General features: G+C 54.3%; 51 protein-coding genes, 6 tRNA genes and 1 other RNA gene (2 of these 58 cut by a window edge). 36 read left to right on the top strand and 22 right to left on the bottom strand.

Translation table 11 applies throughout. The features are described from left to right. The 4 genes from JSS75_02215 to JSS75_02230 all read left to right on the top strand — a co-directional run. Window positions 1-830: the 3' portion of a rod shape-determining protein gene (locus JSS75_02215; GenBank protein ID MBS1902504.1), read on the top strand. Its footprint begins 190 nt before the window's first position; the window shows 830 of its 1,020 coding nt (coding positions 191-1,020); its start codon lies off the left edge, out of view; it ends in the stop codon at window positions 828-830. Between the two features lie 117 nt (window positions 831-947). Continuing rightward, window positions 948-1,814: a rod shape-determining protein MreC gene (locus tag JSS75_02220; GenBank protein ID MBS1902505.1), complete on the top strand. Its 867-nt coding sequence runs from the start codon at window positions 948-950 to the stop codon at window positions 1,812-1,814. A gap of 5 nt (window positions 1,815-1,819) precedes the next feature. Next, entirely contained in the window at window positions 1,820-2,302 is a 483-nt protein-coding gene (mreD, locus tag JSS75_02225) for a rod shape-determining protein MreD (GenBank protein ID MBS1902506.1), read from the top strand. Between the two features lie 73 nt (window positions 2,303-2,375). Next, window positions 2,376-2,993: a 2,3-bisphosphoglycerate-dependent phosphoglycerate mutase gene (locus tag JSS75_02230; GenBank protein MBS1902507.1), complete on the top strand. Its 618-nt coding sequence runs from the start codon at window positions 2,376-2,378 to the stop codon at window positions 2,991-2,993. A 63-nt stretch (window positions 2,994-3,056) separates the two neighbouring features. Here JSS75_02230 and JSS75_02235 read toward each other — a convergent pair whose 3' ends face one another. The 12 genes from JSS75_02235 to JSS75_02290 form a co-directional block, all read right to left on the bottom strand. After that, the gene (locus tag JSS75_02235) at window positions 3,057-3,683 is read right to left on the bottom strand and encodes a hypothetical protein (protein ID MBS1902508.1); all 627 of its coding nucleotides are present in this window, start codon (window positions 3,681-3,683) and stop codon (window positions 3,057-3,059) included. Between the two features lie 107 nt (window positions 3,684-3,790). After that, window positions 3,791-4,411, bottom strand: coding sequence for a hypothetical protein (locus JSS75_02240; protein MBS1902509.1), 621 nt, complete (start codon window positions 4,409-4,411; stop codon window positions 3,791-3,793). A gap of 93 nt (window positions 4,412-4,504) precedes the next feature. After that, window positions 4,505-5,626 carry a Glu/Leu/Phe/Val dehydrogenase gene (locus JSS75_02245; GenBank protein MBS1902510.1) on the bottom strand — a complete coding sequence of 374 codons (1,122 nt, stop codon included), beginning with the start codon at window positions 5,624-5,626 and terminating at the stop codon, window positions 4,505-4,507. Between the two features lie 403 nt (window positions 5,627-6,029). Next, window positions 6,030-7,049 carry a YdcF family protein gene (locus tag JSS75_02250; protein MBS1902511.1) on the bottom strand — a complete coding sequence of 340 codons (1,020 nt, stop codon included), beginning with the start codon at window positions 7,047-7,049 and terminating at the stop codon, window positions 6,030-6,032. 248 nt (window positions 7,050-7,297) lie between these two features. Beyond that, window positions 7,298-7,849 carry a transcription termination/antitermination factor NusG gene (gene nusG / locus JSS75_02255; protein MBS1902512.1) on the bottom strand — a complete coding sequence of 184 codons (552 nt, stop codon included), beginning with the start codon at window positions 7,847-7,849 and terminating at the stop codon, window positions 7,298-7,300. Between the two features lie 12 nt (window positions 7,850-7,861). Further along, window positions 7,862-8,050, bottom strand: coding sequence for a preprotein translocase subunit SecE (gene secE, locus JSS75_02260; protein ID MBS1902513.1), 189 nt, complete (start codon window positions 8,048-8,050; stop codon window positions 7,862-7,864). 97 nt (window positions 8,051-8,147) lie between these two features. Then, window positions 8,148-8,223: transfer RNA gene (locus tag JSS75_02265), tRNA-Trp, on the bottom strand. A gap of 47 nt (window positions 8,224-8,270) precedes the next feature. Beyond that, window positions 8,271-8,420 carry a 50S ribosomal protein L33 gene (gene rpmG / locus JSS75_02270; GenBank protein ID MBS1902514.1) on the bottom strand — a complete coding sequence of 50 codons (150 nt, stop codon included), beginning with the start codon at window positions 8,418-8,420 and terminating at the stop codon, window positions 8,271-8,273. A 57-nt stretch (window positions 8,421-8,477) separates the two neighbouring features. Continuing rightward, a tRNA-Gly gene (locus JSS75_02275) sits at window positions 8,478-8,550 on the bottom strand. 167 nt (window positions 8,551-8,717) lie between these two features. Further along, window positions 8,718-8,790 (bottom strand) — tRNA-Thr (locus tag JSS75_02280). Window positions 8,791-8,794: 4 nt separating this feature from the next. Next, window positions 8,795-8,877, bottom strand: a tRNA-Tyr gene (locus JSS75_02285). Between the two features lie 93 nt (window positions 8,878-8,970). Then, window positions 8,971-9,043, bottom strand: a tRNA-Thr gene (locus JSS75_02290). Window positions 9,044-9,204: 161 nt separating this feature from the next. On the opposite strand from JSS75_02290, the gene JSS75_02295 reads away from it, so the two are divergent. Continuing rightward, window positions 9,205-10,521: an amidohydrolase family protein gene (locus JSS75_02295; protein MBS1902515.1), complete on the top strand. Its 1,317-nt coding sequence runs from the start codon at window positions 9,205-9,207 to the stop codon at window positions 10,519-10,521. On the opposite strand, the gene JSS75_02300 is transcribed toward JSS75_02295, so the two are convergent. Together JSS75_02300 and JSS75_02305 are read right to left on the bottom strand one after the other, a co-directional pair. Next, complete coding sequence (locus JSS75_02300; protein MBS1902516.1) at window positions 10,511-10,966, bottom strand: isoprenylcysteine carboxylmethyltransferase family protein; 456 nt, start codon at window positions 10,964-10,966, stop codon at window positions 10,511-10,513. The two genes, JSS75_02295 and JSS75_02300, sit on opposite strands and share 11 nt — an antisense overlap. Window positions 10,967-11,018: 52 nt before the next feature. After that, entirely contained in the window at window positions 11,019-13,451 is a 2,433-nt protein-coding gene (locus tag JSS75_02305; GenBank protein ID MBS1902517.1) for a LysM peptidoglycan-binding domain-containing protein, read from the bottom strand. A gap of 753 nt (window positions 13,452-14,204) precedes the next feature. Between JSS75_02305 and JSS75_02310 the strand changes: the two genes are divergently transcribed. Both JSS75_02310 and JSS75_02315 read left to right on the top strand, forming a co-directional pair. Continuing rightward, window positions 14,205-17,471 (top strand): efflux RND transporter permease subunit, encoded by a 3,267-nt coding sequence (locus JSS75_02310; GenBank protein ID MBS1902518.1) that lies wholly within the window; start codon window positions 14,205-14,207, stop codon window positions 17,469-17,471. A 32-nt stretch (window positions 17,472-17,503) separates the two neighbouring features. Then, window positions 17,504-18,634 carry an efflux RND transporter periplasmic adaptor subunit gene (locus JSS75_02315; protein MBS1902519.1) on the top strand — a complete coding sequence of 377 codons (1,131 nt, stop codon included), beginning with the start codon at window positions 17,504-17,506 and terminating at the stop codon, window positions 18,632-18,634. A gap of 2 nt (window positions 18,635-18,636) precedes the next feature. Here JSS75_02315 and JSS75_02320 read toward each other — a convergent pair whose 3' ends face one another. From JSS75_02320 to JSS75_02330, 3 genes are read right to left on the bottom strand one after another with little or no spacing between them, the layout of a single operon-like run. Beyond that, window positions 18,637-19,236 carry a hypothetical protein gene (locus JSS75_02320; GenBank protein ID MBS1902520.1) on the bottom strand — a complete coding sequence of 200 codons (600 nt, stop codon included), beginning with the start codon at window positions 19,234-19,236 and terminating at the stop codon, window positions 18,637-18,639. Beyond that, complete coding sequence (locus JSS75_02325; protein MBS1902521.1) at window positions 19,217-20,782, bottom strand: hypothetical protein; 1,566 nt, start codon at window positions 20,780-20,782, stop codon at window positions 19,217-19,219. The genes JSS75_02320 and JSS75_02325 overlap by 20 nt, the downstream gene beginning before the upstream one ends. An 18-nt stretch (window positions 20,783-20,800) precedes the next feature. After that, complete coding sequence (locus JSS75_02330) at window positions 20,801-21,829, bottom strand: Gfo/Idh/MocA family oxidoreductase (protein MBS1902522.1); 1,029 nt, start codon at window positions 21,827-21,829, stop codon at window positions 20,801-20,803. A 103-nt stretch (window positions 21,830-21,932) separates the two neighbouring features. Here JSS75_02330 and JSS75_02335 point away from each other — a divergent pair, with 103 nt between their 5' ends. The 12 genes from JSS75_02335 to JSS75_02390 all read left to right on the top strand — a co-directional run bounded on the left by JSS75_02335 (window position 21,933) and on the right by JSS75_02390 (window position 32,297). Next, complete coding sequence (locus JSS75_02335; protein ID MBS1902523.1) at window positions 21,933-22,370, top strand: hypothetical protein; 438 nt, start codon at window positions 21,933-21,935, stop codon at window positions 22,368-22,370. Window positions 22,371-22,427: 57 nt separating this feature from the next. Then, entirely contained in the window at window positions 22,428-23,450 is a 1,023-nt protein-coding gene (locus JSS75_02340; protein MBS1902524.1) for a T9SS type A sorting domain-containing protein, read from the top strand. Window positions 23,451-23,479: 29 nt separating this feature from the next. Next, window positions 23,480-24,631, top strand: a complete 1,152-nt coding sequence (locus tag JSS75_02345) for a Nif3-like dinuclear metal center hexameric protein (GenBank protein ID MBS1902525.1) — start codon at window positions 23,480-23,482, stop codon at window positions 24,629-24,631. A gap of 8 nt (window positions 24,632-24,639) precedes the next feature. Then, entirely contained in the window at window positions 24,640-25,410 is a 771-nt protein-coding gene (locus JSS75_02350; GenBank protein ID MBS1902526.1) for a hypothetical protein, read from the top strand. An 87-nt stretch (window positions 25,411-25,497) separates the two neighbouring features. Continuing rightward, window positions 25,498-25,880: RNase P RNA component class A (rnpB, locus tag JSS75_02355), an RNA gene on the top strand. Between the two features lie 102 nt (window positions 25,881-25,982). Continuing rightward, window positions 25,983-27,239, top strand: coding sequence for an MFS transporter (locus JSS75_02360; GenBank protein ID MBS1902527.1), 1,257 nt, complete (start codon window positions 25,983-25,985; stop codon window positions 27,237-27,239). 100 nt (window positions 27,240-27,339) lie between these two features. Next, entirely contained in the window at window positions 27,340-27,651 is a 312-nt protein-coding gene (locus JSS75_02365; protein MBS1902528.1) for a tetratricopeptide repeat protein, read from the top strand. Between the two features lie 57 nt (window positions 27,652-27,708). Further along, entirely contained in the window at window positions 27,709-28,362 is a 654-nt protein-coding gene (pyrE, locus tag JSS75_02370; protein ID MBS1902529.1) for an orotate phosphoribosyltransferase, read from the top strand. Window positions 28,363-28,553: 191 nt separating this feature from the next. Continuing rightward, on the top strand, window positions 28,554-29,645 hold the full coding sequence (gene mnmA / locus JSS75_02375; GenBank protein ID MBS1902530.1) for a tRNA 2-thiouridine(34) synthase MnmA: 1,092 nt from the start codon (window positions 28,554-28,556) through the stop codon (window positions 29,643-29,645). 27 nt (window positions 29,646-29,672) lie between these two features. Continuing rightward, window positions 29,673-30,188 (top strand): hypothetical protein, encoded by a 516-nt coding sequence (locus JSS75_02380; GenBank protein ID MBS1902531.1) that lies wholly within the window; start codon window positions 29,673-29,675, stop codon window positions 30,186-30,188. Window positions 30,189-30,282: 94 nt separating this feature from the next. Further along, entirely contained in the window at window positions 30,283-31,782 is a 1,500-nt protein-coding gene (locus JSS75_02385) for an acyl-CoA carboxylase subunit beta (protein ID MBS1902532.1), read from the top strand. Window positions 31,783-31,790: 8 nt separating this feature from the next. Continuing rightward, a complete protein-coding gene (locus tag JSS75_02390; GenBank protein ID MBS1902533.1) occupies window positions 31,791-32,297 on the top strand; it encodes an OsmC family protein in 507 nt (168 codons plus the stop codon). Here JSS75_02390 and JSS75_02395 read toward each other — a convergent pair. Beyond that, window positions 32,278-33,369: a hypothetical protein gene (locus JSS75_02395; protein ID MBS1902534.1), complete on the bottom strand. Its 1,092-nt coding sequence runs from the start codon at window positions 33,367-33,369 to the stop codon at window positions 32,278-32,280. The two genes, JSS75_02390 and JSS75_02395, sit on opposite strands and share 20 nt — an antisense overlap. A gap of 189 nt (window positions 33,370-33,558) precedes the next feature. Here JSS75_02395 and JSS75_02400 point away from each other — a divergent pair. The 12 genes from JSS75_02400 (at window position 33,559) to JSS75_02455 (ending at window position 48,434) form a co-directional block, all read left to right on the top strand. Continuing rightward, a tRNA-Pro gene (locus JSS75_02400) sits at window positions 33,559-33,631 on the top strand. Window positions 33,632-34,326: 695 nt separating this feature from the next. Then, window positions 34,327-34,596 (top strand): winged helix-turn-helix transcriptional regulator, encoded by a 270-nt coding sequence (locus JSS75_02405; protein MBS1902535.1) that lies wholly within the window; start codon window positions 34,327-34,329, stop codon window positions 34,594-34,596. Beyond that, entirely contained in the window at window positions 34,593-35,258 is a 666-nt protein-coding gene (locus tag JSS75_02410; protein ID MBS1902536.1) for an SdpI family protein, read from the top strand. Before JSS75_02405 ends, JSS75_02410 begins: the two co-directional genes overlap by 4 nt. A 40-nt stretch (window positions 35,259-35,298) precedes the next feature. Beyond that, complete coding sequence (locus JSS75_02415) at window positions 35,299-36,633, top strand: serine hydrolase (protein MBS1902537.1); 1,335 nt, start codon at window positions 35,299-35,301, stop codon at window positions 36,631-36,633. Between the two features lie 320 nt (window positions 36,634-36,953). Further along, window positions 36,954-40,151, top strand: a complete 3,198-nt coding sequence (locus tag JSS75_02420) for an IgGFc-binding protein (protein MBS1902538.1) — start codon at window positions 36,954-36,956, stop codon at window positions 40,149-40,151. A 175-nt stretch (window positions 40,152-40,326) separates the two neighbouring features. Next, window positions 40,327-42,378 (top strand): protein translocase subunit SecD, encoded by a 2,052-nt coding sequence (gene secD / locus JSS75_02425; GenBank protein ID MBS1902539.1) that lies wholly within the window; start codon window positions 40,327-40,329, stop codon window positions 42,376-42,378. Between the two features lie 30 nt (window positions 42,379-42,408). Beyond that, complete coding sequence (gene secF / locus JSS75_02430) at window positions 42,409-43,398, top strand: protein translocase subunit SecF (GenBank protein MBS1902540.1); 990 nt, start codon at window positions 42,409-42,411, stop codon at window positions 43,396-43,398. An 11-nt stretch (window positions 43,399-43,409) separates the two neighbouring features. Further along, window positions 43,410-43,724 carry an STAS domain-containing protein gene (locus JSS75_02435; GenBank protein MBS1902541.1) on the top strand — a complete coding sequence of 105 codons (315 nt, stop codon included), beginning with the start codon at window positions 43,410-43,412 and terminating at the stop codon, window positions 43,722-43,724. 41 nt (window positions 43,725-43,765) lie between these two features. Next, complete coding sequence (locus JSS75_02440) at window positions 43,766-45,067, top strand: adenylosuccinate synthase (GenBank protein ID MBS1902542.1); 1,302 nt, start codon at window positions 43,766-43,768, stop codon at window positions 45,065-45,067. 101 nt (window positions 45,068-45,168) lie between these two features. After that, window positions 45,169-46,275 carry an ABC transporter permease gene (locus JSS75_02445; GenBank protein ID MBS1902543.1) on the top strand — a complete coding sequence of 369 codons (1,107 nt, stop codon included), beginning with the start codon at window positions 45,169-45,171 and terminating at the stop codon, window positions 46,273-46,275. A gap of 19 nt (window positions 46,276-46,294) precedes the next feature. Continuing rightward, window positions 46,295-47,377, top strand: a complete 1,083-nt coding sequence (locus tag JSS75_02450) for an ABC transporter permease (protein MBS1902544.1) — start codon at window positions 46,295-46,297, stop codon at window positions 47,375-47,377. A gap of 163 nt (window positions 47,378-47,540) precedes the next feature. Next, window positions 47,541-48,434 (top strand): hypothetical protein, encoded by an 894-nt coding sequence (locus JSS75_02455; GenBank protein ID MBS1902545.1) that lies wholly within the window; start codon window positions 47,541-47,543, stop codon window positions 48,432-48,434. Between the two features lie 94 nt (window positions 48,435-48,528). Here the strand turns inward: JSS75_02455 and JSS75_02460 are convergent, their stop codons facing one another. Continuing rightward, the gene (locus tag JSS75_02460) at window positions 48,529-49,728 is read right to left on the bottom strand and encodes a hypothetical protein (protein ID MBS1902546.1); all 1,200 of its coding nucleotides are present in this window, start codon (window positions 49,726-49,728) and stop codon (window positions 48,529-48,531) included. Between the two features lie 70 nt (window positions 49,729-49,798). After that, entirely contained in the window at window positions 49,799-51,172 is a 1,374-nt protein-coding gene (locus tag JSS75_02465) for a dipeptidase (protein ID MBS1902547.1), read from the bottom strand. A gap of 215 nt (window positions 51,173-51,387) precedes the next feature. Here JSS75_02465 and JSS75_02470 point away from each other — a divergent pair, with 215 nt between their 5' ends. From JSS75_02470 to JSS75_02490, 5 genes are all read left to right on the top strand, one after another. Further along, the gene (locus tag JSS75_02470) at window positions 51,388-51,870 is read left to right on the top strand and encodes a hypothetical protein (protein ID MBS1902548.1); all 483 of its coding nucleotides are present in this window, start codon (window positions 51,388-51,390) and stop codon (window positions 51,868-51,870) included. 54 nt (window positions 51,871-51,924) lie between these two features. Next, window positions 51,925-53,031, top strand: a complete 1,107-nt coding sequence (locus JSS75_02475) for a hypothetical protein (GenBank protein MBS1902549.1) — start codon at window positions 51,925-51,927, stop codon at window positions 53,029-53,031. A 102-nt stretch (window positions 53,032-53,133) separates the two neighbouring features. Further along, window positions 53,134-53,661 (top strand): TlpA family protein disulfide reductase, encoded by a 528-nt coding sequence (locus tag JSS75_02480; protein ID MBS1902550.1) that lies wholly within the window; start codon window positions 53,134-53,136, stop codon window positions 53,659-53,661. 74 nt (window positions 53,662-53,735) lie between these two features. After that, on the top strand, window positions 53,736-55,403 hold the full coding sequence (locus JSS75_02485) for a hypothetical protein (protein ID MBS1902551.1): 1,668 nt from the start codon (window positions 53,736-53,738) through the stop codon (window positions 55,401-55,403). A 94-nt stretch (window positions 55,404-55,497) separates the two neighbouring features. Next, window positions 55,498-56,361: a hypothetical protein gene (locus JSS75_02490; protein MBS1902552.1), complete on the top strand. Its 864-nt coding sequence runs from the start codon at window positions 55,498-55,500 to the stop codon at window positions 56,359-56,361. 50 nt (window positions 56,362-56,411) lie between these two features. Here the strand turns inward: JSS75_02490 and nth are convergent, their stop codons facing one another. Continuing rightward, the gene (gene nth / locus JSS75_02495; GenBank protein MBS1902553.1) at window positions 56,412-57,065 is read right to left on the bottom strand and encodes an endonuclease III; all 654 of its coding nucleotides are present in this window, start codon (window positions 57,063-57,065) and stop codon (window positions 56,412-56,414) included. A 5-nt stretch (window positions 57,066-57,070) separates the two neighbouring features. Further along, window positions 57,071-57,671: the 3' portion of a glycosyltransferase family 2 protein gene (locus tag JSS75_02500; GenBank protein ID MBS1902554.1), read on the bottom strand. Its footprint extends 89 nt past the window's final position; only the last 601 of its 690 coding nucleotides appear in the window; its start codon lies off the right edge, out of view; the stop codon is at window positions 57,071-57,073.

A 57,671-nucleotide genomic window follows, 5' to 3' on the forward strand; every position in this document is an offset into this window, starting at 1 on the left:
CGATCCGGCCCATGAAGGACGGCGTGATCGCCGACTTTGAGATTGCCGAAGGCATGCTGCGTTCGCTCATCAAGAAGTGTCACCCGTCATGGCTGCCGTCACGCCGCATCATTGTGAGCGTGCCGAGCGGCATCACGGAAGTAGAAAAACGCGCCGTGCGTGACAGTGCCGAACACGCCGGTGCGAAGGAAGTGCATCTTATCTATGAGCCGATGGCTGCCGCCATCGGTATCGGTCTCGACGTCGATGCAGCCGTTGGGAATATCATTATCGACATCGGCGGTGGTACGACGGAGATCGCCGTTATCGCACTCTCCGGTATCGTAAACCAAGAGTCGCTCCGCACGGCAGGCGACGAGCTTACCGAGGCCATCGTCCTGTTCTTTAAGAAGAACTACAATATGCTCATCGGCGAGCGCACGGCAGAATTGATCAAGTGTCAGGTCGGCAGCGCAATGCCGCTCGAAGAAGAGCTGATGGTCGAGGTGAAAGGCCGCGATCTGGTCGCGGGTATTCCCAAGACGATCGAGGTATCGAGTGTCGAAGTCCGAGATGCGCTTGCCGAGCCGGTCAATCAAATCGTCGAGGCGGTCAAACGCAGCCTCGAACGAACCCCGCCGGAGCTGTCGGCAGATATTCTCGACCGAGGAATGATGCTCTCGGGCGGTGGCGCACTCTTGAAGGGGCTCGACGAACGTCTCCGACTCGAGACGAACCTCCCGGTGCACGTCGCCGACGATCCGCTCACCGCCGTTGTTCGTGGCGCCGGTCGTGTGATGGAGGACATCCCGAAGTTCATGAAAGTACTCCTCAAGAGTAAGCGTTACTAAGCCCCGCATGGCGAGATCCGAGTGGCCCACGCATCTGCGTACGTTCGGACCTCGCGTCCACGAGCGCCCATCGTCTCGCCGCTGCTCTCGGCCTGAACGCAAACGCAGTGCCGCCGAATGAGACGCCTCTTTAACCTGATCGTTCTCTTCAAAGAGTACGTCGTGCTTGCGGCGCTTATCCTTGTATCGTTTCTGTTGATGGCGTTCTCTCGTTCGAGCGAGATCCAACCGCTTCGTGCCGCGACGACCGTGATCGTCGGCTCGCTGCAATCGACCGGAGCGTGGATTCCGAATCCGTTTGCCATCTCGCGCGAGAATGCCGAACTTCGCGACCGCAACATCCTGATGACTTCCGAACTCGCAGCATTGCGCCGCGCAAAAGGGGAGAACGACGAACTGCGGAAATTACTTGGGCTGAAACTCCCGTCGGGATGGAAATCGGTTGCCGCCGACATCGAAGGGAAGACCACGATTAACGAGCGCAATATGCTGACGCTCTCGGTCGGCGAATCGAGCGGCGTCGAAAAGGGGATGCCTGTGATCACCGATGCCGGTCTTGTCGGACGCATCTATGCGACGAGCGGCGGCTTCTCGATGGCAGAAGGATTGTATAATACGAATCTGCGTATTGCGGTGAAGATGGCTCGTACCCGTGTCGATGGCATCCTCAGTTGGGAAGGCGGAGAGGAACTGGTCGTCAGAAGTATTCCGAAGGCGTTGGATGTGCAAGTAGGCGACGAAGTCGTGACGAGTGTCTATTCGACCTTGTTTCCGTCTGACATTCCTGTCGGGACTGTCGTTCGGATCGTCCCCGAACCGAACTCGCTTTTCCGCAAGGTGTATATCGAGCCCGCAGCCCATCCGCTCAAGATCGAGCATTGTTTTGTAGTCATTAAGGATGGCGCCGGCGATAAAGAGCGCGACGCGTTGCAACAACGTGTTACCGAAGAGCTCAACAAACCTGTCAAGAAACCCACCAAGTAACCGCCATGCCATACTTGATCGAAGCAGCGGTCGCGGTACTTGCAGTGGTGTTGCAAGTAATCTTGAGCAATACGCTCTCGGTGCTCGGTGCCGTGCCCGATCTGGCCCTCGTGTATTTGATGTGGGTGGTGATCCGCCGAGGGCAACTACCTGCCGAGCTCATCGGGTTTGGCCTCGGACTCCTGGTCGATATTCTTTCGAGTGGTGCGCTTGGGTCGCATTCGCTCACGTATACCATCGTCGGATTTCTGCTCGGATATTTTTCGGACGCCGATCAGATCGAGCAGCGGTTGCGCAACTGGCCGTTTCTGTTGTTCGTCGCAGCCGGAACCTTGCTCAACGGTCTGATCTATTATCTGCTATTCAAGCTCACCGCAGGTGTAAGCCTCGAAGACTATTTCACCGGTCAGATCGGTCTTGCGACGGTGTACACGACGATCGTTGCGATCGGCCCGATGTTCTACGCGTCGCGCCGCCCGCTTTACTAAACGGATTCTCTACTCTGTCTTCATTGTTATAGTGCATGCGCAACACGTCATGCGCACTCACAATCACATGGACATGGCAAAACTTATCTTGCTCCGTCACGGAGAATCGCAATGGAATCTGGAGAATCGCTTCACGGGTTGGATCGACATCGGTCTGACGGAGAAAGGGCGTCGCGATGCCTATGAAGCAGGAAAACTTCTGAAAGATATTCCGATCGATTGTGCCTTTACGTCGGTGCTTGTCCGAGCGATCGATACCACCACCGAAGCCTTGCGCGGGGCGGATCAGGAACTGGTGCCCGTGGTGAAAGACGCGGCGCTCAACGAACGCATGTATGGCGATTTGCAGGGCAAGAACAAAGCTGAATGCGCGAAGGAGTTCGGTGACGCACAAGTGAAGATCTGGCGCCGCAGCTACGATATCCCACCTCCGAACGGCGAGAGCCTCAAAGATACTGCTGCACGGACACTTCCGTATTTCGAGCAGAATATCTTACCACTTGTCAAAGAGGGAAAGAATGTACTCGTCTCAGCACACGGTAATTCGCTTCGCGCGATCGTGATGGTACTCGACAGTCTGACGAAGGAGCAGGTGATCGAGCTGAATATTCCAAACTCGGAGCCGATTATTTACGAGGTGGATGCTACAGGAATGGTACTCTCGAAGCAGGTTCTCATTCCGGTGGCCTAACGGCACGCTCCTTGCTCAAATCCACCTAAGAGAGAAGGAGCCTCTAACCGCGACGCATTCAGTTCAGCGGGCGATTAGCAGCCATTCTTGTACATGTTTCGGATATCCAGCAGGATAGTAATATCGAAAGTCAATATCACCAACACCGGGCGAAAGTAGTCTCGTACTGATCGTATCGGTATGTGTAACCGCTGACGAATTTCTATCCAATTGTTCTTTCAGACATGCGTACTCGATACAGGTGAAGGTCCCTGCAGGCGTCGTTATTTGTTTTGCGGTGCTGACGGTTTTGATGAATGCTGCCGTGAATGGCCCCGAAGTGTCGATTGGGAAGTTTTCGACGAGTCCAAAGGTATCGCCAACAGTGGTTGGATACTTACATAACAGCGAAGGTGACGGATCGTAACGAGGCCATTGCCATAGACCGTCGGTACGCATGAGCATCCAGTTCGTGTCGTATAGGAACTCCTGATTGGAGTGAACCAGCGGCATCCAGCCCGGTCGAAGAGCGGATGAGGCCGTTAGCACAGTTATGGTATCGAGTCGCACTCGGAGCACCTGTCCCAGTGAATCAAAATCCGTGATCGAGTACACCCAATGTTCGCCGGGCTGCAGTGGGAAGAATGTCGTTGTGGACGTCGAAGGCATCGAACTGTTCGAGCAGCCGAAGAACGCCAGTAGCGAAAACATGACTATCGGGATAAGGATGCGCATAGATAGACCCTAAGGATACGATGAATGTACAGATGGAAAACAAAAGGGGACGCAAGTGTTCCGCCCGCCTTGATGTTGGATTGTTAGGGCTGAAGCGTATATGTGGTGGTATCCAACCCGGTGCTCGAATCCGATATGTAGACGCCTTTGATGATGGAATAGCCTGGTGCGATGTAGATCGTTCGAAGCTGTCCGTAATGTCCTCCGGCCATGAGATACTGGTAGATGTTGCAGGTATAAGTAGTACTGCCGACGGTGAGGACCGTCGTCCCGATCATCGTACATTTATTCAGATATTGGTCCGGTCCGGTGTAGGTCGAGTCGAGCTTCCAGGATTCGTTGATTGTCGCCGGAGACTTGAAGAGATGGTACTGCCCCTCGCCAGCGCTCCACCGAACCCATGTGCCGTCCTCCCGGTCTGACATCTGAGGAAAAAAATCGGGAATACTGTTCGATGGATTGGATTGTATCACCGTGTCCCAGAGGTCGCTACTGAGCGAATCCGGATAGGCAAGTACCGTGATTTGGTTTATCTGAGAGAACATGCGTCCCGAAAACGGATCCCGTGCTTCGATCCGATAGGTCCAGTGATTTCCGGGCGTGAGATTGATCAGATGTTGTCGGCCGGTGCCGCTCTCCTGCGGGTTGGAACAACCCAAGTAGAGCAGTGAAAAGAAGAGGACTGCATACAGACCGTAACGCATCTTAATAGTTAGATAGAGTTAAACTACTGGAAGAATGCAAAACGGGGTGACAAAGTTGCCGCCCCGTTCTTAGAAAACCGTTGTCATGGCGCTCTATCGCTTCCAGCTTTCGCCGAATCGGCCGGCAAAATTGCTGGACGAAGCATAGATACGCTTCGTTGCGGCGATCGAGTTGATGCGCTCTTCGACGATATGGTTTGCCGCTTCGATGGAAGTGATTCCCAATTCGTTCGACCGTTGGAGAATCTTCTTCATCGTGTTATAAATATTCTCCGCCTGCTTGAGCGCACGCGATTGCGAGTAGCCCTCGAGTTCGCTGGCGACATTGATCAAGCCGCCGGCATTGATCACGTAATCCGGTGCGTACAGGATGTCGCGCTTTGCAAGCTCTTTCGAATGCTTATCTTCGTCGGCGAGCTGATTGTTCGCCGGACCGGCAATGATCGAGCACTTGAGCTTCGGGATCGTCTCGTCGTTGATGCCTGCTCCGAGCGCCGCCGGAGTGAAGATATCGCAGGCGACGTCGAAGATTTCGCCCGGGGCGACGACAGTCGCACCCGTTGCGGCAGCGACTTCCTGCGCTTTGTCGGCGTAGATGTCGGTGATAAAGATCTTCGCACCCGCGTCGTGCAAATGTTTGGCAAGTGTCGAGGCAACATGCCCGGCACCCTGAATGGCAACCGTCTTGCCCTCGAGCGAATCGCTGCCGAAGCGGACGTTTGCGCAGGCTTTGATGCCGCAGAACGTACCGTATGCCGTCACCGGCGACGGATCGCCCGAACCGCCAAGCTCGAACGGAATGCCGGTCACGTACTTCGTCTCGTGGAAGATGTGCACCATCTCGTTGACCGACGTGCCGACATCCTCTGCCGTGATATAGCGTCCGCCGAGGCCTTCGATGAACCGACCGAATGCACGGAAGAGCGCCTCGCTCTTTTGCGTACGCGGATCGCCGATGATGACGGCCTTACCGCCGCCGAGATTCAAACCGGCTGCGGCTGCTTTGTAGGTCATGCCTCGCGAAAGTCGGAGCACGTCGCGTAAGGCATCGTAATCGCTGGCGTACGTCCACATGCGGGCACCGCCCAAGGCAGGGCCGAGTGTCGTATTGTGGACACCGATGATCGCGCGAAGTCCCGATGCCTTATCCGAGCAGAAGACAACCTGCTCGTGGTCGAACTGGCGAAAAAGATCGAACAACTCAGGGCGCTCCATGGACGATTCCGGTGAAAGCTGTGCGGTGTGAGAGCCGTTGACAGCTGTGGAAGTCTTCTTGGGGGCTGCAACTACGGACATTATGGTTTTTCCGTTTAGTAGTGGTGAATTCTGCCTAACGATTGCCGTTCGGGGAGCGGTCACCGCGAAGCACATTTAAAACGAATGCAACAGTGCTTCGGTTCGGACGGAAGGAATTCCGGTAGAGCCTCCGTTTGCTCGGTTTATCAAGACGTCATTCTGAGCGAAGCGAAGAATCCCTTGGTGAAACGCAGTGAGGCTCCGCCGTAGGGATTCTTCGCTTCGCTCAGAATGACGATGCAATAACAATACGGATAAGGTCAACAGGGGACCACGACCAGCATCTGCGTGGAAGCAATCGTTCGTCAATGTGGATGAATCGTTACTTCCCGAGAATCCAATACGCCAGTAGCGCGACGCTCTCGCGCACGCGGTAGTAGGCGAGGTCTTGAAAGGTCTGACGGATATTCGATGGCGTACCGATGGCATCGACGCCATTGAAGCGGCACATTTCGATCACGCGGGCAAGGTGATACTGGTCGCTAACGATCACAAAGCGATTCCAACCCTGTTTCTTTTGCAGTTCGTCTCGCAGGTACAAAACTTGTTCAAGGGTGCTGTGACTGCGCGATTCGGCGACGATCCGGTTCTCTTCGATCCCTCGTTTGACCAGCTCGGCCTTCGCGATTTCCGCTTCGGTGCGTTCGCCCGTTGCATTCGAACCGGTGACGACGAGTTTCGGGACGATCGAGAGCTTGAGAAGATCCTCGCCGACTTTGATACGCTCCGAAAGCGTGGGGCTCGGCCGTTCTCCGCGCTCGTTGCCGTGCCACACCGCAGCGCCGAGCACTACGCCTGCATCGGGATCGAATTTCTTCAGTTCGCTATAGTCCGAAGTGACGTTATACGTGAACGAGAATACAAATGCGACAATGATCGCCGAGATGAATACGCTGAGGGTGACCCTGAGTACTCGGAGGATTCCGGCAAAATGAGAGAAGTCATATTCCCGTCTCGGAACAAGCAGCGATAAAAACAGCGAGCGGCATGTGAGGTAGCCAATCGATGCGATGCGCGGGAATTCGCCGGCCTCGAAATTTCTCGCCTCGAACGTGATCGCAAGAATGACGGCTGCCACGATCGTCACTGCAACGGCGCGCCGACGACTCACGAGTATCGGACGAATAAACGCCCGCAATAACATTGCGACCGTGAACAAGAACAACAGGTTGGAGATCGTATCGCTTTTGGTCGAGAACCGGAAAAACTGCGGAATGAGACCCTGACCTTCGAAGCGGGCGTTGGTCAACAGATAAAACGACATGCACTCGAGCATGATCGCTAGCCCGATGAGCGCACGCTTGAGTCCGCTCGTCGCTGGGTTCGACAGGGTCGCTTGCATCGATGCATACAACAGTCAGCCGACGCGAAAAGTAATGGAAAAGTGGTGGCTGTGCGAACTCCATATTCTCTGTCATTGCAAGGAAATCCGTGTGCGGACGACCATGCAATCTGCAATCCTAATGTATGCGCCACGATTCAAGATTGTAGATTGCTTCGTCGTCGCTTCGCAACTTCCTCGCAATGACATGGGGGGGCAAATAAAAAAGGCGACCATCGGTCGCCTTTGATCTGCATCTATACACTTTCTTATTCCGGCTCGACCTGTGCGTAGTCGAGTTCGACAGGAGTCTTGCGGCCGAAGATCGAGACTTCCACCTTGAGCTTCTGCTTGTCCTCGTTGACCTCTTTGATCTGCGCCTGGAAGCCGTTGAACGGTCCGTCGATGACCTTGACCGGCTGACCGAGATAGTATCGGACTTCCGGCACTTCGAGATCCTTGCGCTCTTCGACCTTACCGAGGATGCGGCGCATCTCGTCGGGCTGTAGCGCGGTCGGTCGGTCTTTCGACGGGCCGACGAAGCTCACGACACTCGGGATCGACAGGATAATATCGATCAGCCTCTTGTCGAGCGCCGCTTCGAGGAGGATATAGCCGGGGAGGAAACTCTTGGTTTTGACGCGCTTTTTACCGTCGCGTACTTCAAACACTTTTTCGTTGGGGATAACGACCTCGAGGACGCGATCGGAGAGGCCGCGGCGCTGCATCTCATCTTCGATGTAGGCCTTGACCTTGCTCTCGTGCCCGGTGAAGCACCGCAGCGCGTACCATTTGGTTTGTGTGGCTTGCAGTTCGCTCATGGTCGTCATTGGTTACATTCCATAGACCAGTCGTAGCACTACTTCGAAGATCTTATCGACACCGAAGATGAACGCCGAGGTAATGATCGTCAGAACGAGCGTAACCATCGTCGCGTCTTGCAACTGCTCGCGTGACGGCCAGGTGACCTTCTTCATCTCCTTTTGAACTTCGGTGATGAAGCTGCTCACGCGACCGCCCATGCCCTTCTTTTCCGGGGCGAGCTGTGTCGAAGTGGTTGTCAGTGTTGTCTCTGCCATAAACGTGCGCGGTTAGTGTGTATGTGCGCGTAATCGAACGTGGCACGTGCGGAGGGACTCGAACCCCCAACCGGCGGTTTTGGAGACCGCTACTCTACCAATTGAGCTACGCACGTATCGACTGTAGAATTAAAAAATGACTTCTCAATTCTACAGTGTCAATTTACTTGGTTTCCTTGTGCGTCGTGCGCTTGTTGCAGCGCGAGCAATACTTCTTGTATTCGACGCGACCGGACTGCTTGCGCTTGTTCTTGGTCGTCGAATAGTTGCGCTCTTTGCATTCGGTGCACTCAAGTGTGATAATGTCTCTCATCGTCGTATCCTTTCAAAAAAATCGTTTGCTGCGAGCCACCGGCATCGAAGCAGTGTGAGCGGGAGACGGGACTCGAACCCGCGACCAACAGCTTGGAAGGCTGTGACTCTACCAACTGAGTTACTCCCGCCTCAGATTGAGGGCAATAGAAATTCCTGCCCTCTGCAGAGCCATTAGATAGCAAAAAAATACATCTAATGGTTCCGAAATTCGCGCAATGATATAGATAATCAATCAGTTGCGGGGAAGTTCTGCATTCGGAGCGGGGATGGGGTGCTCCGCAAGGATCGTAGGCTGAGCTCACGACCGGGATTGAACCGGTGACCTCGTCCTTACCAAGGACGTGCTCTACCAACTGAGCTACGTGAGCGGTGTGGGCAGAGAAGGATTCGAACCTTCGTAGACATCAGTCAGCAGATTTACAGTCTGCCCTCGTTGGCCACTTGAGTATCTGCCCAAACAATTTTGAACATTGAATACTACGACTCGAATGTGAGTGGGATATTCCCGATGCATACTCACTATTCAACACGTACCATCCAATCGAGAGAGCCGGCAGACGGACTTGAACCGACGACCTGCTGATTACAAATCAGCTGCTCTACCAGCTGAGCTATGCCGGCACAGAACAAAAAATCTCACCCAAGAACACTATTCGCTTTCTGGGCGAGATTTAGCGACGTAAAAATGATTTTCGGTCGTAACTGGTTCCCAATTCACCGATTTTGAGTGCAATTCATTGCTGTTGCTGTAACCCTCAGCGCCGCAAGGCGTTCTTTGTGGCATGAAACACTCTGTCCGACTCATTGCCGTAGCCTTCGTCCTGTTGGGATCGGCACGATTATCTGCACGAACCTACGACTGCCGAATCCATGATGTCACGATCGTTCGTCCGGAACGTCGCAATCCGCTCGAACCACACAAAGATGTGTACATCCATGACGGGAAGATCGTCCTCGTCACGAATGCTTCGAACCAGCCGAAGATCCATTCGATGCACTTGATTGACGGCAGCGGTAAATTTCTGATGGCAGGACTTTCCGATATGCATGTCCATCTGCCCGCTGATCATCTCGACCAATTTCTCGCACTAAATCTGGCCGCGGGCGTGACGACCATTCGCTCGATGCGGGGAAAACCCGAGCATCTTGCCTTGAGAAAACGATTGCAGAAGGACTCGCTGCTTGGCCCCGACTTGATCGTTGCTACACCATACTTCCCGAATAAGAAGATCACGATCGCCACGCTCGCAGATTCCGTCGCTGCATTCAAGCAAGCCGGCTACGATTGCATTAAGGTGTTGGCCGTGCCGGACTCGGCATACTTCGAAACCCTCATGAAGGCCGCGAATGCGGTACATCTTCCTGTTGTGGGACACTGGCCCTGGCAGGTTCCGATCGAGCGTGTGATCGAGTCTGGGTATGATTGTATCGAGCATCTGCAAGGGGAAGAAGAGGCATACACTGCCGATACGGCGAACGCGGATAGACTCGCAACGCTGCTCGTACGACATCATACATGGAATTGTCCGACGATCGACTTCTACGCTATTGTTTGGCTTCAGTTGCCGCTCGCTGAACTGCGCAAACGCAGCGGCCTCGATTTGCTCGATCAATCGGATGTCGAGCAGTGGGATTCTCTCATGCGTGCGCGTGAGGCGAAGCGATATGCAGGCAGCGGGGATTCTCTCGAGCGCAAACGTGAGAAGGACCGAACATACATTCAAACAAAACTGCGACTCGTGAAAGCTCTTGCCGACCGTGGCGCTCGCTTTCTTGTCAGCGGCGCCGACGCTAACGACCCGTTCGGCGTGCCGGGATTTTGTGTGTGGGAAGAATTGAAGTGGCTCTCGAAAGCAGGGTTGTCGAATCAGCAGATCCTGACCATGGCGACGTATAATCCCGCCGTCTATATGAACAAGACGAAAGAATGGGGAAGCGTTGCCGTTGGGCAGCGGGCAAATCTGGTCTTGCTCAATACGAACCCGTTGGAATCGATCGACAACATTCGGGATCAATCGGCCACATTCCTGCATGGCGAGTTCTTCCCGAAGGAAGTACTCACAGCTCGGGCACTGGAGTTGCGCTCGCCTACCAGATGAACGGGATCAGCCGGTCCGTGCGCTTGCGATATTCCTCGTAGGCCGGGAATCGTGCGGCGAGCAACCGCTCTTCGTAACGCAGCTTCATGACAAGATCAGCGAGCAATACGACCCAAAGGATCATCACCGGCGGACTTCCGTCGTTGAGCGCGAACCCGAGTGTTGCAAGCAATACACCGGTGTACATTGGGTGCCGGATGACACCATAAATGCCTCCGGTCACCAGCACGGCATCGGTCTTCGGGATCGGTAGTACACGGAAGTTGCCGAGCCGCATCGTCAATACCCCGGTGAGCGCAACGAGAACGCCGAGCACGACGATTGTCATCGGCCATAGTTGTGCAGTTGTTTGAGAGCCGAAGTAAATGATGAGTAAGCCGCTGACGAATTGCACGATGACGAGCGCCAGTGCATAGGGCTTCGATTCGGGAGAGGTAGGTTTCATAATACAAAGGGCGGCATAATAGCCGCCCCTTATAACAATGCGATGCCGATTGTCATTCGGCAGGAATGATGAGGCGTTTGCCGGCCGGAATCTTGTTTTTCGTGATCCGATTTGCACGTTTGAGGTCGGCAACACTCACGCCGTATTTTTCCGCGATGGAGAACAGCGTGTCGCCGCGACGAACACGATAGGTGATGTTCTTACGTGACGGGTGATCGGTATCTCCCTGCGAGGCCGTCTTGTTCGGTGCATAGACTTTCAGCTTTTCGCCGGCCTGTAGCGACTCTGCGGTCTTGCCGTCGTTCCACTCGCTGAGTGTTGCGACCGACGTTCCGTACATTTTCGCGATGCTCGTCATCGTTTCGCCCGGACGAACCGTATGCGTACGGGCTTTCTGCGCGACGCTCGGCGCGGCGTCGTCAGCGCCGGAAGATGCGTAATTCTCCGACGTGTAGATCTTCAGCTTCTGGCCAGACATTACACCGTGACGAATGACCTTCTTGTTCCACTTCTTCACGTCCGCAAGCCCGACGCCAAAATCGTCGGCGATCTTCGCCATCGTATCGCCGCGTCGAATGGTGTAGGTGATCCATCGTTTCTTCGACGATTTGGTCGACGGAGTCGTCTCGGCGACCGAACGCTGTGGCTGATCGCTCGGCGTACTGTTCTTGATCTCGATCGTCAGGCGCTCGCCCTTGCGGAGCTTGTGATGTGTGCTGAGGTCGTTCCATGAACGAAGATTCGCTACACTGACGCCATAGCGCGATGCGATGGAGTTCATCGTCTCGCCGCGACGCACGCGGTGATATACCGTGCGGGTGCTCGATGCCGACGGGTGGCTCTGATTGTCTGCCGTGACCACAGGCTTCGGCGCTTCGGTCGGGGCCGGAGCGGGAGCCGTCAGGCCGCCCTGATGCTGCGGCTGATCTGCTGGTGCGGTCTGTGGTGCAGGCGTGCTATTCTTCGCGAGATTATCCGAGTTCGATACGGCGCCCGGCGACATCACCGATGCAGGAATGCGCAAGCGCGAACCTTTGCGAACACGTTCGCTCTGGTCCATATTGTTATACTCGGCAAGTTGCTGCGGTGTTAAGCCGTAATTGTGTGCGATCGAGCGAAGCGTTTCGCCGCGGCCGACCGTATGCGTGATCCACGGACGTTTCTGGTCGGCGGTCAGCAGAGCATATCCCTTGTAGAAGTTCTGCGATGTTCCGACGGGTACACGAAGCGTATATCCACCGGCCGGGCACAGCTCCGGCGGGGGAGTCGAGAACTGTAGCAACTCCGGATTGAGGTCTTTAATCTGATTGCCCGTCACTCCTGCTGCCATTGCGATCGCGTTAAGATCGACTGTTTCGTTCACACGAACGGTATCGAACTCCATTGGCGCCTCTTGCGAGATGTTGTTGAAGCCGTACCGCGACGGGTCCATTGCGATAAGCGTACAAGCGATATAGAGCGGCACATAGTTCTGCGTCTCGCGCGGCAGGCAGTCGCGGATACCCCAGAATGTCGTATCCTGGCTCTCGGCGATGCAGCGCTTGATGCGCGTCATCGAACAATTGTAGCAGCTCAGAGCCAGATACCAATCGCCCATGGCTCGATAGAGGTCTTTGAGGTGACGAGCCGCTGCGTACGTCTCTTTCACCGGGTCGCGCTTGTTGTCGAACCACCAGTTGCTCTTGAGGCCGTAGAGTGCTCCCGTTCCTTCGATAAATTGCCACAACCCGACGGCCTGCGCGCGCGAGGTGACGGTCGGGTTCAGCCCGCTCTCGATCATCGAGAGATAGATAAGCTCTTCCGGTGTGCCGACCTCTTTGAAGATTTTCTTCATCATCGGGAAATAGCGACCGGACCGGCCAAGCCACTTTTCCATGAATTTGCGGCCATTGCCCGACATGAAATAGGCAATCGACTGCTCGACGATTGGATTGACAACGAGCGGCACCTGCGTATGGCTCAGGTCCATCGGCTTCGGCACCGGGATCTTGCTGATATCGGTCTTTGCCATTTCCTCGTTGAACTTCTGGCGGAAGGCATAGATCGACGACGACGGCGGCAGGTAGTCGATTTTCGTGACGTACTTTTCGTAGTCCTCGAAGACCGAGCGGGTGAGCTCTTGGAAATCTTTATTCTCGCTGATACCCGGATAGTAGATTAGCCGGTTCAGAATGTCGATGGCCGACTCGAAACGACGGACCGTTTCGTTCTGGTCTTTGCGCTGTTCGGCAGCGAGCGCGCGGAGCCATTCCTGGCGTGCGGCTTCGAGTTTATTTTCGACGAGCAACGAATCGACCTGCCCTTTATCGTCAAGGACGGTGAAGGGGTCGGCATTGCGTACCGGTTGCTGGACGGCGGTCGAGTCCGAGTGCTCGGTTTTTGATACAGTTTTGGTGCCGCCCCCACAGCCACTGAGCATGCCGATGGTCGTAACCAAGAGCAATGCGGCGGCGAGCGAGCGGAGTCGCCGGCTATTCCATTGCATTAGTAGTATCTCCAGATCGAATGGGGAGCGCTCGTGGCTACAAGCAGGGCCATCAATAATTGTGCCGCGCAAACTGCAGGGGCGCTTGCGGGTGGCAAGGCGCTCCTGCAAATTGAGTGGCGGATAGCACCGCTGGTTTCTACGATCACTCAGTTCGAGAATTAGGGCAGCACCCTCAGGTGTACCCCGTTTTGTACAACTTACCAACAGCCTGTCCAGTTTCAGCTCGACCGCCCGAAGGTTCTTCAAAGGTCAAAAAAATCAAAACAGGCTATCAATTTCTACAATATACGAAAATTTCTGCTCTGATGCAACACCTATCAACATTTTTCCCCACAAAATATCCAGAGGTGATTCCGAATGTTTGAATTGGTGTGGATATTCTAAAAACTTTTACCAAAGTGGGTGGTATTACTGACTTCAGGCAGAGCTACCTGTACTGGTTCTGTTTATACGGTTTACGCAAACGTCATTCTGAGCGAAGCGAAGAATCCCTTGATGAAACGCACTGAGGCTCCGCCGCAGGGATTCTTCGCTTCGCTCAGAATGACGTCGGTATAAAGCAATGGGCTCCGGCACTCCAATCATGACGATAAGGTAAGTACAAAAGTGTCAATTGTATTGGAACAAATATGTAGCGACATCGTATTTTGTGCATTCCCTCTTGGAGGACGAACCTTACGCCTCGGCGATTCGGTTGTTGTGTTCCCCCGAAGAAGTTGCTTTTTGGAGTCTGTTCAGGATTAGCTACTAATGTGGATTGTTAGGCTTGCGCTCCGCCGACCGTACACCATAGCGGTCATGTGTTTCTTCGTGTTGTTGATGGGAATACTCTCGATCAAGAGTATGCTTGTCGACATATTCCCGACGATCGACATTCCCGTCGTTTCGGTCGTGTGGAATTACAACGGTCTCTCGGCCGAAGATATGGAGCGTCGCGTCATCCTTCTCTCCGAGCGAGCGTATTCGACCACGGTCAGCGGTATCACGCGCATCGAGTCGTCATCCATTCCAAGCATTGGACTGCTAAAAATCTACTTCGAGCCGGGCTCGGATATCGGTGGCGCCATTGCACAGATCTCGTCGGTGAATGCGGCAATTATCAAGATCATGCCTCCCGGCATCGGTTCGCCGGCGGTGGTCCGTTTCAATGCATCGAATGTGCCGGTCGCACAGCTCACGATGTCGAGCAAGACCATGAGCGAAGAGCAGATCTTCGACTACGGGCTCAACTTCGTTCGCATCAGCCTCTTCACGATTCCCGGCCTCTCCACTCCTGCGCCGTACGGAGGAAAAGGAAGGCTTGTAACCGTCGATGTCGATCCGAAGCTGCTCGCGATGAAAGGCCTTTCGGCTGCGGACGTCGTGACGGCGCTGAACAACTCGAATTCCATACTGCCCGCCGGCACTGCCCGTATCGGCGAGACGGAGTATAACATTGCGATGAACGCGAGCCCGGGGTCGATCGAAGAGTTCAATGACATTCCGATTAAAGTCGTCAATGGTGCGGTGATCCGCATCGCCGATGTTGCGAAAGTCTCGGACGGATTCAACACCCAGACGAACATCGTGCATGTCGATGGCAAACGCTCCACCTACCTCGCCATCATCAAGAAGGCGAACGCTTCGACGTTAGAAGTCGTCAGCGCGACGAAGGATGCCTTGCCGGCGATCAAAGCAGCCGCACCGAACGGGCTCGATCTTTCTATCGACTTCGACCAGTCGGTCTTCGTACGCTCGGCGATCGACAGCGTATTGCGCGAAGGCGTAATCGCGGCGATCCTGGTCTCGATCATGATTCTGTTCTTTCTCGGCAGTTGGCGTAGCGTCATTATTGTCTGTACGTCGATCCCGCTCGCCATCATGGTCGGTGTAATCGGGCTGAACCTGACGGGAAATTCGCTCAACATCATGACGCTCGGCGGATTATCGCTCGCGATCGGCATGCTCGTGGACGATGCCACGGTGGAGGTGGAGAATATCCATCGAAACAGTAACATGGGCAAGCCGCTGACGGTCGCGATCCTTGACGGTGCCCAACAGATCGCTGTACCGGCCATCATGGCCACACTCTCGATCTGTATCGTCTTTTTCCCGGTCGTGTTGCTGACGGGGCCGTCGAAATTTCTGTTCACGCCGATGGCATTGTCGGTCGTGATCTCGATGATCGCTTCATACCTGCTTTCGCGTACGCTCGTGCCCACGCTTGCGCGAATGCTGATGAAATCGGAGCACCACCACGGCGAGACATATAAACACAAGAACGTATGGTCGCGGATCAACGATGCACGCGAGCGTGGATTCGACCGATTCCAGGAAGCCTACGGACGCATTCTCGAACTCTTCTTACATCACCGCACCTTTGCGCTCGGCGTCTCGGCGGTCGTTGCGATCGTCTCTATCATGCTCGTGAATGTTGTCGGCACCGATTTCTTCCCGACGACGGACTCCGGCTTGATGAAGATGCATTTTCGTGCGCCGGTCGGTACACGGTTGGAAGAAACCGAGCGCATTGTGTTGCAACTTGAGGACTCGATCAAGACGTTCATTCCGCGTCAGGAACTTGCGCGTATCAACGACCAGATCGGCGTTCCGACCTCATACAATCTTTCGATGGTGCCGTCGGATAATGCCAGCGGGATGGATGCGGAGATCCTTCTGTCGTTGAAGCCCGATCACCACCCAAGCGTCGAGTATATGAAGAAGATCCGCAAACTCGTCGCCGATCGCTTCGGCGGCTGCGTGATCTACTTCCAGCCAGCAGACATTATGAGTCAGGTGCTGAACTTCGGTCTGCCGGCGCCGATCGATATTCAGATACAGTACCCAGATCTAAAAGTGTCGCATGATTATGCACTGAAGATCATGGATGCGGTCAAACTGATTCCGGGTGCTGCGGATGTTGCATTGAAACAGGTGCTGGACTACCCGTCGCTGCGTCTGAATGTCGATCGCCAACGCGCCGCGCAGCTTGGACTGACGGTACGTGACGTGGCGAACAGTATGTTGGTCTCGCTCTCGTCGAGCGCATTGATCTCGCCGTCGTTCTTCTTGAACCCCAAGAACAATGTGAACTACAACGTGTCGGTCAAGGTCCCGCTTGAGCGTGTGACGACGATGGAGGATCTGCTTTCGAGTCCGATCACACCGCCGACAGCTGCAAATTTGCTTCAGACCGTCGCAGCCAGCCCGACGGATGTTCCGACCCAGCCAACACAGCGACTTGGCAATCTCGTCAACGTAATAAGCGAGTGGGTGCCGAACGAACTCGATCACTATACCGTCCAGCGTGTGCTCGATGTGACGGCGAATGTCGAAGGGCGCGATCTCGGTTCGACGGCAACGGATATTCAGAAGGTGGTAGACAAACTCGGCCAGTTGCCGAAGGGAATGAAGATCACCATACGCGGTCAGAACGAAGTGATGACCGAGTCGTTCAGAAGTCTGGGACTTGGCATTATCATCGCCATCGTGCTTGTGTATCTGCTGATGGTCACCTTATTCCAATCGTGGCTCGACCCCTTCATCGTCATGGTGGCAGTGCCCGGTTCGCTCTGCGGTATCTTATGGATGCTCACGATCACGGGCACGACGATCAATGTCATATCGCTCATGGGTGCGATCATGTCGGTTGGTATTGCGGTATCGAACTCGACCCTGCTCGTGAGTTTCGCGAACGATGTTCGTGTCGAGCATGGCTACGATTCGCTGCGCGGTGCGCTCGAAGCAGGCAAAACGCGTTTGCGGCCCGTGCTGATGACTGCGCTCGCGATGATTCTCGGCATGATCCCAATGGCGCTTGGTCTCGGCGAAGGCGGCGAACAAAATGCACCGCTCGGCAGAGCGGTGATCGGCGGTCTGATCTTTGCGACGTTTACGACACTCTTCATCGTGCCGGTCGTCTATTCGTTACTACGAAAGGGTCGCCCGACGAAGCATGAACTTGAAGAGCGATTCCAGGCCGAAGAAAAGGGATTCACCTACGACCCGAACGAACCGAGCCAGGTCGTGGTCGACTAAGCGGCAGTATAACAGTTTCAAGAGGATACGATATGACAGAGGGGAAGATATCAACTGGGCGTTCCACCGGCTTCTTCGTAGGCGGCTTGGTCGTGCTCATCATCGTCATCGGAGCATTTTTCTTGTTCAAGTCCGGTCGTGACGAAACGCTGCGCAGCGACGCCAACGAGCGAGCGAAGCAGATCTCAGAAGGCACACCCGTGAACGTGGGGATGGTTATACCCTCATCTGCGGAGCGGACGATCACGATCCCAGGCGAAGTCCGTCCGTTCGCATCGGTGACGCTCTATGCAAAGGTAAGTGGATACCTCAAGAAGATTGTCGTCGATAAAGGCGACATGGTCAAGGAAGGCCAATTGATCGCCTCGATCGAATCGCCCGAAACCGACCGTGCAATTCAAGCGGCAGAAGCAACTGCGAAGAACAAACGTAGTATTGCCAATCGCGACCAGGAGCTGCTGAAGAAGGGACTCTTCTCACAACAGGATGCCGAGCAGGCTATGGCCGATGCCGATGCCGCCGAAGCGAATCTGCAGGCGTTGCGCGAACAGCGAAACTATCAGACGATACGGGCACCGTTTTCCGGCCGCGTGACGGCACGTTTCGCCGATGCCGGCGCACTGGTGCAAAGCGCAACGAGCTCGCAGACGAGCGCACTGCCGATCGTGACGGTGTCGCAAGAAGAGAAACTGCGAATCTATATCTATCTCGATCAGCGCGACGCAACATTTATCCGCGAAGGCGATAGCGTCCATATCCGTCTGCTCGAACGTCCGGGTGTCGATATTCCCGCGACGATCACTCGCTACACGGGCGAGATCGATCCGAAAACGCGCACACTCCTTGCCGAGATCGATATCGATAATAAAAACGATCTGATCCTTCCGGGTAGCTTCGTGCAAGTGAGCGTCAGAATCAAAGCGCATCCGTTGCTACAAATGCCTTCGTCGGCCCTTATCGTAAAGGGGCCGCTCTATTACGTTGCGATCGTCGATGACGGGGGGATCCTGCATTTCAAGCAAATCCAGATTGCGGACAACGACGGGAAGATGTGTCAGATCGTCTCCGGATTATCGGGTGGTGAGCACCTTGCGCTTGGTGTTGGGGATGCACTCAAGGATGGCGACAAGGTCAAAGCGATTCTGCCTGCCGCAAAAAAGTAGCCTCACTCGTCTCGATGCAGATAATGTTTCGGCTCGAGTTTGTCGAGCCGAATGCCTTTCGGGATTCCCTGTGGAAATCGGGCGTATTCCGATTTCGATTGGAGCCAAATCCGGGTGCTACTGTTTCCACTCTGATCGGCCAGATCGGCATCGCGATAATAGCTGAAGTGTCCCGCTGCGGATTCGGCGTTTGATGTTCCGATCCACATCCCAACCCAGGCCGGCGCGGTGAACACCAGCCACCATCCATGTGTCAACGTCGATACCGTTCCGAAGCCGCCCCACGTAGCCATCTCACCCGTTGCGACGTCGTGTATTCGGAGCTCGATGCTCAAGACTCGATCATACGGCACTCTGACCATTCCATAATCGGTCAGTACGTATGCTGCCGAATCGGTTGTGCCGATATATTCGCCTTGAACGATCGCCTCGTGACTGGCTTGGCCAAGTCTGAGATAGATCCACCCTCCGTAGGGGTCGGCAGCGACCTGATCGCGCTTCGGCAGCCAGCCGCGAGGGACGCGATACGATGCGCAACTGCCCAGTAGCAGTGAGCTCGCCAGTATCAGGAGCGTAATCGTTTTATTGATCGCGGCGGACATATCTGCTGCTCCAAAATGAATTCTCGAGCGACGATTCCAACGACTTGAATCGAGGAGCCTCCATCCGAAGGAAGGCATGCGGAAAGAGAAACATCATCGCTGCCTTCGCAGGATCGGTTTCGGCGAGCCATTCCTGACGCATCCATTCGATATAATAGCCGCGTGCATCGAGGAACAGATCGAGATCACCGTATGCGTCCGGAAGATCGTAGCGAAGAATGCGCACATCTGACGGCATCGAGACAACGTGCCCCGAACCGGTCTGCAAAATCGCAAGCTCATCCGGTTGTGCGACTGAATCTTTCAGTACGAGTGACGGCTTTATCCGTATCGGCGTGACTGCCGGACCGAGCGCTGCGAGCGCCACATAGTTGAGGCGCCACATTCCTTTGGTCATACGCAGTCGCACGTGGCCGTTGAATGCGATCTCATCGGGAAGGGCAACAGTCTGAACATTGTGTGCGATTGGTCCCGTCTCGTAGAACGAACCGGCGCGATGCCATGTGCCGGACGAATCTTGTGCGAGAACCTCGATGCCTCCGAAGATTGTACCGAACGGATCGAGATATCCTCTGTATGCATCCGGATGCGACTGCATGCGCGAAAGCATCGCTGCTGCCGAGTCGCCGAGATATGCAAGACCTTGGTAAAAGAGATAGGTCGTGAGCAGCGTCTGTCGAAAACCGAGCGTTAATCCGAGGTGGTGCGTTCCCGATGCATCGAACACAAGATCGATGTCTTCTTTGGATTCAAGATCGTTGGAATCGGTATAGCTTAATCGCTCGAGCGTATCGAATGAGACAAGCGTTTTCAGCACGTCGCCTTCGGGTGCGGTGCATCGTGACGGAGGCATCAGCAACGATGCTTGGCGCAACGACCCGTCGCTCATGTGCAGGATCCGTCCGCCGCCCGGTGGCCGAGGACACACGAGCAGATCGGCAGAACGTATTAGATGAGTCTCGTATGCCTCGTTTGTCATGCGCAGGTCGAACGTTCGCGAGCGGGGGACAGCCGTGTAGAGTGCATCGATGTCGTTTGCTTCGAGCGTTGGGAGGACGCTCGAAGAAAATCCTTCGGCCATGAGTGTATAGCGACTGCCATCCCATGCGTAAAACGTCGGGCAGGAGCCGAAACATGCTTTGGGGGTTAGTAGGCAATAAATACTCAGTGCGAGCGAGAGGCCGGTAAATACGGTCATTTCCGGTACAATCGTCCCGCTCTCGACGACGTTCGATTCGAGCAGGGCAACCGACGCCAGACGTACCGTATCGTAGCCTGTGGAGATGACATCCCGGTTCGCATCGAGCATGACGCCATGACCGTAGAGATAGCCGTCGGCGGGATATGCTTTCCAGTCGTCGAGGATCTGGATGCGGCCATCGTTGTAATGTACTTTCAGATATGGGGAGCGCGAGTCGAGCGTAAAATACTTATCGGGCTTTGCGATCGTACGGGTGACATGATTGGCCTGACACGACATGCACGTCACGAGCGGCAGCATGAGCAGGAGTCGAACGGAAACCGGGAGCGCGTTCCGTTGTCGCATGTTCGGTTTTGAAAGTAGTTATTTCTTCTTGGGCGAAGAAAGGGTTACTTCTTTGTTCTTCGCTGCCGATTGATAAATCGCCTCGACGACTTGCATGCGCATCGTTGCTTCGTTGCCTGTGGAAACGAGCGGTACGAGCCCGCGGCATGCATTGACGAAATGGCGAAGCTCGTTTTCGTACGACTTCTTATACATCGCAACCTGCGATTCGGTCTTGGCCGGAGTCAGGTTCACCAGATTTCCCGCGACGTGTTTGAATACACGCAGCGGATTGATGAACGCCGAGCCGTCCTTTCCGAACACGTTGCAGTAGAAGAAATCGCCCTCGCGGTGGAAGGTCCAGCTGGTTTCGATCGTCAGCGTGACGCCGTCGGCCAGACGAATGAACACCGCTGCCGAATCCTCGACTTTCTTAGTAAACTGATAGTATGTCGTCGCGCTGACCGTCGCAACCTTCGGGTAATTCAAGAGCCACAGCGCCATATCGAGCATCACGATGCCGAGATCGATGAATACGCCACCGCCCGATTTCTCTTTTTGTTGCTGCCACGTCGCTGCCGACGATTGCTGCTTCAACCAGCCGCTTTTGATGTAATACACATTCCCGAGCTCTTTCGACTCGATGAATGACTTGAGGATCATCGTATCGGGGCGGAAGCGGTTGTTCATGCCCACCATGAGCTTGCGGCCATATTCGTCGGCAACATCCGCGATGGCCTTCGCTTCTTTGGCCGTACGTGCGATCGGTTTTTCGACGATCACATCTTTGCCGCTCTGGAGTGCGGCGATCGCCGGTGCGGAATGCTGGTCGGTCGGAGTACAAACATCGACCGCCTGAATCTCGGAACCGAGGCCGGTTGCGAGCAGTGCATCGATCGACTTGAATGTCGAGTGTACGCCATAGCGTTCGGCAATGGCTTTCGCTTTGCGTTCATCGGGATCGACAATAGCGCAGAGCTCAACGTCTGCCATGCGTTTGAGGATAGGCAAATGCACAATCTGTCCGATATTGCCACAGCCGACGAGCGCGAGTTTGAGTTTCTCCATACGTGCAAAAATACGTGCTTTAGGGTCTTCGCAGATCGAAACGGAATGTTTCGAGCATCCCCATGGCGGGATTCTTCAAATAGACGGTTCGGTTACTCAGAGTATGAGATTTCTGGCAGCACTGGCGGTGCTTGCAGTCGTCATCATCGGCTGCGAAAGCGATAACCCAAATTATAGCACGTTCACGCGAGTACTCGCTGTGGATTCGTCGCATCTCGGGTATGATTCGTCGGTCAAGGTGATCGTCTTTTCGCCGATCCGTGCGGATGTTGCGGTTCGCATCGATACGATTGCATCGATGCACGATTCGCTCGTCGTCTATTGCTATTCGCATGCGTTGGTGTACGATTCGCTTCGCTACTTCATGCGCAAGCCGACGTACACGCTGTTCGATACGCTGCATTTCTATTTCGAAGGCGTGGTCGATAGCCTTGGCGAAGCGCCGAACGATCCGGCATTGCCGGACCAGTTCCGACTGGACTCCCTGAAGATTTCTCTCCCCTCTGATCGAACCCCCGGCATCCTCACGCAGCCCAAATGACGGGCAACAAAGCGGTGAGAATTGTGTTTTACGCTCGAATCAATCCGTTTCGATTACATGAAGAAGCTACTATTCCTGATCGTATTATTGTCTGCGAGCGCCAATGTGCGCGCACAGATCCTCGCTGAAGTCTATCGCAATATCGACTGTGCCAACTGCCGCCAGCCCGATGACGGACTGGAGCAGTTCGTGGCACAGAACCCGAATCTGAAGATCACGACGGTGTACCTTCATACGGATTTCCCGTCTCCGGTCGATCCGTTCTTCCTTGCCTCGCAGACCGACGTTTCGCATCGATTCTATGACGTGTACCAGCAGAGTTCGACGCCGCTTGCGGCTATCGACGGCTTTGTCGCCGGGACGTCGTTATCGAGCTGGAAGCAGGTGATCGGTGTTGCTCCTTCGTTGCCGGTCACTGTGAACGCCCAGGCAGCCGATACGAACGGAATCATCACCGTACACATGCACATCGAAGGCGGAAGCGGCGTCCAAGTCCGTCCGTACGTGATGCTCCTTGAATCGAAAATTATTTATGATAACCAGAAGTCGTACGGCAAACTGGACTCATGGGATAATATTTTTCGAGCGATGATCCCCGGCAAAGATGGTGGAGATGCATTTACGCTCGGCGGAAGCCATGATGTTACGTACACGTTCGACGTCACCGGCAAAGGATATGCCGAGTCGAACCTCAGCATCGTCGCATTTGTACAGGAGGTCGCCGCACAACCTTCCCCGAACAACACATCGTATCTGATCGATGGCTTCGGTGTCTCGACGGTCACGATCAACTCTGCGGTCACCCCGCAGACGGAAAACTTGGTTTCGCTCGGTGCACCGATGCCGAATCCGTCGGCTGCTGCCGTGAGCGTTCCGTTCACCCTTCCAACAGCAGCCACAGTGAAGATCGTGGTGAGTGACGAACTCGGCCGCGAAGTGGCCACCATTGCAAACGGTACCTATTCAGAAGGAAGCAGTACTGCAGTATTCAACCCGCAGGTGCGTCGTCCGGGCGTGTATGTCGTAACGATGAGTGCGGACGGAGTGCTTGTTGGGACGAAGAAGATCGTTCTTCAGTAAGAACTCTCTTCACCCTATCGCTGCTCCGTATGGGCATCCTATTGCGAGATCTTGTCGCTGCGCTCTCTCGTGCATTCCCGCTGCGAACGGCGGGGTACGAGAAGGATGCCGTCGGTCTGCAAGTTGGCTTCGATCGTAACGCGGAGCTACGCAAGCTGCTTGTTGCCTACGAAGTGACCGAAGCGGTGATCGACGAAGCCATTGCCGTCGACGCAAACTGTATTCTGGCGTACCATCCGCTTATCTTTCCGAACCTGAGCGCGATCACCGATTCGTCGCGTACCGGCAAACTGGTGCGCCGACTGGTTCGAGAGAATATCGCGCTCTATGTTCTGCACACGGCCTTCGACGCGAATATTTCGTTCGGTACGAGTACACTGATGGCACAGGCGCTCGGCCTGCAATCTCTCAGGCCACTTGCGCCGCTGGAAGGGAAGCTCGAGAAGCTCGTGGTGTTCGTCCCCACGACCGAGGCCGAGAAGGTCCGTCAGGCGATGTGGGCAGCCGGAGCGGGGAACATCGGTAACTACGACGAGTGCTCGTTCGCTGTCGAGGGGGTAGGGACGTTTCGCGGAAACGATCTTTCGAACCCCGTCATCGGCACCCCGAATGTTCGTGAGAGCGTAAGTGAGACCCGCATCGAGGTCATCGTGGAAAAATGGAGAAGTGCGGCTGTGATCCGGGCAATGATCCAAGCGCATCCGTACGAAGAGGTTGCATTTGACCTGTATCCGCTCGCGAACGGCCACCCGACTTATGGAATGGGGAGTGTCGGCGAATTGCCACAACCGCTTGAACCGGATGCGTTTCTGCGGACCGTCTCACGGGTATTCAAGACCCCTTCGCTACGCTATAGCACGGTAACAAAGCCTACGGTGAGGCGTATCGCCCTCTTGGGCGGGGCAGGAATGGACTACTATCGCGCGGCGCTTTCGGCCGATGCGGATGTATTTGTAACCGGCGACGTGCGCTATCATGACTTCTACCGTGCAGAGCACGACGGTATGTTACTGGTCGATGCAGGGCATGCAGAGACCGAACGGTGGGTAGTCGCTGGAATGCGGAATGCCCTCGCCAGTGTTGAGTTATTCGTAGATTTGCACCCGGATGTACACGACTCCTTCATCGTGGAGTCTCGCATTGTGCCGAATGCGGTTCAGTATCATCTCGAACAAGCCTGAATAAAATTGTGAGCGAAAATTTAGTCGGATTATATCAGCTACAGAAGATCGACAGCGAACTTGACGACCTCATCGCCAGCCGAGGCGAGCTACCACTTCGTGTCGACGAGTTGCGCGAGGCCCTGCTCGAACGCGAGAATATCCTTTCCGATATCGAGCGGTTCATCCATGAGCGCGAAGCACAGCTTCGTGCCATCGAGTCGGATACGTCCGAATACCGCGAGAAGCTCGAGAAGTACAAGAGCCAGCAGTTCGACGTCAAGACGACGCGCGAATACGATGCGATCACCTTCCAGATCGAAGATGCGACACGCCGGCTGAACGAAGGCGCGGAAATGATCGGTCGTCTCGGGGTCGAACTCGAGAACGCCAGCCGCGATGCCGATGCTGCCCGTGCCGATGTATCGTCTCTCAAGGATGAGTTCGACGAATCCAAGCGCCTCCTCGACGAGATGCTTGCCGAAACTGCCGAAGAAGAAAAGCAGCTTCTGGCCAAGCGCAGCGATGCCGCGAAGAAGATTGACAGTGGTTTTCTGTCAATCTATGAGCGTATTCGTCCGGCAAAGAACGGCTTGGCGGTGGTGCCTGTGAAGAGTGGTGTGTGCGGTGGCTGTTTCAACGCCATTCCGCGCCAGTTGGTACTCGAACTCAATCGCGGCAACAAGCATACGGTCTGCGAGTATTGCGGCCGCATCGTAGTCGGCGAACCCGTCGCTGTCGCTGTCGATGGCGAACCCCAGCCGGTTAACCACGATGTTGACGAAGAAGGGGAAGAGTGATTTAGAATATAAAAGAATGTAAAATGTAAAATTGAAGAGTGCACGTAGGAGAGCCTAATTTTACATTTTACATTCGACAAAGATTTTGCTTGCCATCGGACGGTCGCGTTCATCTTCGGATGGATGAGGAAAGTCCGAACTCCCGAGAGCAGCGTGCCGTGCGAGGGTAACCAAGCACGGGCAGGGAAGAATAATTGCGAGAAAACACTTCCCTGACAGCGCAGTGTCACAGAAAGCATACCGCCCTTTGGGGTAAGGGTGAAATGGCGGGGTAAGAGCCCACCGCGCTTCGGGTAACCGAAGCGGTCACGATAAACCTCACGCGGAGCAAGACCACGTAGGCGATCCGTCATCTTCGGATGATTCCTGCTGCTCGCAGGCTGTGATCGCGGGTAGGTCGCATCAGAGAAATGACCGTCTCCTATCTTCGGGTAGACAGACAGAATTCGGCTTACAGATGGCAAGCAAGAGTTTTCGAAGAACGAAGTGTGAATCGTTGAATCTTGCCGTCTGCTTGGTCGTAGTAAGTCCACGATCGTTATGCAATTTACCATATTGACTTCACACTTCGAGTGAGCCGCCACGACCCATACGCCGTCCTTCGCATCCGCGATTTCCGATTCTTTATCTACGCACGACTCGCCATGACGATCGCCTTCCAAATGGAAGAGGTCATTCTGGGATGGCAGATTTTCGCGTTAACGAAAGACCCGCTTTCGCTCGGGTTTATCGGCCTCGTTGCTGCGTTACCCGCACTCATGGTGTCGTTGTATGCCGGGCACTTATCCGATGTCAAGAATCGCCGGACAATCGCACTGATCTGTCTCGTTGTCTTTACGATTTGCGGCGTATCCCTCTGGATGCTTTCGAGCAATATTCAGTCGGTGTACAAAGCGGCGGGCGTGATGCCGTTCTATACGGTTTTACTCGTTTCGGGTTTTGCGTCCGGATTTTTTAGCCCGGCCATCATCTCCTTCGGGGTGCAGCTTGTTCCGAGCGAGCTGTATGCGAATGCCTCGGCATGGAGAAGCTCGACATGGCAAACCGGCGCCATTGCAGGCCCAGCCATCGGCGGACTGCTCTACGGATTCGTCGGCGCAAACGGGGGATTCGCGGTGGTGACTGTTTTGATGTTCTTCTCGCTCGTGTGGATCGCGCTGATCCCGAGCAGAGGCATTCCGAATGAGAACAAGCAGGAAGGCATTGTCGAAAGCCTCAAAGCCGGAATTGCCTTCGTTTTCAAGAATCAAGTCATCGTCGGGGCACTTTCGCTCGATCTTTTCGCCGTGCTCTTCGGTGGTGCCGTGGCGATGCTGCCGGTTTATGCGAGCGATATTCTGAAGATCGGGCCCGAGGGGCTCGGGATCCTGCGAGCAGCACCTTCCGTCGGTGCTGTGATCGTGGCGCTCTGGATGGCACATCGGCCGCTCTCGGGCGAGATCGGCAAGAAGCTCTTTGCCGTCGTGCTTGCGTTCGGCCTCACGATCATCGTCTTCGGCATTTCGAAGAACGTCTATCTTTCCCTTGCCATGCTCGCGCTCGGCGGCGCATTCGATTCCGTCAGCGTGATCATCCGCTCGACGCTCCTGCAGCTATCGACCCCGAACGAAATGCGCGGCCGTGTCGAAGCGGTCAATATGATGTTTATCGGTTCGTCCAACGAGATCGGCGCCTTCGAGTCGGGCGTCGCAGCGAAAATCATGGGCATCGTTCCGAGTGTCGTCTTTGGGGGATGTATGACACTCGTTTCCGTGTTTACCACCGCACGACTGACGCCGATCCTACGAAAACTGCGCTACGAAGACTTAGTGGCGTCAGATAAATCGTAGGAGCGACGCATGCGTCGCCCGTCTTCGCGGCGAGCGTTCGCTGAAGGAATCGTACCACCTAAATCGCGGTCGAGTCATGCCTCGACCCTTCGAGAGCGCGATGACGAGAATCGAAAAATTGCAGGAGTTTCTCAAGGCCGATCCGAACGATAGCTTCACCCGTTATGCGATCGGCTTGGAGTATCGCAGTATGAAAGACTATCCGTCGGCCATTGCGGAGCTCGATGCATTGCGTACCGACGATCCGACGTATTTGCCTACGTACTATCAACTCGCCGAGTGTTATCACGAAGCGGGGCAGACCGATCAGGCGGTTGCATGCTTCAAACAAGGCATCGAGGTCGCTCGCGCCGCAGGCGATACTCATACTGCATCCGAGCTCCAACTGGCACTCGATATGATCGAAGACTAATTGCAACTCCGGTCGGCAGACAGAATTACACAATAACACTCACAATTCTCTAATCCAATGTCGCTTCGCAACAAAGCCGTCGAGTTCTTCATCAAGCAGGATGTTCTTCAATTCGGAGACTTTACGCTCAAGAGCGGACGCAAGTCGCCCTATTTCTTCAACACCGGACGGTTGTGTTCCGGACACCAACTTGCAGAGCTCGGCAAACTCTATGCCGATCTGATCGCCGGCGGCGAGACGTTTTTCGATGCGAATGTGATCTTCGGCTCGGCCTATAAAGGCATCCCCATCTCGGTCGCAACGACGATCGCACTCGCCGAGCATTTCAAGAAGCCGGATCTTCGTGCTGTCAGCGACCGCAAAGAAGCCAAAACGCATGGCGATACTTCTGCATTCCTCGGGGTGCTCAATCCCGGCGATCATGTCGTCATCGTTGACGATGTGATCACGACTGGTGGGACCAAGTACGAGTCCATCGAAAAGCTCACCGCGCTGGATTGTAAAGTACTGGGGGTTGTCATCGCATTCGATCGCATGGAGCCGGTCTCGAATTCCGGACTCAGCGCGCTCGAAGAGTTCGAGAAGACAAGCGGCTTGCCCGTTCTACCACTATGCACTATTGAAGACGTGATTGCCGTGAAGCCCGACTTTGCACCGAAATACCATGAGTACCGTAAGCGGGTGGAAGCGGAAATCATGAATAAGGCCTAACACTCAATGTCATTGCGAGGAAGCGCGTTAGCGCAACGAAGCAATCTAAGACCTTGACAATAGGACGGTCCCTATGTTCTTAGATTGCTTCGTCGTCCGCTCCACGGACTCCTCGCAATGACAATGGTATTGGCAGAGTTGCTGCTCCCCTCTCCGAACGCCCCCAGCACCCTCCTTGTTCTTTACCCTGTATGGCACGTGTATTGCTCGGAATGAGCGGTGGGCTTGATTCGTCCGTAGCGGCATTGCTTCTGCAGCAGCTGGGGCATGAGGTGATCGGGATGACGATCAAGACCTATAGTTATGACGACGTCGCAGGAAGCAATCCGGCGAACGATACCTCGTGCTGTTCGCTCGACGGGATCAACGATGCTCGTTCCGTTGCGATGATGCTTGGTATCCCGCATTATGTTACCGATCTCACCCGCGAATTCGGTCATGAGATCATCGACTATTTCAAAGACACGTACCTCGACGGCAAGACGCCGAACCCTTGTGTGAAGTGTAACCGCGAGATCAAGTGGGGAGCAATGCTCAAGAAAGCCGATGCACTCGGCTGCGAGTATATCTCGACCGGGCATTACGTGCATCTTCGTGGGGAGCACGGACGGATGGTACTCTCTCGCTCGCGTGACATATTGAAAGATCAGAGCTATGCGCTCTGGGCTGTGCGTGAGGAGCACTTACACCGTACGCTGTTTCCGCTTTCCGGCTATACAAAAACGGAGATCCGCGAGATCGCGCGTGCGAACAATCTTCCGGTTGCCGGCAAGCGCGAGAGTTATGAGATCTGTTTCGTCAGCGACAACGACTATCGCCGCTTCCTTAGAGACAACGTTCCGAATATCGAGGAACAGGCTCCGCACGGGACGTTCGTCCTTCACGGCGAGGTTGTCGGCGAGCATGACGGCGTTCCGTTCTATACGATCGGCCAGCGCAAAGGTCTTGGCCTGAGCATTCCGTCACATCCCGAGCCGCTCTATGTAACGGGGCTAGACGTCCTGAACAACATCGTCGAGCTCGGAGACGATGAAGAACTATTAACGAAACAACTCACGGCCCATTCGGTAAATCTTATTAAGTACGCCGCACTTCCCGAAGGTGGGATGCGAGTGATGGCGAAGATCCGATACAAAGACGACGGAGCGATGGCCTCGGTATATCCCATCGGCAGCGATCGTATCCGTGTCGAATTTGACGAAGATCGCCGCGCCATCACGCCGGGACAATCCGTCGTGCTGTATGAAGGCGACGACGTTGTCGGCGGTGCGATCATCGAATAATGTGCAGCTGAATTTCCATCGTACCATATGCGTAAGTATTCCGTAGTATTTCTCGTCCTGCTCATAGTCTCCCCGCTTGTCTTCATCGGCTGTCCGAATGGGCTCGAACCGCTCTTGCCGCTCGAAAGCCACGAAGTCCGGGCAACTATCGCCGATTATGGCCAATTCGATTCGAAGGATGCGACCGGCGCGTTGCAGGACGGCAATTATATTCTCAAAGCGCCGATCCTCGGCACGTCTGGAAGCGATACAATGGTGATTACGCTCCTGATTCCAGCGAAAACACAGACGCCGTACACCGTCGATGTCGCGAGCGACCCTGCGGCAGTCATCGACTACTGTGTGCAGCAATCGCTCGGCACGTGCATCGACTACGATGCGCGTCAAGGGTTGGGTTCGGGGTCAATTACGGTCAATAGCGTGACGAGCGGTACAAGCGGACAGATTGTCGAGGGAACCTTCAGCGGCACGCTCGTCGCCAACAACGGCAGCGGCGACAAGAAGTACATCACCAATGGTGAATTCAAAGTAGTGGTGAACTAGCGACCACAGTTTGCGTTTGGTATTGCCTCAAACGTAAGCTTTTATCGTGTCACAACGCAACAACGAACAGCTCCAGCAACTCCGCGCCGAGGCCATGCTCGGCGGCGGCGCCAAACGTATCGAGGACCAGCACAAGAAAGGCAAACTCACCGCCCGTGAGCGCATTGCCATTCTGCTCGACGAAGGGACATTCGAAGAGTTTGATACTTTCGCGCGGCATCGCTCGCACGAATTCGGGCTCGAGAAGAACCGTCCGCTCGGCGACGGCGTCGTGACCGGCTGCGGCAAGATTCACGGACGCACCGTCTTTGTCTTCTCCCAGGATTTCACCGTCTTCGGCGGTTCGCTTTCGGAGGTTCACGCTGAGAAGATCGTGAAGGTGATGGAGATGGCGATGAAAGTCGGCGCTCCACTTGTCGGCCTCAACGATAGCGGCGGTGCCCGTATTCAGGAAGGCGTCGTTTCGCTCGGTGGCTACGCCGATATTTTTCTTCTGAATACGCTGGCATCGGGTGTTATCCCGCAGATATCTGCAATTCTCGGTCCATGTGCAGGCGGTGCGGTGTATTCTCCGGCGATCACCGACTTTGTGTGGATGGTCGAGGGGACGAGCTATATGTTTGTGACTGGCCCCAACGTTGTCAAAACGGTAACCCACGAGGATGTGACCAGCGAAGATCTTGGCGGAGCCGATACGCATGCGCAAAAATCGGGCGTCGCACACTTTGCCGTCGAGAACGAACTTGCATGTCTCGACGGAATCCGGACGCTCGTGACCTATCTGCCGCAGAACAATAAGGAGAAAACGCCGAGGCTCGGAACGAACGACGATCCGACGCGACGTTGCACCAAGCTCGACTCCATCATCCCGGACAATCCCAACAAGCCCTATGATATCAAGGACGTCATCAACGATGTCGTTGATTCCGAGAGCTTCTTCGAAGTACATCGCGACTATGCAACGAATATTGTGATCGGGTTCGCTCGCCTCGATGGAATGTCGATCGGTATTGTCGCGAATCAGCCGATGTCGATGGCCGGTGTACTCGATATCGATGCGAGCGTGAAAGGAGCACGATTCGTTCGCTTCTGCGATGCGTTCAATATTCCGCTTGTCGTGTTCGAAGACGTCCCCGGCTTTCTTCCCGGCACCGATCAGGAGTGGCGGGGTATTATTCGCCACGGGGCAAAACTGCTGTATGCGTTTGCCGAAGCGACCGTACCGAAGGTGACGGTCATTACCCGGAAAGCATACGGGGGAGCGTACGACGTGATGAACTCCAAGCACATTCGTGGCGACATGAATTATGCATGGCCGAGCGCAGAGATCGCGGTGATGGGACCGAAAGGTGCTGTCGAAATTATCTTCAAGAAGGAAATCGCGGATGCTGCCGACCCGCTCAAACGTGAGGAAGAGCTGATCGAAGACTATCGCAATAAATTTGCGTCGCCGTTCGCAGCGGCCGAGCGAGGATACATCGACGATGTGATCCAGCCGAGCGAAACGCGGCTGAGACTTATTCGTGCGCTCAAGACACTCTCGACGAAAGTCGATACCAACCCGTGGCGCAAGCACGGAAACATCCCACTATAATAACGGCCATGATTTCCAGCGAACTTCGCGCGATACAACATCCGATCAAGGAGCGTTACAAGGCAGACCCCGCCAGTGCGATGCGGACGTTCCACGCACGAGCAGTGCTCGGCGAGAATCTGACCGCACGGCTCGATTCAGCAGGGCATGAGCGTGTAGTCGGACCGCACGAAGCGGCAGGCGGAAGCGGAAAGGAATTGTGTTCGGGCGATATGCTTCTCGAATCGCTCGTCGCATGCGCGGCTGTGACCCTCAGCTCCGTCGCGACCGTGATGGAGATCGCGTTTAGCCATGCTGAAATTCGCGCAGAAGGCGACGCCGATTTCCGCGGTACGCTCGGCGTTGAGCGCAGCGTGCCGGTCGGGATCACGAACATTCGATTGATCTACGACCTCACGACCGATGCCCCGGACGACAAAGTAGCAAAACTGGTTCAACTAACGGAGCGTTACTGTATCGTCTACCAAACGCTCGCTGCACCACCGAAGGTCGAGATTACGGTATCGCGAGGGTAAACGATTTGTTGGCTGCGCCGTAGTGATTATTTGCCGGCGTCGCATCGTGGATCGCGAACGAGAACAAGTACTTCTTGCCGGAGGTAAACGCAACATCCTGGTGAAACTGCTGGGGCACGCGATCACGCGAAAATTTCACGGTCCACTGTCCGTTGCTGTAATATCCTCGTGAATGCACGTCAAAGTAATCGTTGCCGGGCGTCGGGTTTCCGATTGTGTATGCCGGGACGCGATCGCCGGATGCCCAGGCTGTGCCGGTGGCAGGGTTCGGCTTGCGAGGATCGAATTTCGCAGCCGTTTCTTCGGCGAGAAAGCGTAGCATATCGAGTTGCTGGTTGTTTCCGCCCGCCACACGCTGCGGGAAATACCCTGAGTCGAATTTGAGCGTATTGTTTCGATAATCGTCAGCATTTGCGTCGTCTTTGACGATGCCGAATGTCGGGTCGCCTTGCGATGTGTTGTCTTCTGCATAGCCGTCGCCGTTGGACTTCCCGCTATGCCAATACCACACATCATACATGCCGCTGTCCTCGGCGAACATTCCGGGCCCCCATCCTCCGTTTGTCGTATGACACAATGCGGCGCACCCGTTCGCTTTGAAGCTTTGCAGCCCTCCGTCGCTCGTACCCGGTACCATCTCGAAGAAAAAGCTTACGCCGTCGTCGTAGGCAGGGGTAGTCTGCCAGTTTGTACTGTCGGCTGGATTGCCGCCGGTGAAGGCGATCGGAGTGCGTAAGTAGTCCTCGCTCGGGTCACTGTATTGCACGAGAAAGAAGATGCGCTGATCGCTTACGAGCGACTTGATCGTGACCGGAAACGTGCGGTTTGCGCCGACAAAATTTACACCGCCGCTCATCGGGGACGCGCTAACGGTAAGCGCAGAAGCATTAGCCCAGACATCTTCGACGCTTGAAGCATCGACGTTCGGCTCCTGGGCAGTCGATATTTTCGCTGGGATAAGCGTAACGCCGTCACTGCTGCCACCCTCGTTCGGCGAGGTCGAAGATTTTGAACATCCCGCAATCAACAGCGCAAACGTAAGCACAACGAGTGCCCGGATATGTGTGGTCATAGTGGTGATGGGTTCTGGTTCTGGGGTTGGCAAAGAAACGATAGCACGACGAATGCTGTTTTTTCGCACTCTCCGGCAATCTCGTTTTCTAACACGACGTTACGACATCCAGTGCCGAGCCTTGCGGCGAATCGGGCGGTGAACGTTACTTCGGACAGATAGTGGGATCGCAGGTCAGAAAATAGTCGACGGGGCGTGGCGCAGCTGGTAGCGCACCTGCTTTGGGAGCAGGGGGTCGCACGTTCGAATCGTGTCGCCCCGACTATAAATTCACAGTAGCCGCATCATGGGAGCAATCTCCACTCCTTTCCACGAGTTTTGAAGCAAAAATCCTCCCAATATCCTTATTTATAGTGTCTTAACGGCTCCGAGAAAAATTTTTAAAATAGTTCAGGCAATAATTTGGAATTCTCAGAAAATCTCCATATATTTGTATTGAGACGTATGAATAGTTGTTGCCACGGCGTGTGTTGAAAACATCAGTTAGTTGTTTGCTTCGCACAAATTCGCCTTGAATCGTCAATTTTTTGCGGGATTGATTCATTAGAGGCAACAGGGAAGTATCCCAATCAAAAAAAGTGTATATAATTGTTCATCTCACCGCTCACTAGGTGCCGTTTCAGTTTTTACTGAACGGCTGTTATAAGGCAAACTAATGAAAGCCCTCATCCTCCGGGAGAGGGTTTTCATTTTTAAATAAGTGCTTTGAGACTAGTCCTTACCCGTCTCCATAAGAATTAGATCCTGCACACAAAATATGACCGTGCGACTGTCGCGATAGATACCTCCGGTGACACTGAAGCACCCGTGAAAGATTGAACTATCACCACACGTCCACTAACTGCCACAGTTCGCTTCGCTCAGAATGACTGTAATAATAAAGCTAAAACGAAGCCACTGTGTTTCGAGAACAGAACTTCCTTTGCCTTTAGATAGTTAGATAATTATCTAAATACAATGAATGCCCTCTTCAAAGCATTGGACGATCCGACTCGGCGGGAGATTATCGAGTTACTTCGTCACCGCGATATGACTGCCGGCGAGATTGCCGAGCGGTTCGATATATCCAAACCGAGCATCAGTTACCATCTGCAGCTCTTGCAGCAGGCGGATCTCGTCGTTGCCGTTCGGAAAGGGCAGTTCATTCAGTATTCACTCAATACCACGGTGGTGCAGGAAGCGATCGCGTGGCTAATTCGCCTCACAAAGCAAGGAAACAAGAAATGACCACGACCGAAAGCAAGCTTCGCAAAGAATGGGTGTTGATCGTCATCGTGATACTGCCGTTCATTTTGATTGCTGTACTCTGGGATACGATCCCGGCCCGCATTCCGTTGCACTGGAACATCCGCGGCGAAGTCAATAGATGGGGAGACAAGATGAGCGTGTTCGAACTTCCCTTCATTAACGCCGGCATTTCAGTACTTCTGTACTACCTTCCGCGCATCGATCCGCGGAAGCAGAATTACGAGCTCTTCCCTCGTGCATACCGTATGGTACGTCTGGCGCTCGCCACGTTTTTCTTCGGCTTATTCGTGTTGACGATATCGCCGGCATTGAGCCTCGAAGTGAATATCAATTCGTTTATCTTCATCGCCATACCATTATTATTCTTGGTCGTGGGCAATTTCCTACGGAGTTTCCGGCAGAATTTTTTTGCAGGCATTCGAACCCCTTGGACGCTGAATAACCCCGATGTTTGGGATAAAACCCACAAACTTGCTTCCTGGATCTGGACGGGCGGATCGCTCGCGATCATTCTCGTGAGGATCATTGCCGGCGATTCGGCCTATTTTGTCTATGTGTTCGTGGGCTATCTAGCCTGTATCATTGTTATCCCAACTGTAATGAGTTATGTGTATCATAGACAACTACAGACAAAAGAATAAATTGTACATCACTCAATCACACCTAATCTACTCGTACGTTATGAATCGACTCACTGTGCTCTTTATTATCGTTCTCGGCGTCTGCTTCGCGCCGTCGCACTCGTTTGGTCAGCATCAGTCCATCAATACGAGCAAGATCGACAGCCTCTTGGACAAGCTCTCGGGCAAGAATAAGTTTATGGGAAGCGTGACGATCAGGAAACACGACCAGATACTCTACTCCAGAGCATGCGGTTTCTCCGATGTTCAAGGACACTTGAACGCCACGCCGGAGACAAAGTACCGGATCGGCTCGATCTCGAAAATGTTCACCGCCACAATGATTTTTCAGTTGATCGAAGAGCACAAGCTGTCGTTAGAAACGAAGCTCTCGACCTACTTTTCAGGTATCCCGAATGCAGATAAGATCACGATCAGTGACCTGCTCTCTCATCGTAGTGGCATTTTCAATATTACAGAAGACTCTACATATAGCGAGTGGCATACGGCGAAACAAACGCAGCTCGCGATGCTCGATCGGATGAAAGCACACCCGTCCGTCTTCGAACCTGACACGAAAACAGAGTATAGCAATTCGAATTATATTCTCTTAGGATACATTCTCGAAACGATCACCGGGAAATCCTATGCGGATAATTTGAAAACGAGAATTGCCGATAAAATTGGTTTGAAGAATACATACTATGGCAACAAGACACAGCCCTCCAAGAACGAATCGTTTTCGTACAGCCTCGATGACGGACGCTGGACTCAGGAGCCGGAAACAGACATGAGCATTCCTGGAGGGGCAGGTGCTATCGTCTCGACACCTAACGACCTGACGCATTTCATCACTGCACTCTTCAATGGAGATCTGATCTCCAAGGCCTCGTTGGACAGCATGACAACGATCAGAGAAGGTCTGGGAAGGGGTATCTTCCGCATTCCGTTTGGGACGCATACCGGCTTCGGTCACAATGGCGGCATCGATAAGTTTGCATCCGGACTTTCCTACTTTCCTGACGATAGCCTCTCGTTCGCCGTCTGCACCAATGGGTTGGATTATAACCTGAATGCTGTAGCGATTGGGGTACTACAGATATGTTATAATATGCCCTACGAAATTCCATCGCTGGAAGAATTTGCGGTTGATCCGAAGATTCTCAAAACGTATGAGGGGATCTATTCATCAAACGGAGTACCGGTGAAGATCAAGATTACGATCAAAAACAACAAACTCACAGCACAAGCATCCGGTCAGCCGCCGTTCCCGCTCGATGTGGTCAGCAACACAGAGTTCAGATTCAATGAAGCTGGGATCAAAATTAGCTTCAAGAAAGAACATGAACTGGTCATAGAACAAGGTGGACAAGAAACCATTTTTTCTAAAGAATAGAGAATGGATATGTGTATCAACTCCGATCATTACCGCGCCACATCAACTGGCTTCCGCAATTCTATGCTCGACTCGTCCAGGATGTGCTGCGAGTAGGACGTTCGTACGACGCTACTTCAGTTTTTACTGAAGTGACTGTCAAAAGGCAAGTTACTGAAAAACCCTCTTCCTCCGGGAGAGGGTTTTCATTTTTACGAATGACGATGAGAATCCTGCACCTATCGGTTTTTTATCCTTCCGATGCGCACCTGTCTTCTCTGTAACTAATCGGTACCTTAGGCGTTTCTAAAATAAGCGCGTTCACATGCACACAGAAATCTATGCGTACCACCTTCGTCCTAGTCTGTTTGTGCCTTGCATCTCATTTGTTTGCTCAAGGGATTTCGAGTGACGGCAGAGAATTTTATCTCGGTTACGTTCCGCCGTATTTCCCACTGGGTTCTAAGTCGACCACGCACATCGTGACGCTCAACGCCATCTCGACGATTGCTTGCACCGTCAGTGTCAGCTATGTGTCCTCGACCGGCGAAGATGTGGAAGGGCGTGAATTTCAGCTCGTTGCAAATATTGCAACGACTATTCCGATCGATGCTACCAGACTCATCTCGGACGGTAACGGAGAAATACCGGAGAATAAGACAATCCATGTGGTATCGACAGCCCCGATCACCCTGACGTTGAATAGCGCCGGTCCGTGCCGCGGAGGTTCATATCTTGCATTGCCCATCGAATGCCTTGGTCGTCATTACGTGGTCATGTCGTATTACGACAATCCCGCGGGAATCGGTGGGTACGATTTTTTTGATAAATCAGTCGGCGAAGCGTGCATTGTTGCCGCGTATGATGCGACCGAGGTGACAATCACGCCGACCGTTCAAACGGCAGGAGGCAAATCGGGGGTGAGCAACGGTGTGGGAACCCCATTCAAGGTCACACTGAACCGGGGACAAAGTTATTTTTTCAAATCCCTCGGTCTTGAATCCACAAACGATCTGTCCGGGACGCTTATCGATGCAACCAGACCGGTTGCTGTATTCAGTGGTCATAGCAATGCGATCACTCAGGCAAGTGCCTTCCCAAGTCCGGATGCAGTAGAAGCACGCAACTCGCTGCTACAGCAGTTGCCTCCCGCTGAATGCTTCGATACTAGCGGGTACTATACGATCCCCTGGTTCGAAGCAGGCGGAGGCGGAGACGGAGCCGGCGATGAGGTTCGGACATATACGGCTGCAATCGGCGGAAGCAAGATTACGCTGCAAAGCCCGCAGACTGTAGACCTTTCGACGAATCCCCTGAATCTTCAAACGCCGAGCCTTCCTTCCGTCCAAGTCCCCACATTTTCTGCATCAACGAATGGACATCCGTTCGCTATGGCGATCTATGATCAGCGAAGACAAGCAGGGAGCGGGCCGTACGCGTCGCCGAATATGTGCTGGGTCGTTCCGCAACGTCATTGGAAGACCGAGTACCTGTGCAGTCCTGCGAACTCAAGCGACGAACAATTCACTAATGCGTCGTATTTCCTTTCACTCATCTGCCGGCAGCAAGATTGGAGCGGTGGGATCCTTGTTTCGGTGGACGGATCAAATCCGGTTGGAATAACGCATGCAGGATTGAGCATCAAGAAAACATGGTCTGCGATTCCAGGCAGTGCAGGTATGATGGGGGCGGAGATTGCCGCGTACTACGGACATACCTACAGGATCTATAACACTCGACGAGAGGATAGTACGCACCCGGAGCCTGCACCGTTTGGGATTTTGGAGAGCCGGATGCACGCATATGATGCTGAGCGTGACGCGATCGATGCGAATACATATTTTTTCAGCGGAGCGAATCCGGCAGGGATGAGCTACAGCGAATACGGCCTCTCGGCTTCGATGATTCGCGATTCGGTGACATACACGTGCGGGAAATGGACGGTCTGTCTTCACGATAGTGGTGGGGTCGGAAACGGGATACGGTATGTGGAAATACTTAATTACGTGAACAACAATCTCCTCCCTCAACCACGACTGGCCAAGAACCTGAGGCTTAGTCCGTCGGTGGATCCGTATTCAACAGGAGCCGTTGCGTTTGATGGGTCGGCGACGTCACTGTGCATAGACATAGAACCGATTGTTCCTACGGACTCGGCATACGGGACGCTTGCGGTGTATGATAATTCCGGAGCGGTTCATCTGGTGACGATCTCGGCACGCCCAACATTTGAGATTGTTGCCTCTGCTCCAATGACGAAACCCTCGGCCGGACATTTCGATCTCGGTGCCACCGGAGTGGACAGCGGAGCCTGCGGTTCGATCACGATCGAGAACCCTGACGTCGACGGCGCGAGGGATCTGGTGATCGACAGCTTGTATCTTGTCGGCGATACTGCCCACTTGCATATCGAAGGTCAGACCAACGCGTTTCCATTGACGGTATTGCGTGGAGCAAATCGTCAGTTCACCATTTGTTTTGCACCGGAGGATACGACCAGTTACATAGCGACACTCCGACTCGTCGATCACTGTGGCAATCGATTCGCATATACGATTACTGGTTTCGGGGAGTCAGGATTATTGCAGTCGGCTGATATTACGCTTGATCAACGCGTACTCGGAGATTCCGCATGCGCTCCGATCTCGTTGCGGAATGTTGGGACGAGGCCATTGCAGTTGGTACCAGTGCCCGTTGTAAGCGACACGGCTGATTTTTCGATCGACCCATTGTTCCTCGGACAATTGCCGCTGACGCTGTTGCCGGGAGATTCGGCGTCGCCACTCGTGTGTTTCCATCCCAGATCGGATAGTACTCGAATGAGCACGATACAGTGGCGTACCGATATCCCATCTTCCCTTGAGCGAAGGATGAAGTCCGTTTCAGTGATAACAGGTATAGGCTACGATCCGCGTGTCTCGTGGGACCCAGGCGAGAGCGTGTTCCTCGGCGATTCGACCGCTGCGGTGACAAACATCGCTCGCCGCGTCACACTGCACAATGACGGAAGAAGGAGTGTGCTCGTGCATTCGATCGTTGAGGGCGGAGCCGATTCCGCCGACTTCTCGATCACCGACAATGAACTCGGCTTGCCGGTGCTTTCGGAGTTTCACCTTCAGGCGGCCGATAGTATATGGGTGGAGCTTCGCTTTCGCCCAGAAGCTACCACGGGGGTACCCAACGGTTTTCGCGACCGACACGCGACACTTGTTGCCAACGTTGAGGCCGAGGGAGTGCGAAGCTTCGGTACGCAGGCCAAGGCCACACTTCGAGGCACATTCTCGCCAGACGCTTCCGTCGCGGCCACCAGTACGGGCGTGCACCTGAGGTGTCTTGTGTACCCCGACCAGTTAGAAGTGCTTGGTGTTCCGCTCGGAGCGACCGCACAACTATATGATGTGCTCGGTCGCCGGATTGCGGTTTCCGACCCTCAGACGGAAGGGGAGGCGAGCGTCCGAATACAGAGAGATGGCCTTCGGTCCGGTGCTTATGTACTGAAAGCCGCGGATAAGATCATCAAGGTCACGTTGGTGCGGTAGCTCCGGATAACGGGGCAGTCTCGGCAGAGAAGGCGCATGCCGCCCCAACGCACGGTCGGTCCGTAGAGAATTACCAAAGCGGGGCGGGGGAATCCCGCCCTCGTTTTTTGTGGGAGCACGATTCCGTATTTTCGTGTTACTCTTCGTCTTGTAAAAGCTATTCCGTTCGCATAACGTGAAAAAAAACCGTACTTTAATCATTGTCATCATCCTGTGCATCGCAGGTGCGCTGTATGGATTGTATCCCACTTGGAAGTCACAGGATTACCAGTCGACACTGGACTCGTTCGGTAAGGACTCCGCCAAGCGCGCAGCCTATATCGCAAAGCACGAGGAAGATGTCCGGTCCCTCAATACGGGCGTTGTGCGTCCGATCAAACTCGGTCTCGATCTGCGCGGTGGTATCTATATCACGATGGAAGTCGACGTCCTGAAGTTTATCGAAGAGCAGGCCTCCAATAAGGACGAGATCCTCAATGCGGTACTCGCTGCCACTTCAAAGGAAGAGCAGACGAGCGATGAAACCGTCGTTTCGATCTTTTCCCGCAAATTCCAGGAGATCGCTGCATCCAAAGGAAAGACGCTTGCGAACTACTTCCTTCTCGACGACGTGAAAACGGGCGAGGATAAGGAAATCATCGCATCGCTGACCAAAGGAAGCGACGAAGCGGTCGATCGCGCCATCGAGATCATCCGTAATCGTATCGACCAATACGGTTTGACTGAGCCTACGATTCAGAAGTTCGGTTCGCGCCGTATCATTATCGAGGTCCCGGGAGCTGCTGACCCGGCGAGCGTTCGCCAGCTTCTCGAAGGAACGGCGCAGTTGGAATTCCGTCTGCTGAAGGATCCGAAGATCGTCCGTCGAGTCATCGATCGCATCGACAAGTATCTTTCCAGCACGGGGTTTGTGACCACGCCGGACAGCGCGAAAGCCACGGTGGCGGATTCCGTAAAACAGCCTGGCGTAATCGCGCAGGGCACGGATTCGAGCAAGAAGGCAGCGGAGACGAAGTCTGCAAAGAAGGAAGACAAGAAGGCAATCGCGAAGGCCGATACGACCAAGAAAGATAGCACCGCTGCCAAGACGGCGACCCTCTCGCCGGAGGATTCCGCCCAGCGTGCCGACAGCCTTGCGTATGCCGGTCTGAGCGACCAGCAAAAGGCCGCAAAGTTCACGAAGGAGCATCCGTTCACGGCGCTCATTGCAAAAGGCCAGACAAAGAGCGGCCAGTATTATGTGAGCGACGCCGACCGTCGTGCAATGCTCGAAATCCTCGCCCGTCCGGACATCAAGCCGATGTACGAAGGTGAAGTCGATTTCTCGTTCAGTCGTCCGATCAAGGATCAGGGAGGCAGCAACTTCTATGAAGTGTATTTCCTCAATGCGCAGCCCGAACTGACGGGTAAGTATATCGTCGATGCCGGTGCGGAACTCCGCGACGGCAAGCCGACGGTCACGATGCGCATGAACGAGGACGGTGCCCGCATTTGGTCGCGCGTGACCGATGCGAACGTGAACCACCGCATTGCGATCGTGCTCGATAACGTTGTCTATTCCGCTCCGAATGTGATGTCGCGTATCGACGGCGGTAACTCCGAGATCAGCGGTTCGCGCGATATGGCCGAAGCGAATCTACTGAAAATCGTGCTCAAAGCCGGCGCACTGCCTGCACCGGTCAAGATCATTCAGCAGCAGGAAATCGGTGCATCGCTCGGAGCCGACTCGGTGTCGAAAGGATTGCAGTCGATCCTGATCGGCTTCCTTGTCGTGATCATTTTCATGGCGATGTACTACCTGACGGGTGGCTTTGTCGCAGACGTCGCGGTTATCATCAATCTGATCTTTACGCTTGCAGTCCTCGCCGCCTTCGGTGCAACACTGACGTTGCCTGGTATGGCCGGTATCGTATTGACTGTCGGTATCGCCGTTGACGCGAACGTGCTCATTTATGAACGTGTGCGTGAAGAGCTTGCCTCCGGCAAGTCGCTGAAGCTCGCAATCGACGACGGCTATAAACGAGCCTTTGCCCCGATCTTCGACGGTCACTTGACCGCGTTCTTCTCGGGCGTGATCCTGTACTCGATGGGTACGGGTACCGTCCAGGGCTTCGGCGTGACGCTCATGATCGGTATTGCCGCATCGCTGTTCACAGCGATCGTCATTACCCGCGTCATCTTCGATATCTTGCTCGAGCGCATGCCGAGCTCTATCAAATTCGGATAATTCCATTCACAGACCAGAGATCGTTCGACCATGCACTTTTTCAAAAAAACCAATATCGACTTTATCGGCAAACGTCGCGTATGGTACATCGTTTCGACGGTGATTACCCTTGCCGGTATTGTATGGGCGCTCTTTAAGGGAGTGGAATACGGTATCGACTTCGCCGGCGGTACGGAGATCCAGTTGAAGTTCGCAAAGCAGATCCGCATCGACGAGATCCGTTCTGCGCTCGATGCCGGTGGCTTCCGTGGCGCGGAGGTAAAATATTACGGGGCGGATGAATCCGGCATCCTCGTTCGTGTCCGTGAAGGCGCTGCCGGTGCCGAGGCCGGTGCCAAGACTTCGAGCGACGTCCAGGAAGCACTGACCAAAGCGTTTCCGAACAATGCGTTCGATCACTCGAAAACCCAAACGACTCATATCGGCGCAAAGATCGGTGCGGAGTTGAAGCAGAAGGCGTTGTTCGCCGTCTTGTTCACTTGTATCGCTATCCTGATCTATCTTGCGTTCCGGTTCGAGTTTGTGTATGGGCTTGGTGCCGTGATCGCTATTATCCACGACGTGCTCGTCGCATTCGCGTTCGCCGTAGTCTGTAACGGATTCGCTCCGTGGCTCAATCTGGAAATGAACTCGACGATGCTCGCTGCATTCCTGACGATCGTCGGCTTCTCGGTCAACGATACGGTTATTATCTTCGATCGTATCCGCGAGGATAAGAAGAAGTATAAAGGCCAGGATCTGAAGACGATCATGAACCGAGCCATCAACGAGACGCTGCCGCGTACGATCATCACATCGGGCACGGTGTTCCTGACGCTCGTCGTATTGTTCATTTGGGGTGGCGAAGTCCTTCGCGGGTTCGCATTCACGATGCTCATCGGTGTGATCACCGGCACGTATTCGTCGATCTTCGTTGCATCGGCGATCGCGTATGACTGGATCCATCGCAATCGTGAACTCAAGGCCGAAGGGGCAAGTGTCCGAACGGCCCAGAAGCAAGTAGCAACGACGGTTTCCTAATTCGGTACGTCATGAACTCTACGTTCACCAGAACCGGCGATACGCTCTCGGTCGGCCTTTCGGGCGACTTGACGGGCGGCGCCGAAGCGATGCGGTTCGCGAAGCTGATCCGCGACGAGATCGCCGCTGCCGGCGGTGTCACGAGTGTCGTGATCGGGATGAAGGATGTTGGGTTCGTCGACAGTTCCGGTCTCGGGATGCTGCTTGGCGCACGCGAGGCTGCCGAAGCCGTCGGTGCGAAGCTGACGCTCGAATCGCCGAATGCGCAGTTCCTGCATTTGCTCGAGCTCACGAAGCTCAGCGAGGTGCTTGGGGTTCGCAAATAGGGTTTATCTCTCGTAACCATTTCGCTTAACGCACACGGGCAATGCCTGTTACTATCGTGCTTGGCTCCCAGTGGGGAGATGAAGGAAAAGGAAAGATCGTCGATCGACTCGCCGCCGAGTCCGACTACGTAGCCAGATACCAAGGTGGCGCCAACGCCGGACATACGATCATCCTCCCGGACGGTTCGAAGTTCGTACTCCACCTTATCCCGAGCGGCATCTTTCACCCATCCGCGTTGTGTGTCATCGGCAACGGCGTCGTGATCGACCCGGTCGCGCTGCGTGAAGAGATCAAGATGCTCGAAGCGACCGGAGTACAGGTCGCCGGACGGCTGTTCATCTCGCACAATGCCCACCTTATCATGCCGTATCATAAGATGCTCGATAAGGCGATGGAGGCACGGCTTTCGAAGATCGATTCGTCTAAAGCCGTCGGGACGACCGGCCGAGGGATTGGACCTGCCTACGAAGACAAGTTTTCACGCAAGGGGATTCGTATCGTCGATCTGCTCGACCGTCCGTCGTTGACCGAAAAGCTTCGACAGAATATCACCGAGAAGAACGAATTGCTCTCGAAGTTTTACGGCTCGGACGAACTTTGCGATGTCGAGTCGATCGTGTCGGAGTACACAGCGTTCGACACTGAGATCGACCCGTATATTACCGACACATCGCTGCTGCTGAATACAGCACTGCGCGAGGGCAAGCATATCCTTGCCGAAGGCGCGCAGGCGGCGTTGCTTGATATCGATTTTGGCACATACCCGTACGTTACCTCGAGCAGCCCGACATCGGGCGGCGCGTGTACGGGGCTCGGAATTCCGCCGACTTCGATCAAAGATATCATCGGGGTTGCCAAGGCCTACACGACGCGCGTTGGTAACGGGCCGTTCCCGAGCGAATTGCTCGATGAGACGGGGGAGACACTCCGACAAAAAGGCGGCGAATATGGGGCGACGACCGGACGTCCGCGTCGCTGTGGCTGGCTCGATGCCGTTGCACTGCGCTACTCCGGGATGATCAACGGAACGACGTCGATCGCACTGACAAAGCTCGATGTGCTCTCCGGATTCGATGAGATCAAGATGTGTGTCGGCTACGAACGCCTGACCGACGGCAAGCGCCTGACCCATTTTACGACCGATCTGCGCGCACTTGCGAATATCCGTCCGATCTACGAATCGTTCGAAGGGTGGGGGGATGGAGCGTTGCAGGGGATCGGCTCGCGAGCGGACCTGCCGGTAACGACGCAGAAGTATCTTGGGGCGATCGAACGTGAAGCGGAGCTTTCGCTTTCGATGATCTCGCTCGGACCCGGTCGCAACGAGACCCTGACCAAGTAGCCGGATCGGCTCATTTGTGCGTTGAACTGTGTTTTTCGTGCTAATTTTGTAGCATCGTCGGCAGCGTTGTCCTTCGTGACCGCCGCCAAATCAAGAACAGAATGATCCAGTACATCATACGGCGCGTACTACTCTTCATCCCGACGTTATTCTTCATAACGATCGTGACGTTCTCGATCTCCCGCCTTGCTCCCGGCGATCCGGCGGAATTGAAAGCCGGTGTCGGCGGAGAAGGGACGATGCGCGGCGGTCAGCAGCTCAACGAGCAGATGATTCAACAGATCCGCGCGATGTGGAATCTGGATAAACCCATTTGGTTTTGGACGATCTTCACCGACGAAAAAGATGCGACAGGGCATACCAAGCCGCTGATGGAACGACTCACATTCAAGTGGAACGGAACCGACAATCAGTACGTGCTCTGGGTTCGCAATCTGTTGCGGATGGATTTTGGGAAGTCGTTTCAGGACAACCGGCCGGTCCTCGACAAAATGCTCGAGCGAATGCCGATCACGATCTTCATGTCGCTCATCTCGATCATTCTGGCATATTTGATCGCAATACCGCTGGGCATCTATTCGGCTACCCATAAGGATACGACGCTCGACAAGGTGTCGACAGTGACGTTGTTCGTGCTCTATTCGATTCCGCAATTTTGGATTGCGACGATGGCAATCATCTTCTTCGGCGGCGGCGATTTCTTCGCCTGGTTTCCGAATGCGGGTATCCATTCGATGAGTGTCTCGCCGGACGATCCGTGGATGACCCGGACGCTTGATCTGCTGTGGCATATGATTCTGCCGATCGCGACGACAACATATTTGAGCTTTGCGTATCTCTCGCGTCAGATGCGAGGGTCGATGCTCGAGGTTATCCGCCAGGACTATATCCGTACTGCCCGCGCAAAGGGCTTGAGCGAAAAGGTGGTCGTCTATAAGCATGCACTTCGCAATTCGCTCATCCCGATCATCACGATCGTCGCCTACATCCTGCCGGCGCTCATCAGCGGTTCGATTGTCATCGAGTATATCTTTACGATCCCGGGCATCGGCAAGTTGGCGTTCGAAGCGCTGACGGCACGTGATTACCCGGTCATCATGGCCGAGTTCACACTTTCATCGGTGCTGACACTTGTCGGTCTGCTTCTGGCCGATTTGTTATACTCGGTTGTCGATCCGCGTATCGCTTTCTCCAAGAAGAGCAACTAATCAATCTTACGATCTTCTCATGGCAGAACAAGCACTCAAAGCCACGCCCACGAAGGAAGAGCTCGCACGGGAGAAATCTCGCAAAGCGGTGAGCCAGTCGTACTGGAGCCTCGTGCGGCACCAGTTCAAGAAGAATAAGATTTCGCTGGCTGCGTTGTACATTGTGTACCTACTGTTCGCAGTCGCGATCTTTGCGGACTTCCTTGCCAACGACAAACCGATCATGGCGAAATATGACGGGACGTTGTACTTCCCGGTCGTGAAAGATTATTTCGTGATGGCTGGGATCGATCGGTGGGGACCCGACCTCGTGACGGCAGACTGGCGCGTACTCGATAAAGAGGGGAAACTGTCAATGACGGTCTGGACGCCGATCAAGTGGCGTTCGTCGAACCAGGATCTTGAACACAATACCGCGCCGCCCGGCGGCGACCACTTGCTCGGGACGGATGCGATCGGTCGTGACGTCATGGCAGGATTGATTTCCGGTTCTCGAATAGCACTCACGATCGGCTTCCTATCGATGTCGATCGCTGTCATTCTTGGCGTGTTTTTCGGCGCCGTCTCGGGATTTTATGGAGGATGGATTGATGTCGTGGTCTCGAGATTCATCGAGCTGATCATGACATTCCCGACATTCTTCCTGATCATTACCGTCGTTGCGATGCTTCCGAGCGGTTCGATCTGGCTGGTGATGATTATGATCGGGTTGACGAGCTGGACCGGTATTGCCCGATTTACGCGAGCGGAATTCCTGCGTATCCGTAATATGGAGTACACCGCTGCGGCAACCGCACTCGGACTTTCGAACTGGCGTATTATTTTCCGTCATGTCCTGCCGAACTCGCTGGCTCCGGTTCTCGTGACAACGGCATTCGGTGTCGCATCGGCGATCCTGACCGAGGCAGGGTTGTCATTCCTTGGCTTCGGTGTGCCGCCGACGACCGTTACGTGGGGCAGCGTGCTCAACGATGCCCGCGGTAATATATCGGCATGGTGGCTTGCGGTGTTTCCGGGATTCATGATCTTCCTGACCGTGCTCTGCTACAATCTGGTCGGCGACGGTTTGCGCGACGCGCTCGATCCGCGCTTGCGCGACTAATACGGTTCCAATACCAGTCGTTTTGAAAAAGCGGGCTTCTGTAAGTCCGCTTTTTTATTGCACATGAATGAAATTTCATGCCGCAGTATTAAACTTTCCTACTGACCGGCCCTCTATTGGTCAATGAGTTTGATTACTAAATTCTCAATAAGGAGATACGACAATGATGACCAATAAACTATCGAAAGCCTTTGCAACGGCATTCATTCTGGCTGCAGGATTGATGGTGACATCTCTCATGATGGTCGGTTGCAAGAGTAGCACCGAACCCACCGGTGCACAGGAATACGATTCACGTGCTGCGGCCGATGTCACGTCGGCAGCGCTCGGGACGGAATCCGGCGGCGCGGGTGTCAGCTTCGGCGATGCAATGTCCATCACAAAGTATGGCACGATCCCGACCGTGATTGACGACCCGAAAGCCGGAACGCCGACGTCGCGCGACACCTCGTTCGATCCCGCAACGAAACTCCACACCGTCACGATCACCCGCTCTGCATCATGGGGTCGCTTCGACTTCAATACGGTGATCACGTATACATATACGTTCTATGACGCATCGGGTGCCCCCATGGATAACTTCATCAAGGGTACGACCGACCGCATCGATATGACCGTCGCGAAGCAAAAGAGCAAGGATATCGGCGAACGCGTCGATGTGCAGGATACCGCATACGGAACGTGGAGCATCACCGGCCTGACCGGTTCGACGCCGATCCTCAACGGCAACTTCAATCGCAGTGGTACGGACGTGTTCCACACGCCCGAAAACGGCGACCGCACGTTCACGCACTCCTTCTCGATCACCTTCGTCGGCGATACGATCGTTCAATCGACGGACAATGGCCGACAGCACACGTTCCTGAAGGGGCCGGCAACATCGCACTTCACTGCAGCGACGCCGAAGGGGTATACCTTCACGCGTGATACGAAGATCACCTTTAACGGCGATGGCACTGCAGTGCTCGACGTCACACGCACCAGCGGCGACGGCACAGTCGATACCTACACGATCGATGTCAAAGTCGGGCAGTGGCTCCGCTTCGGACGCAAATAATAACGAGTGGTCTGCCTTTGCTACAGGCAAGGCGAGAGATAACGTACACAACTACCCAATACGAGCGGCCCGCCTCTTTACCGAGGTGGGCTGTTTATTTTGCAGATGTCAGAAGATCTTCGATGAACGGGAATGCCTCGTTGTCTTCGTCATAGACCTGCTGGAAATAGGTGCGCGCCTCGTTGAGTTCTCTGCGTGCATTCGGTTTGTCGCCGACGAGGAGGTAGTATTGACCTTGTACCAATCGCAACCCGCCGGATGTCTCGTCGTCTTTCGCGTATTTCCCCTTCATGTGCTCGAACCATGCGACAAGCGCATCGTCTTGCTTCCATTCATGGAAGCTTCGGACGATATCGTTGAGTGTCTCCTGTCCGGGCGCCACATCGAAATACCGCTCCGCCCATTTCGAGGCATCGGCAGGACGATGACTTTCGCAGTAGACGATCACCAGTTTTGCCATCGAGTTGGAATTCAGACTGTCGAGGTCGAGACTAATGAGGAAATACGTTACGGCACTATCGAACGCAGCAGTCGACGTATAGAGCGACCCGAGCAGATGCGCTGCATCCCCTTTGAGGGAAGGGTCCGTATAGTGCTCGAATGAGTAGCGGGCGTAGGAGATCCCTTCGGGGTACTTATCTTGATACAGATCGCACACGGCGATATTATAATAGTCGCTGACATCGATGGATCCGGAGTCGATGGCAGTATGATAGTAGCCTGAGGCGATACTATAGTCCTGACGGTCCAAGGCCAGATACCCGAGACGCGAGTATGTGTTGTTATCGCGAAGACCGTGTCGCAACGCGTCGAATAACTGCGCTTCCGAGCCGTCTGCAAGTGCCGAATCGGAAATGAACCACTCGTTTCCGTAGATCTGCCACACGTTGTAGTAGTAATTCCCGAGCGCAAGGTGAAGCGCGGCATTGTCCGGGTAACGGTCGAGTAAGATGGAAAGGGCGCTATCGGGCCTGAACCAGACCATTGTATACGATCCAGAGTCGGTTCGGCGGATCGAGTCGAGATCTTCGCCGTGGGGCAGGTCAATAAGCCCGAAGAGTGTGTGGTCGAGGCTCTTTGCGAAGTATGAGGTTGCGATCTCGGTGCGTCGTATCGTGATGGCGGGATCGTGTGCATTGGGGTCTGCTTGTTCGAGCAGGCGGTATGCGCTAAGATACTTCCGTTCACTTACAAGTTGGTCAGCCACCTTTAGTGTTTTGTTCTGCGCATGACCGAGGAGCGGGAGCCCCGCGAGGACGACGATATAAAGTAAAAAGGTGTGTGCATACTTCATACCACAAATGTACGAAGCCTTAGAAGCGCGTCAGGCCACAGATGGATGTATCTGTGGCCTGACGGAGGTCTTAGTTTGTTGCGAGGTTCGAATAGAAGAGCGCTCCGCACTTCACGCCGCGGTGGAAGTTGCGTAGGTTCATCTTCTCGTTCGGAGAGTGGGCATTTTGGTCCGGCAGACCAAACCCCATCAATACGGTCGGTGCACCGAGAATCGACGCAAAGCTATTGACGATCGGGATCGAACCGCCTTCGCGTGTAAGGAATACATCCTTCTCGAAGATCTGCGCGAGTGCGTGACGTGCAGCTAACACACCTTTCGAATCGATCGGCGTCATGGCCGGCATCCCGCCGTGTAAGTCGGTCACCGTGATCGTCACGCCGGCAGGTTTGATCGTATTGAAGTATGCCTCGAATTTTTTCGCGATCTCTTCTGGTGTTTGGTTCGGCACCAGGCGCATCGAGATCTTCGCATATGCCTTTGACGGAAGTACGGTCTTCGCACCCTCGCCGGTAAACCCGCCCCAGATGCCGTTGCAGTCGAGCGTCGGACGTGCCCACATCCGTTCGAGTTCGTTGTAGCCGCTTTCGCCCGGCGTTGCGTCGGTCTCGAGGTCCTTCATGAATGCGTTACGATCGAACGGAAGTTTTGCAATCTCCGCACGCTCAGCCTCGCTGATCGGCGCGACGTTATCGTAAAACCCGTCGATGAGAATTCGTCCGGCGTTATCCTTTAGCTTTGAGATCATCACCGCGAGGGCGTTGATCGGGTTTTCGACGGCTCCGCCGAAGAAGCCGGAATGCAAGTCGCGGTTTGGCCCGGTTACTTCGACCTGCATGTAACAGAGACCGCGCAGGCCATAACAGATCGACGGCTGGTCGTATCCGAACATCGGCGTGTCGCTGACCATAACCGTATCGCACTTCAATAATGCCTTGTTGTCTTCGAGAAACTTGTCAAGGTTGGGCGAACCGATTTCTTCTTCACCTTCGATGATCACTTTCACATTGACGGGCATTGCTCCGGTCGTTCGCACATGCGCTTCGATGGCTTTGAGCTGCATCAGTACCTGCCCCTTGTCGTCGACCGAGCCTCGGGCATAGATGTTTTCTCCGACAATCGTCGGCTCGAACGGCGGATTGGTCCAGAGGTTGAGCGGATCGACGGGTTGCACATCATAGTGTCCGTAAAGTAGAACGGTGTGTGCATTCGGCCCGCCATCGAGGCGCTCTCCATATACCACAGGATGTCCGGCCGTTTCCATGACCGCTACGTTATTGAGTCCGATACGCTTCATCTCAGCGGCGACCCACTCGGCGCAGCGACGAGTTTCGCCATTGTGCTCCGGCGATGTCGAAATCGACGGGATGCGCAGAAAATCTTTCAGTTCGTCTTCGTAACGGTTCTTGTTTTGATCGATAAAAGAGAGAATATCCATCGTCATTCGCTTGGTATGATTATTCAATGGTGTGATTATTCAACGGCTGACCATAACATCAATGATGATTCAAACATCCGGGATTCGGCAACAGCAGGAGCGGCAGCGGCTATTGCGACTAAGTCTGCGTAATGGCTAACATATTGTAAACAAATAAAATAGGAGGAAACATCAATTGCTATCGTCTCGTAGGTAAAAGAGTAGATAATCCACACGTACCAATGAATGCTGCACAAATACATCTCGCTCTCAACCACTTTCCGCTTATCCTCGTGATCGTGGGGACACTCGTTCTCGCGTATTCGCTTTGGAAGCGACAGACACAATTTCGGACGTTGGCGTTCATGCTTTTTGTTGCTGCCGCGGTTACCGCGTTGCCGACGTACTTCACCGGCGAAGGAACGGAGGAGGTCGTCGAACGAATGCCCGGTGTAACGGAGTCGGTGATCGATGCACATGAAGATGCCGCCTCGCTCACTATCGCATTTGTCGAAGCGCTCGGCGCAGCAAGTATTGTCGGGTTCGTGGTTATGCGCAAACGCGACGCCCTTGTAAAGCCGGTGGCAGCAACGCTACTTATCGTCGGGATAGCGGCCATGTCCTCGATCGCCTGGACCGCCCATCTCGGCGGACAGATCCGCCATACGGAACTGCGCGGCTCGACTGCAACAGTCGCACCAGCTGTTAATGCAGAGACCGACTAACTCATCGGATAGAATCCTTCGGTTCGGTGTTACATCTCGCCGAACCGAAGGATTATGACCGACAAGCCCCTGCCATCACTGCTCGAACGAATTCGAACGGCACGTTCGGTACAGGCCGTTCGTGCTGCCGAACGGGAATTGCTTCGGCGCATTCGCTCCGGCTCCGGCACACCGGTCATCGAACTCGAGACGGCGCATTTCTTCTTTCGCTCCGAAGACGATGTTTCGGTATCGGTCAGCGGCGATTGGAATCGTTGGCAGGCGGACAAACAGCGACTCGTTCGATTACACCCACGGTCCGTGCTCTTGCACACGGAGCAGGATTTCCCGATCGATGCGGCTTTGCCATATCGGCTCATTGTCGACGGCGAGTCGGTGCTCGACCCGATGAATCAACGAATACTTCCGGGACCACTCGGGACGAACTCCTTTTTCTCGATGCCAGCGTATCCGGGAGTGCCGTATTGGCATCTATCAGAAAACGATGTTCCTCGTGGCAGGCTAATCGAACTCTATGCAGAAGGGAATGCATCGGTAAGCGGTCGGGTGGTCGGGATCTATATCCCGCACGATCACGAACCGAACGGGACCGAGCGGTTTCTCTACGTCAACGACGGCGCCGAGGCGATCTCGATCGGTCGGTTCAATACGGTGCTCGATAATATATATCGCTTCGAACCGTTCACTCCGAACACGATTGTAGTCTTCGTCCCGCCGGTCGACCGGCATGGCGAGTACATGATGAATCCGGATTTTGCACGGTGGTTTGCGAACGATCTGACGAAGCAGGTCGAGAAGCGACTGAACGTCACGAGCCGGGCATCGCTTCGCACGATCCAAGGGGCGTCGCTCGGCGGACTATTTGCCGCATTTGTCGGATTGCAGCACTCGAATCGGTTTCGGAATATCGTCAGCCAGTCGCCGTCATTCTGGGTGGATGACTTTTCGATCGTTCGTCAATTCGAGCGAACCAAGCGGCTGCCGTTGCGGTGGTACCTGCATACCGGCACGATCAGCGACGGGCGTACCGAGGCTCGGAAGATGCTTCAGGTGCTTCGTGCAAAAGGCAACGATGTCTGTTATCGTGAAACGAGCGAGAGCCACAACTGGGCGAATTGGGCAGGGCAGTATGCGGCGATTGTGCGATGGATTGGGAAATAAGCCGATCCGATGCCATGTCTATAATGAACGATTTTTCAGCACCCGGCGGGCAACATTCCGATCAAATACGGGTTTAAAGATCTGTTGAACTAACGATATTGTATGCGAACGATCATTCGATTCTTTGTATTTCTCGGTGCGCTGACTGTTGCTACCACTGTATTCGCTCATACCGACTCGTTGAAGGTTGCGGATAACATGAAGTTTCCCGTCCAGAATGTCGATGGCGAAGAAACGAATTTCTCATCCTATCTCGGCAAAGGCCCGTTGCTTGTCAACTTCTGGGCCATGTGGTGTGAGCCCTGCAAGCAGGAGATGAAGGCGTTTGTGAAGCTTTCGGATAAGCTCAAGGAGAAGGGCGTATCGATGGTTTCGGTGAATACCGATCAGGTGAAATCGGTTGCAAAAGTCCGCGCATATATCAAGACGCAGGGCGTGCACTATCCGGTGCTGCTCGACCCGGACGGCGCGATCGCTCGCAATCAATTCTCGATGGAGTCGCTTCCGTACTCGCTGATCCTGCGGCCGGACGGCACGGTGTTCAAAAAGCATATCGGCTTCACGGCAGGCGACGAGCAGAACATCGAGAAAGAGCTCGACGAACTCGTTGCGCAAATGCAGGGGAAATAATACGAATTTCCGTACAACAGGGGCGGCTCGGCCGCCCTTTTGTATTTTTGTACTTTCACATCTTAAGATTTATCGTGAAGCGATCGTACCTGTTAGCCCTGTCCGCCCTGTTGCTCTGTTCAGGTGCCGCCATTGCCCAAGACCTCGGCGGAGGAGTGTCGGCTGTCGGCTCGAACTTCCTGCGCATCGGCAGCGGCGATCAGGATAACAACGTCGGCGGTAGCACCAGCAAACGGTATTTCGAAGAAATTGCGAACGCTCGCATCTTCTTTAGCAATCTTTCGATCGGGTTACGCTACGAAATGGACGACCCGAGCGAAGTCGGTCAATCCTTTCAAGGCTTACGCCGTCGGTGGATCGCCTACAAGAAAGACGGTCTTGATGTCGAAGCCGGTCACATTACATCGCTATGGGGCCGTGGGCTTTCGATCAACAATTTTGAATCGAGACCGCTGAACTATGATGCCTGGCTCGATGGGTTCAACGGGAAGTACGAGTATCGATGGACACAACAGGAAAGCGAATTGCGTCCGTCGCTTGGCGTGAAGGCCATGGCAGGAAACGTCCTCTTCCACGATATCGACACGACAAAGCCGGACCAGTCAGTCTCGGCGCGTGCAGTGAATACCGAGTTTGGGCTCTTCAGCAAGAAAGTTGTGGTTGGGCTGTCGTTCGTGCAAGCGTTCACGTCGATCCAACAGACGGTGTTCACTCGTACGGCATATACCAACAGCGAGGTGAACCAGCCTGAGTTGTATGTATCGTTCTTACAGGGACCGGTGTCAGGATTTTTCGGATTCGCCGAAGAGCGTTCGCACCTTACCGAAATTCTCGGTAAGGATGTTGCGGTCGATCACCGGGGCAAGGCGATGTATGGTTCTCTGTCGTATGCCGGTGACGATTTCGGCATAACCGCGGAGTATAAAAATTATTCGTATTTCGTTCATTCGCAGAACGATCCCTACGCAGACTATTTCGGGAAGCTGCCGATCACCAGCCCGCCGGAAGTGTATAAAGATTTTAGTTATCAATCGATCACGCGCACGACGCATGCCGTGAATTTCAACGACGAGCTCGGATACCAGATCGAGGCCGACATCACGGCGATCCCCTCGTACACAATTACGCTCAACGCATCAGCCAGCAGCCGTCACAATAGCTATAGCAGCAAACTCGATAGCAACGGCGAGCCGCTCATTGCCGGCTCGACGGACATTCTTCCCAAATTTGACGATAACGGCTTCTTCCCATTCTGGGAGTATTTTGCAGAAGTCGAACATGACTTCGGCGATCTGAGCTACGTGAAGATGTGGTTCCACCGCAGAAGCGATGTCCTTGCTGCCAGCGGACAAACCGCCGATCGCAAACGCAGCAGTTCGGTCGGGTTGAAGATGCAGTACGAGACGACTCCGTCGCAGAGTATTCTTTTCGCATTGGAACACCAATGGATGTTCGATAGCCAGCGCGACGAGAACGATCATCAACTAACGAACGAGTTGGCCTTCATACAGTACTCGTTCAATCCGATTATCACATTCGGCTTCACGTTCGACTTCTCGACATGGTATGAAGCTGGTCGCCACATCTGGCCGGAAGCCGTCGTATCGTACCGCATCGGCGGAGCCCATACGCTCTTACTGACCTACGGTGCCGAACGCGGTGGCTTGAACTGCTCGGGTGGCGTCTGCCGCTATGTGCCTGCGTTCAATGGGCTTCGGGTGAGCTTGACAAGCCAGTTATAGGTCGAAGCGAATCCGCCGCTTCATGAACTGAATTTCAGGAAACAACTTGCCCGGATTGGGGTTATTAGTTCGTTACCTTGAGTTGATACAACCCATGAAACGGATCGCTTATTTGCTTGCTATGGTGCTGCTGGCCGGTTCGGCCGTAGCACAGGTCGTACGTGTCGAACCTGCATCGTTTTCTCAGACCTTCCTCGGCTCTCGTGGTGTGGTCGAACGGATCGTCTACCACATCGACCCGATTCGTCCGCAGTCGACGGCGTCGAGCTTCGATATTCGATTCGATTCGATCGAGACTCCGCTCGAAAAAGGGAATTCCGTCGCGCTGACGGGCCATATGACGAATCTGCTGATTGCTCCCGTCGATATCAAGTTTTATCGTTACCATGTTCACATCCCTGCGACATGGACAGCAAGCATTTGCTTCGGTGATAACTGCTATGCACCGAGAACCGATAGCTTCGCGACAACGACTCAGCCGTATTCGCTTCCTCCCGGTGGCACCGGAGGTGAATTCCGCCTGAGTATGTATTGTCCGGCAAACTACACGATGAGCGATTCGATCGTCGATTATGTGAAGTTCGTTGCAGTTGGCGGAGACGATGGCGATACGATCGGTGTGTTGCTACGCGGGTATCTTCTCATCGATGGCGTCGAACAAAGCGGTGCCGCTTCCGTCGGCGGACCTCGCATCACTTCGTTATTTCCGTCGCCACTGCTTAGCGGCAACTCCATCCGCTTGAACATCAATGTTCCCCGCGAGATGGGTTTCAACTACGCAATCTTCGATGAAATGGGACGTAAGGTAGCCTTCGGGACGAGCCGTCAGCACTTGCTTGCGGGCGATAATATCTGCGAGATCGGCGAGCTCAACGGCTATGCCAATGGCAACTATACCGTGAAGTTCAACTTTGCAGACGGTAGTTCGGCAAGCCGTATGTTCCAGATCATGCGCTAAGGCGCGTCATGCGATTGTTCTGAAAAAGGCGGGCAGGATGTCCGCCTTTTCTATTTGTCCTGACGACTCGGGCAGTACTCGGCAATGGCACACTCGCGACACTTCGGGCGGCGCGCGACACAGACCGAACGACCATGCGAGATAAGGTAGTGGGTAACCATCGCCCAATCCTTCTGCGGAGCCAACTCCATGAGGTCGAGCTCGATCTTTTCGGGGGTGGTGTACGTCGATAACTTGAGCAGACCGGATAACCGGGTGACATGCGTATCGACGGGGATGCCGGCATTAATACCGAATGCATTCCCCAGCACGACGTTCGCAGTTTTTCGACCGACACCGCGCAGCGTGACGAGTTCTTCCATCGTCTTCGGCACCTCGCCGCCGAACTTCTCGACGATGTCGGTTGCCATCGACTTCAACGATTTTGCCTTCTGGCGAAAGAACCCCGTCGAGCGAATGACTTCTTCGATCTCTTGCGGCTCGGCCGTTGAAAGGGCAAACGGCGTCGGAAACCGGGGCCGAAACTGCTTCATGACGATATTCACCCGCTCGTCGGTGCACTGCGCCGAGAGGATCGTTGCCGCAAGCAGTTCGAATGCGTTTGTAAAATCGAGTGCGCAGTGCGCATCCGGATATATCGTACCCAGAGTACGAAATATCTTCTTCGCGCGGGCCTTTCGGGCTTCAAGTGATTCTTTCGGCATACCAGTTACTGTAAGCTGGACGAACGGTACTTCACGATGCCATCGAGACCTTCATTCGAAACGATGGTACAGAGCGAATCTGCTTCGGTTCGGTTATACCGATAGGTCGCAATATCGGTCTTGCGGATGAATGCCCCGTGCGACTGGGCACGGGTGAAGAACTCGGTATCGTCTCCGTAGGCAACATTACCAAAGCCGCCGAGACGTTTCCACAGGTCGCGGCGGATGACGAACGTTCCGCCGATCGTACAATCGTAAATACTGATGCGACGGCTTGGCTCGTATTTATCGGCGACGAACTCATCGCCGACGATCTCGACGCCGCCATGCAAGAGCTCGATCGCCGGTTCCGCAGCAAGGATCCGTTCTCGAGATTCGAGATGGATGGGCAGATATTCGTCGTCGGAATCGAGAAATGTGATGTATCGACCGTGACCGAGCGATGCTCCGAGATCGCGGGCGAGCGATGTGCCTTGATTCTTCGAATACTCATATCGCAGTCGCGTATCCGTAGCGACGAGATCTGTCAGCACATCGCGTGTTTCGTCGGTCGAGCCGTCGTCGACGATGATATATTCGAAGTCCTCGAATGATTGGGCCAGCACG

The sequence above is a fragment of the Bacteroidota bacterium genome, assembly GCA_018266755.1.
In the GTDB taxonomy this organism is placed as follows: domain Bacteria; phylum Bacteroidota; class Ignavibacteria; order Palsa-1295; family Palsa-1295; genus JAFDZW01.

Excerpts from the sequence above, each read along its gene's own strand:
- JSS75_02220 (MBS1902505.1), top strand. The coding sequence starts at position 948 with ATGAGACGCCTCTTTAACCTGATCGTTCTCTTCAAAGAGTACGTCGTG.
- mreD (MBS1902506.1), top strand. The coding sequence starts at position 1,820 with ATGCCATACTTGATCGAAGCAGCGGTCGCGGTACTTGCAGTGGTGTTG.
- JSS75_02230 (MBS1902507.1), top strand. The coding sequence starts at position 2,376 with ATGGCAAAACTTATCTTGCTCCGTCACGGAGAATCGCAATGGAATCTG.
- JSS75_02235 (MBS1902508.1), bottom strand. The coding sequence starts at position 3,683 with ATGTTTTCGCTACTGGCGTTCTTCGGCTGCTCGAACAGTTCGATGCCT.
- JSS75_02240 (MBS1902509.1), bottom strand. The coding sequence starts at position 4,411 with ATGCGTTACGGTCTGTATGCAGTCCTCTTCTTTTCACTGCTCTACTTG.
- JSS75_02245 (MBS1902510.1), bottom strand. The coding sequence starts at position 5,626 with ATGGAGCGCCCTGAGTTGTTCGATCTTTTTCGCCAGTTCGACCACGAG.
- JSS75_02250 (MBS1902511.1), bottom strand. The coding sequence starts at position 7,049 with ATGCAAGCGACCCTGTCGAACCCAGCGACGAGCGGACTCAAGCGTGCG.
- nusG (MBS1902512.1), bottom strand. The coding sequence starts at position 7,849 with ATGAGCGAACTGCAAGCCACACAAACCAAATGGTACGCGCTGCGGTGC.
- secE (MBS1902513.1), bottom strand. The coding sequence starts at position 8,050 with ATGGGCGGTCGCGTGAGCAGCTTCATCACCGAAGTTCAAAAGGAGATG.
- rpmG (MBS1902514.1), bottom strand. The coding sequence starts at position 8,420 with ATGAGAGACATTATCACACTTGAGTGCACCGAATGCAAAGAGCGCAAC.
- JSS75_02295 (MBS1902515.1), top strand. The coding sequence starts at position 9,205 with ATGAAACACTCTGTCCGACTCATTGCCGTAGCCTTCGTCCTGTTGGGA.
- JSS75_02300 (MBS1902516.1), bottom strand. The coding sequence starts at position 10,966 with ATGAAACCTACCTCTCCCGAATCGAAGCCCTATGCACTGGCGCTCGTC.
- JSS75_02305 (MBS1902517.1), bottom strand. The coding sequence starts at position 13,451 with ATGCAATGGAATAGCCGGCGACTCCGCTCGCTCGCCGCCGCATTGCTC.
- JSS75_02310 (MBS1902518.1), top strand. The coding sequence starts at position 14,205 with ATGTGGATTGTTAGGCTTGCGCTCCGCCGACCGTACACCATAGCGGTC.
- JSS75_02315 (MBS1902519.1), top strand. The coding sequence starts at position 17,504 with ATGACAGAGGGGAAGATATCAACTGGGCGTTCCACCGGCTTCTTCGTA.
- JSS75_02320 (MBS1902520.1), bottom strand. The coding sequence starts at position 19,236 with ATGTCCGCCGCGATCAATAAAACGATTACGCTCCTGATACTGGCGAGC.
- JSS75_02325 (MBS1902521.1), bottom strand. The coding sequence starts at position 20,782 with ATGCGACAACGGAACGCGCTCCCGGTTTCCGTTCGACTCCTGCTCATG.
- JSS75_02330 (MBS1902522.1), bottom strand. The coding sequence starts at position 21,829 with ATGGAGAAACTCAAACTCGCGCTCGTCGGCTGTGGCAATATCGGACAG.
- JSS75_02335 (MBS1902523.1), top strand. The coding sequence starts at position 21,933 with ATGAGATTTCTGGCAGCACTGGCGGTGCTTGCAGTCGTCATCATCGGC.
- JSS75_02340 (MBS1902524.1), top strand. The coding sequence starts at position 22,428 with ATGAAGAAGCTACTATTCCTGATCGTATTATTGTCTGCGAGCGCCAAT.
- JSS75_02345 (MBS1902525.1), top strand. The coding sequence starts at position 23,480 with ATGGGCATCCTATTGCGAGATCTTGTCGCTGCGCTCTCTCGTGCATTC.
- JSS75_02365 (MBS1902528.1), top strand. The coding sequence starts at position 27,340 with ATGACGAGAATCGAAAAATTGCAGGAGTTTCTCAAGGCCGATCCGAAC.
- pyrE (MBS1902529.1), top strand. The coding sequence starts at position 27,709 with ATGTCGCTTCGCAACAAAGCCGTCGAGTTCTTCATCAAGCAGGATGTT.
- mnmA (MBS1902530.1), top strand. The coding sequence starts at position 28,554 with ATGGCACGTGTATTGCTCGGAATGAGCGGTGGGCTTGATTCGTCCGTA.
- JSS75_02380 (MBS1902531.1), top strand. The coding sequence starts at position 29,673 with ATGCGTAAGTATTCCGTAGTATTTCTCGTCCTGCTCATAGTCTCCCCG.
- JSS75_02385 (MBS1902532.1), top strand. The coding sequence starts at position 30,283 with ATGCTCGGCGGCGGCGCCAAACGTATCGAGGACCAGCACAAGAAAGGC.
- JSS75_02390 (MBS1902533.1), top strand. The coding sequence starts at position 31,791 with ATGATTTCCAGCGAACTTCGCGCGATACAACATCCGATCAAGGAGCGT.
- JSS75_02395 (MBS1902534.1), bottom strand. The coding sequence starts at position 33,369 with ATGACCACACATATCCGGGCACTCGTTGTGCTTACGTTTGCGCTGTTG.
- JSS75_02405 (MBS1902535.1), top strand. The coding sequence starts at position 34,327 with ATGAATGCCCTCTTCAAAGCATTGGACGATCCGACTCGGCGGGAGATT.
- JSS75_02410 (MBS1902536.1), top strand. The coding sequence starts at position 34,593 with ATGACCACGACCGAAAGCAAGCTTCGCAAAGAATGGGTGTTGATCGTC.
- JSS75_02415 (MBS1902537.1), top strand. The coding sequence starts at position 35,299 with ATGAATCGACTCACTGTGCTCTTTATTATCGTTCTCGGCGTCTGCTTC.
- JSS75_02420 (MBS1902538.1), top strand. The coding sequence starts at position 36,954 with ATGCGTACCACCTTCGTCCTAGTCTGTTTGTGCCTTGCATCTCATTTG.
- secF (MBS1902540.1), top strand. The coding sequence starts at position 42,409 with ATGCACTTTTTCAAAAAAACCAATATCGACTTTATCGGCAAACGTCGC.
- JSS75_02435 (MBS1902541.1), top strand. The coding sequence starts at position 43,410 with ATGAACTCTACGTTCACCAGAACCGGCGATACGCTCTCGGTCGGCCTT.
- JSS75_02440 (MBS1902542.1), top strand. The coding sequence starts at position 43,766 with ATGCCTGTTACTATCGTGCTTGGCTCCCAGTGGGGAGATGAAGGAAAA.
- JSS75_02445 (MBS1902543.1), top strand. The coding sequence starts at position 45,169 with ATGATCCAGTACATCATACGGCGCGTACTACTCTTCATCCCGACGTTA.
- JSS75_02450 (MBS1902544.1), top strand. The coding sequence starts at position 46,295 with ATGGCAGAACAAGCACTCAAAGCCACGCCCACGAAGGAAGAGCTCGCA.
- JSS75_02455 (MBS1902545.1), top strand. The coding sequence starts at position 47,541 with ATGATGACCAATAAACTATCGAAAGCCTTTGCAACGGCATTCATTCTG.
- JSS75_02460 (MBS1902546.1), bottom strand. The coding sequence starts at position 49,728 with ATGAAGTATGCACACACCTTTTTACTTTATATCGTCGTCCTCGCGGGG.
- JSS75_02465 (MBS1902547.1), bottom strand. The coding sequence starts at position 51,172 with ATGACGATGGATATTCTCTCTTTTATCGATCAAAACAAGAACCGTTAC.
- JSS75_02470 (MBS1902548.1), top strand. The coding sequence starts at position 51,388 with ATGAATGCTGCACAAATACATCTCGCTCTCAACCACTTTCCGCTTATC.
- JSS75_02475 (MBS1902549.1), top strand. The coding sequence starts at position 51,925 with ATGACCGACAAGCCCCTGCCATCACTGCTCGAACGAATTCGAACGGCA.
- JSS75_02480 (MBS1902550.1), top strand. The coding sequence starts at position 53,134 with ATGCGAACGATCATTCGATTCTTTGTATTTCTCGGTGCGCTGACTGTT.
- JSS75_02490 (MBS1902552.1), top strand. The coding sequence starts at position 55,498 with ATGAAACGGATCGCTTATTTGCTTGCTATGGTGCTGCTGGCCGGTTCG.
- nth (MBS1902553.1), bottom strand. The coding sequence starts at position 57,065 with ATGCCGAAAGAATCACTTGAAGCCCGAAAGGCCCGCGCGAAGAAGATA.